The following is a 57,671-nucleotide window of genomic DNA, read 5'->3' as shown; positions in this document are numbered from 1 at the left end:
ATGGTTAGGTTAATCTTGGCCATTTCCATATAACCCCGTTGCATGGATTCGCGAATATATCGCTTCTTCCGTTCATTCAGGTACAACTTCATGGCTTGCCTAATAAGCTCACTGCGGTTGGAATTCTCCAGCTGCGCGATCCCGTCCACTTCCTGCAAAAGATGATCCGGTAAACTGATCATGATTCGTTTGGTGTTCTGCATATTGGCCACCTTCTATTACACCCCCACAACCTTCTCGCCCTGTGCACCAGTATTACATTATTCAAGGAAATTTATACAAAAGAATATATATGCCGAAGGTATATCATGTATGCTGCATATCATTATAAACTACAATCGACACATTCGTACAGACTTTCGCGACATATTCATCATTCGCCAAAGACCGTCCAGATTCCTCCTGCTGTCTTCCTTGATTTAAAATACACATGCGGCGTCTTTTATTCAAGGGGTGGTCCAAAGCGGGTTCAGCGTCTTTACGGGTATATCATCCCGTATATACCGGCGCGGCACCCGATGGGCAATCATGCAGACGACTTCATAGTGGATCGTTCCCAGCTTGGCAGCCAGCTCATCTGCCGTAATGCGCTCGCCAGACTGCTGGCCGATGAGTACAACCTCTTCACCAGCTTGAATTTGTGCCGACTCTTCGGCAAATGGTTTGAGCGATACCATGCATTGGTCCATACAGATATTTCCGACAACAGGGACGCGGCGGCCGCGTATCAGCACCTCTGCCTTGCCGCTCAGCATCCGGGAAAAGCCGTCTGCGTAGCCGATCGGAAGCGTACCGATCGTCTCCGTTTGCTCGGTGACATATTTCGAGCCATAGCTGATTCCGGAATGCGGAGGGAGATTTTTGACAAAGACCAGCCTGGTCTTTAACGTCATGACAGGGTGAAGGCTCACCGCTCTTCGATTCACTTCCTCCGAGGGATACAGTCCATACAAGCTGATGCCGACACGCACCATATTGTAGGACAGCTCGGGTGTATCGATGGCGGCGGCGCTATTACCCGTATGTATGATCGGGATATGTCTGCCTCTATCCCGCAGCGCGTCCGCTACGCCCTTGAAACGGCGGTACTGTTCCAATGTATAGTCTTTGTTGTTTTCATCTGCTCTTGCAAAATGGGTAAACATTCCTTCGACAATGACCTGCGGCAGCGAGAACGCCTCTTCGATAAACGCAAGGGCATGCTCGCCGGGAAGCAGGCCCAGACGACCCATCCCGCTGTCGATCTTGATGTGTACCTTCAGCGGCTTATCCGGCTCCGCAGGCAGCGCTTGGATCGCTTGGAGCACTTCCGTGCTGAACAGGGTGATCGTTACGTCATGCCGGCGCGCAACCTCCACGCCTTCCGGCGGTGTATAGCCGAGCACGAGGATCGGCAGCGTGATCCCGGCTTGACGCAGCTCGAGCGCCTCATCGAGAAACGCAACGCTCAAGTAGTCCGCACCCAGCTGCTGAAGCTCGCGCGCCACCTCCACGGCCCCGTGTCCGTACGCATTCGCCTTCACGCATGCAAGCAGCAGCATGTCTGTAGGCAGCGCTTCACGAAAGGCGTTGTAGTTGGCACGCAGATGATCCAAGTTGATGTCCGCCAGGGTAGGTCGATATATCGCTTGCAATTCCAGTCACCTTCTTACCATTTTGAAAAAGCTGTAGGCTAATAATAGATTAATGGTAATGTTCCCGAAGGCAACTGTCAATTGACACCTCCTGCCCATTTTTCGTCCATGGCTGGTACCATGAAACGCATAGCATGGAGATCCCTTGGTAAATCAGCAGCAAAACATATCGCAGCCTGCCTCAAAGGTCCTTTATTTGGAAAAAGAGGCGAATGGCCTCATTGTCGGAATGTTCCTTCCGCCAAGCTTGGTATCCGCCTTCATCGTATTATTTACCCGATTGTCCCTGCATGGAAGCAGCGATTTTCTTCATCTCCTCGACGGGGAGATTGGCGCTCGTCAGTCTATATTCGACCCCATCCGTGCTCCAAGTCAGCGTTCGCTGCTGGTCGCCGGTCAGCAGTCCAACCGTCGTAAAGTCAATGTACACCGCTTCGCCCGGCACAAGCGATACGACACGGTCCTTCGGTCTGGATTCCATAATCGTGTACTGGTATACCCCGTCATATTTCAGAATCACCGCATGGTCTTCGCTATTCGGCACTTCCATCGTATCCTTTTCCGTTACACCGGCAGGCACATATTCCGGATAGACGATGCCGAAGGACCCCATGTCTTTGCCCGTGGCCGTCTCCGTCAATCCTTCAGGTGCATTCGCATTGCCGTTCTCGGTACCGGAAGCGATCGGGAGCCCGTTCTCATCCACTTCGGCCAGCATGCCTTGGGTTTCGCCCATCGCGGAGAGGTTCCGGCTCGTGTCAAAGGATTCCTTCGTCAAGTTCGTATCGAACGTGAAGTTATTGAATTTCACTTCAACGACTACGTTCGCTTCCGAATCGGAAACTTGAACCTGCTTCGGCGAATAATTGTCCTTCGCAAGCCAGATCTTCTGCCGGATCAGCGAATGACTGTGATAATTCGCCGCGACGTCAAATACATAGCTGTCCTTATCCTCGGCAAACTGGCGGGTGTTATCGTTCAGGATGCTGCTGAGCAGCGTCTGATACAGATATACCTGCCCTTGGTTATCCGGCCAATCGCTCTTGAAGCGGAAGCTTTTGTTCAAGCTTGGCGTCAGAATAAATACGCCGTCATCGTTGCGGAGCACGATTTGCTTAATGTCCTTCTCCCCGTTGGCCAAGCTGATCCGATAATAAGATGGAGACTGGTACCATACCTCAACTTGATACTCCTGCGGCGTCGTACCGGTATGTATGGTCATGACGCCCGCTCCCTGGTAAGCGCCCTTTGCACTTTCCAGCTTATCTGCCACCTTGTTCAGATCCTTCACAACGCTGTCCGCATTTTTCTTCCCGCATCCCGCCAGTATCGTTGCCATGCATAATACGACAGCGAGCAGCACCCATGAAATCCGGCGCATGTCATCATCCCCTTCAATACATGTTTTGACTTGATTGATACATGTCTATGAGGGACTTGTTCACATTATGCAGACTAGCCTGACAAGCATGAATGCGCGCTTTTTGCTTTTTCGTGAATCCAATCCGTAAATTGCGGATGCTCCGGTATATGCGTAAAAGAGGCAATATGCATGAGCCCGACACATTGCCTCCTCCGAGAATCGGTCTGGAAGACCGGAAATACAGTTTCATCATGCTTCCGTTGATACAATACCGGCCGGGGATTTCTTTGCTGCCGGCGCGAAGCTGCTCTCATCCATATCATTCGGAGCCGGCAGACCCCGCGTTACCGGATCGAAGATCCAGTACAGACCGACAAGCAGCACGACCAGACCGGAGCCGGCAATGATCGAGGAGCTGGCAAGAATCATGCCTAAGCTTCCGCCGATCAGGCTGCCGAGCGGCATTGCAATCCCGCTTAATCCGTTGGCAGCCGCAAAGACCGTCCCCATATTTTTCTCAGGAATCGACTTCTGGATGACCGTATTGATGATGACGTTCGTAATGCCGCCAGGAAACCAGGCCAGGCCGTAAATCAGAACCACCATCCAAGTCCAAGGCGTCAGTACGCTCAAGCACCAAAGGGCTCCCGCCACACAGAAAGCCATCGCGTAAATCATCCCGAGGCGGTATTTCTCCAGCTTCAAATACGGAGCCGCCAGCGCCCCCAGCAGGCTTCCGCATGCTTGCGCCATAAGAAGAATGCCGTAGACGCCGGGGCCGCCGAGACTGTCGGCAAAGGCCGGCATGACCGTAAAGGTTGCGCCTCCGACGGCGTTGATGGCAATGACGCCGAACAGAATCCGCGCCAGCGGTGTCCCTATGAAGAATCGCATTCCTGCTTTCATATCCTCGATGTATAAACGGAAGGCGTTTTTCCGTTTGATTGGCGATGAACCGTCCTTAGGATTTTCTTTATCTCCATTCGTTTGTGCGTTGTTAGATGAAGTTAAACTTGATGCCTTGATGCGAAGCTGGGCAAACAGAAGCGCCCCGATGAAAAAACCGACCGAATTCCACACGTACAGCGATACGGCGCCTAGCAGAATGATGAGCCCGCCCGAAACGGCGTTGCACGCAACGTCAATGCCTTGGTAAGCCAGAGTAAACAATGAATTGCCCTGCGTCAGCTGCTTCTTGTCAATGATTCTTGGCAGTGCCGACATTTGAGCCGGATACACCCACATATTGAGCGTCGACATGATTGGCGTAATGGTCAGCACCAGCCCCACCGTCAGAAAATCGAAATAATAGGCAGCAGGCACGATGAGCAGCAATCCGGCCTGGATGAGCTGCGTGTAAACCAGGATTCCGCGCAGTGGAAAGCGGTCGATGAGCGGTCCTGAGAAAATCTGGATGACCCGGGGCAGAATGGATAGAAACCCGGCCAGACCCGTGTAGAGCGTCGAGCCTCCCAAATCGTAAACGAGCCACATGGCGGCAACAGCGTATAAGCTGTCGCCGATATTCGTCAAGATGCGGCCGATAAAGAGGAGCAGGAAGTTGCGGTTCTTAAAAATTTCCATCGTTTTAACACTCCATTTCAGTTCGTTTTTTGGGGAGGCTCGGAAGCAAGCTCCTTATTTCTTAGACGCCTCTTCGGTAGAGACTAAATTGACGCCGATCGCATACTCCTTGGAATCGTCTTTGGCGGCGATGGTTTTCTTGACCCATTTTTCTAGCAGCGATCTAAAATCCTTCGCCAGCTCTTCCCGCTCCTCTTCCGTCAGCTGCAGCCGCAGCTGGATCTTCGTGCTGGAAACCGCATTGTAATCATCGGCCAGCGCCGGATCCAGCGATTGCGGGCCTGTCGTGTTAAACCATTTGGCCTTGGATTTGTAGTATTTCTCAACAATCCCCCCAACCGTACGGGTCTCTACCAGATCGATCAGGCCTCCATCGTACAGCTTCTGGATATGGTAGTGGATGCTTCCCGGGGATTCGCCCAGCTCATCGGCTACTTGCTTGGCGGTTTTCGGCGTATCGGTCAAGCTCCCGATGATCTTGACTCGCTGTGAGCTCCCGAGCAGCTTCGCCTGTTCCACCGTAATGTCGAACATGCCCTGTTGATTTTGATTCGAATCCATATGAATCACTCCGTTCCAATAATTATTATTCATTCCAATTACATAATTCGATCTGTTTTAGTCGTTTGTTCTAATCTTTCTATTCATTCTAATTTTTTAGATCGTCTTGGATTAATAATAAACCACCTATTACCAATTGTAAATAGGCGGTTTAAAAATAATTTTCTTGGATTACTTTTTACAAGAGCTTGACCATATGACGGTACACATGTCCGTTAATCATGATTTCTTTATCGGTGGCGTAGCCCCTTCTTTCATATAGAGCATAGGCCCGGTCATTCCCGTGTACGACAGCGAGCGCGATTTTACGATATTGCAGCTCCCTTGCCCGCTCCTCCATATAGCTGATTAATGCAGAACCTATGCCTTGCCCGCCGAATGCCGGGGATACGGACAATGTATCGATATAATACTCGTCGACATCGGCTTCCTTATCCAGCGTCAATGTATCGTCATGCTTGAGACGGCGCAAACGCTCGATGATCGGGCGGTCCAGTTCCGGCGCTTGGTCACCTCCGTAGGCCACGATAATTCCGGCTGCTTTGCCTTCGATCTCTTTTACAGCCGCCTGCTTATGGCTAAGCCTGCCCTCATGCTCCCGGAAAAACTGCTCCAGAACACGGACAGCCCCTTCCTTGCTTTCTTCCCCTGTCAACTGGTGCGCAATGTCGTGCAGGGCGTCGTATAGCAGTTTTGATGCAGCTGCTGCATCCTCCGGTCTTGCCGATCTAATCGTCATGATGTTATAACCTCCGATTTTGTTCCAATAATTCTATATCTCCCAACCTTCTACCTCATAATACAGCTCCTGATCGGAAGACGCCACAAACGACCGCCGCGTGATTCCCGAATCCGGCTTCAGCCGCTCATGTCGGCCGAACCCATGCGATACCTTGAACGTAAAAGTAAGACCGTGAGGGATCATCGCGCTCCCCTTGTAGAGCCCGTCTCCCGCCGGCTTGACCTCAATCCCCGCATACAGCGAAGGATAGGTCGGCGTTGATGCCGGGACCTTTACCGTGACCGTTACGTTAACCCGTTCCGGCAAAGCGTCGACAATGGTGATTTCCTTGTCCGCCGTACAGTTCCCATATTGGACGATCACCCGCGTCGTTCCGGGCGATTTGGCGATCAGCGTGCCGTCGGGCTTGACTTCAAGGAGCTGTGGGTCAAGAACCGTATATGTCGCTCGCATGACGGTCTGCATGAAACCGCTCGTATACGTCACCACCGGATTGATCCGCTTGTCGGGACCCTTCACCCCCACGATCTCGCCCCCGCAAATCTCGAGAGCTTCAGGCTTCCCGATTCGTCCGAAGAAGTACAGCAGCGGGGCGTGGGCTCTTGCCGCCCAATCGCTCTGGCTATGACCAGCACCCGGATGCAGGTACAGCATAAGGTCTTCTCCGGGCACAAACCCGTCGGCGACCAGCCGTTCGGCTTCTTCTCTGGCGTACTTCTCCATGAACGTCCCTTCGGCTCCGCCCATATCCAGCCACACCCGAAGCTTCGGATGCGTTCCGTATCTGTGGTAAAACGGAATTTCGCGAAGCTCGCCCTTTTCATCGAAATCGGCCTTAACGAAGTAAGGCGACATTACCGCAATGTGACCGAACACATCCGGACGTCTAAAGCCGATATTGTAGGTGACGATTCCGCCTGCAGAGGAGCCCATCATCGCCGTATGCTCGGGACCGGTCAGCGTTCTGAAGGTTCTGTTGATGTACGGCATCACTTCATCAATGACAAACGCCTCATACCGATCGCCATCAAAAGGCGGTTTGAATGCAAGGTGCATGTTCGGATGCTCGTGAAAATACTCGTTCAGCCTCTGATCCGGCACGGTCGCGATGCCAACGATCAAGATCCCGTCCATCGGTCCTTCGGCGACAAGCCGGTCTGCGGTAACATGCATGTCCCAGGATTCCCCCGACGCATCCGCGGAGAAGACGTGCTGTCCGTCATGCATATAGAGTACGGCGTAACGACGCTCCGTATTCTCGTGATAGTCGGGTGGAAGATAGACGAACAAGCTGCGGGTGTTGCCCAAGATTTCGGATGCAAAATGCGGAATTTCCACCAATCTTTGATCATGCCAGGATTTCGAATGTACCATATGTAACCCCTCCCTCAATGTTCTTGGGGAACAAGGGTGAAGCTTTGACGCGCGATGCCGGATCTATGATGCCGGCTCCCTCCCCGTCCCTGACCCAACAAAAAAAGGCACAACCCGGTGAACAGGTTGTACCTTGTTAGGTAAGCATTGCCTTACTCGTATTATAAAAGAGGTTGTTCAAAAAGTCATCTTTTGATCACGAAGGGAGTCAAGAAGTAACTCGGCATCGAATCTTGAATTCAGCCGGGCCTAAGCTTATGCTTTCGAAGTATGTTTCCTACGGAAACATTTCAGGTGCTCACGTACCCAAAACAGCAGATGCTTTCGCCAAGATGTTTTCTGTAAAACGTGTAGCTCCGCTCCTCAGTCCCTACCTTCATCCAACCTAAAGCGTTTTGAAAAAAACGCACTTCGGAAGCATGCGCCTCGGTGCTGAAAATCCGACTTTTTGAACTCGCACTATAAGGAATTTCAGCTGCTTACAAGATCAGGAACCGCCCTCCGGCGGCTCTTTCGGAACATATTTAAAAATATCTCCGTCAACAAAGGCGTCGATCAACCGCTCCAGCCACCGGTAATAAGCCACGGCTTCACGCATCTTGGTCCGATCGGCCTCAAGCACAGCCACCATAACCGGATCATCCTCATATTCTTTGAGGAGCTTCTCGGTTTCTTGCAATGCCTTGCGGAGGACCAGGATGTTACTCTCCACCGATTTCCTCCACTTAATGTCGAAAAAGTCCACAAAAGTCTGATACCAATCATATTCCACTTCATAGAGGTCTTTGCGGGAGCCCTTCTCCCACACCTTGTTGACCATCTTATTATCGAGCAAGGTTCGCACGCCGGTGCTCATGCTGGTCTTGCTCATCTTCATTTCCTGTCCCATCTCATCCAGGTTCATCGGTTTATCGGCAAAATACAACAGACCATACAAATGACCTGTTGAGAGCGGTATGCCGTACAAGTCCATATTTCGTCCAATATTTTCAATGACACGCTTACGAATCTTTTGCACAGCAGCCTGCCGTTCCTCATCCAACTGGTACAAGCTCATGCTTGCAGCCTCCTCTTTCTGTAACCATCCAAGAAGTCATGCCATACAACAAAACTGATGGACTCGAGTTGTAGTGTGAACGATCTGGAGCGAATCTAAACAAACCCAATCCACACACATTCTCTCGTCTATTGTAGGGAAAGCTATTTTAAAAGTAAAGAACAGCGATGACTAAGCATAAGGGAGCATACGAAAGGATTTGGGAGGATAACTTTGTACAGTTTTTACTGTACGTACTTTACGTACGGATATAACGTTTGATACTTTACGTATCGATTGTTACAATGATGCACATGGGTTTACGAGACGGCAGTGACGGATCGGGGTTGCATTAAGGTTAATACGAACGCGTCTCTACACATTAAAAGGAGGAGTCACTCTTGGCTATTCTGCAAGTGAAGAATGTCAGCAAGTTGTTCGGCCCTGGTGCCGAGCAAGGGCTTCAGCTGCTGGAGCAAGGCTGGTCCAAAGCGCGAATTGCAAAAGAGAAAAATATAACGGTTGGCGTGAACCGTGTCAGCTTTGATATTCAGGAAGGCGAAATCTTCGTCATCATGGGTCTGTCCGGCAGCGGCAAGTCCACACTAGTACGTTTGCTAAATCGGTTGATTGAACCGACTTCAGGAGAAATTCTGATCCATGGCAAGGACCTGAGAAAAATGAATAAGGAACAGCTGCGCGAGGTACGCCGCAAGACGATCAGCATGGTGTTCCAGAAGTTCGCATTGTTCCCGCACCGTACGGTGCTCGACAATGTTGAGTACGGCCTGGAAATTCAGAAGGTCAATAAATCCAAACGGCGCGAAGCCGCCATGAAGGCGCTGGAGCTTGTAGGGCTCAAGGGCTGGGAGGACAAAATGCCGGATGAGCTCAGCGGCGGCATGCAGCAGCGTGTCGGGCTGGCCCGGGCGCTTGCCAACGATCCCGAAATTCTGCTCATGGATGAGGCGTTCAGCGCGCTCGACCCGCTGATCCGCCGGGATATGCAGGATGAGCTCATCGAGCTTCAGGACAAAATGAAAAAAACGATCGTGTTCATTACCCACGACCTGGATGAGGCGCTCCGCATCGGAGACCGCATCGCCCTGATGAAAGACGGCGCGGTCGTGCAGATCGGAACGCCTGAGGAAATTCTGACACAGCCGGCCAACGATTACGTTGAGCGGTTCGTGGAGGACGTCGATCTGTCGAAGGTACTGACGGCGTCGCATGTTATGCGCCGGCCCGAAGCGATTACGCTGGACCGCGGTCCGCGTGTTGCGCTGGAGCTGATGCGCGAGCGCGGCATCTCGAACCTGTTCGTGATTGACCGCGCCAAGAAGCTGCTCGGGGTCATCACCGCCGAGGAAGCTTCCGATGCGATGAAGAACCATCGCAAGCTGGAGGATATTTTGATAACGGACGGTCCTAGAGTCGGCCCGGACACCCTGCTCAACGAGCTGTTCGAAATTACCAGCATGTCCAAAGTACCGCTTGCCGTTGTGGATGACAATGGCCGCCTGATGGGCGTTATCGTCCGCGGGGCCGTGCTTGGCGCGTTGGCCGGGGAATCCAAGAATGAGGGGGTGACGCAAGATGCCTAAGATTCCTCTCGCAAGCTGGATCGATTCCTTGGTGGAGTGGATGGGAGATACGTTCTCGGGCTTTTTCAATGCGATCTCCTTCATTATTGAAGGAATTGTCGAGTTTTTTACAGATGTGTTCATGCTGCCCCATCCGTATCTGTTCATCGTCATCTTGGCCGTCCTCGCGTATTTGCTTGGCCGCTTGCCGCTGACGCTGTTCACGGTCATCGGGTTTCTCATTATCGAGAACCTCGGGTATTGGCCGCAAACGATGAGCACGCTCAGCCTGGTCATCACGGCAGGCTTGATCTCCATCGTGCTCGGGGTGCCGCTCGGCATTTGGGCAGCCTACAGCAAAACCGCATCCAGGATCATCATTCCGATTCTGGACTTCATGCAGACCATGCCCGCTTTCGTTTATCTGCTGCCTGCGGTTACGTTCTTTAGCCTCGGGGTCGTTCCGGGCGTTATCGCTTCCGTCATCTTTGCGATTCCGCCAACGATTCGTCTGACGCGGCTGGGGATTATGCAGGTATCCGGCGAGCTCACCGAAGCTGCGGATGCATTCGGTTCGACTTCCGGACAGAAGCTGTTCAAGGTCCAGCTTCCGCTGGCTATGCCGACCTTAATGGCCGGGATTAACCAGACGATCATGCTGTGCTTGTCGATGGTTGTTATCGCTTCGATGATCGGTGCCCAAGGCATCGGCGCCGAGGTCTACCGTGCAGTAACCCAGCTGCAGATCGGTAAAGGGTTTGAGGCGGGTCTGGCTGTCGTCATCCTGGCGATTGTCCTGGACCGCTTTACACAAAATATATTTAAAACGAAAAAGAGGGGTGCTTAACTTGAAGAACAAGAAATGGTGGTTGATGCTTAGCTTGGCAGCTGTCCTCCTTCTGTCCGCATGCGGACAGGGCGGCAATGGCGGCACGAACGGAGCCCAGGGCGGCGAAGGCGCAAACGGCGGAGCCGCCGGCTCGATCGGCGAGCAGGTAAACCATGAAATCATCGGTATTGATCCAGGCGCAGGTATTATGAAAGCCACGGCTGCCGCGATTGAGGAGTACGGCTTGACGGATTGGAAGCTGATCGAAGGCTCCGGTGCAGCAATGACAGCTACGCTTGATAAGGCGATCAAGAAGAAAGAACCGATCATCATTACCGGCTGGACGCCGCACTGGATGTTCTCCAAGTATGATCTGAAGTATCTTGAAGATCCGAAGAAGGTTTATGGTGAAGCCGAAGAAATTCACACGGTTGTTCGTAAAGGCCTGAAAGAGGATCAGCCGGAGGCTTATCAGTTCCTGAGCAACTTCAAATGGACCTCGGACGATATGGGTCAAATCATGACCGCCATCCAGGAAGGACAGAATCCGGAAGCTGCCGCTAAGGAATGGATGGAAGCCAACAGCGAAAAAGTGAACGAATGGACGCAAGGCGTTCAGCCCGTTGACGGCAAAAGCTTTAAATTCAGCTATGTTGCTTGGGACTCCGAAATCGCCAGCACCAATCTGCTGAAGGTCATTATGGAAGAGAAGCTCGGCTTTAAGGTCGAAGCGCTTCAAGTCGAAGCCGGCCCAATGTGGACCGGGGTCGCCAACGGCGACGTTGACGCTACGGTTGCCGCATGGCTCCCGCTGACGCATGCCGACTACTGGGATAAGTTCAAGGATCAGGTCGAAGACCTTGGCGCTAACATGGAAGGCGTTAAAACCGGCCTCGTCGTTCCATCGTATGTCGACGTGAACTCGATTGAAGATCTGAAGAAGTAAAGATAGAACCTACACGAAAGCCACCCTTTGCGGGTGGCTTTTTTGGGCTATAGGGGGATGTATGGGCAGGACGGGGAGTCCGGGGGCAAGTCCGTTTTGGGGACTTGTTCGCCTGAGGGCGGCGATTGGGCGGGGCCCAAATCCCTTATCGGGACCTGTTGGCTCGTTGGCGTTGCTTTAGCGCAACACAAGTCCCTTTTTGGGACCTGTTGGCTCGTTGGCGCCGCTTTAGCGCAGCATAAGTCCCTTTTCGGAACTTATTTCCCCGTAGGAACCGCTTGGGCGGGGCCCAAATCCCTTATCGGGACCTGTTGGCTCGTTGGCGCCACTTTAGCGCAGCACAAGTCCCTTTTTGGGACCTGTTGGCTCGTTGGCGCCGCTTTAGCGCAGCATAAGTCCCTTTTCGGGACTTGTTTCCCCGTAGGCACCGCTTGGGCGAGGCTCGTTCGCTTGGGGGCGGCCATAACACTCAAGTAGATGCCATTGTCGACGCGGGAGAAATGCACCTGTACGAGCCTCTACTCTCCCGCGCTACTCAAGCAAACTAGTCTACTCCCAGACACCAATGCTATCCAACCAAACTAATCTACTCCCAGCTCCCGTGCCACCCAAACGAACCAATCTACTTCCAACCTCCACGCTACTCAAACAACCAATCTCCCCCTTGCTCCCGCGCTACCCAAGCAAACCAATCCACTCCCTGCCCCCAGTACTACCCGAGCAAACCATCCCCCCTCCCCTTAAGACGCAAACGAGCCGCGCTCTAACGTGAGCGCGACTCGCTTTTTTACATGGATAGCAGCTATTCCTTAATGGTTACCGTAACCGGGGAATACTCGGCAATGACGGTTTGGCCATGAACCGAGACGCTGCCCTGCGGCGTCAGATCCTTCTCCGTCATGATGCCAAGCGCAATCGTGAACTTGTTGAATTTGATCGGAATATTGTTCTCCCGGCGGACCTCCTGTCCGTTCACGTAGAATACCGCCTCGTCCTCACTGCGGTTATAGGTGATTGTGTACGTGTTGAATTCCTGCGGCTTGAAGTGTGTATCTTCCTCTTTAAAAATGCAGAAGAAGCGGGTTTTATCCGATTCCGGCACCTGAACGCCAGGGAAAGGCAGCACCGCATACACGCTCGCATACTTATCGTTCGAAGCGAAGAAGTCGAGCGCCGCTCCGGTTGAGAAATCCAGCAGATTCAAAGATACGTAACCGTCGTACAAATCACCGGGAACGGTGCCCTGCGTACGGGCACGGATCTGAAGCTCAAAGGTCACTTCGCCCGATTCCGGCACTTCAACCTCTTCCACGGAATAATACATATGCTTGGCATTGTCGAGAATCTGAATCTGATTATGCTGGCGGCTCAGCGGTGCGCGCACATACAGGATGCCGTTGCGCACGATAACGACAGCGTCGGGCTCCCGGTACTCCCAGAAGGAACCGTCCGGCAGCGGAAAGCCGCCGATCTTCCAAACCTTGCCCTCCGACAGGATGGTATGAAAATCACCAAAAACACGTTGTTGTTCCATCTAAGGTCTCCTTCTTTCTCACAAAAATAGGTTAGAATGCCTGGATTATGCCTTGGACGAGCAGCGACAGGATCAACACGCCGCCGCAGCGCATCGTTGTCATCGTTGACGCGCCCATCAGCGGCAAGTAAGCTTCGGAACGATTGCTATCCTTCAGTCTTCCATACACAAGATACAATGGAATAACGGTCAGCAGAGCAATAATCGCATAAGGCGGGAGCGCCCCGGCTAGGACGCAGGCGACCAAGGACAGACAGGCCAGCAGCAGCAGCGCCCGCGAGAACGTCAACGCCCGCTTTTCCCCCCATACGACCACAAGGGTTCTTTTTCCGGCCTGACGATCCGCCTGCCAATGCAGGAAGTGATGGTTGAACAAAATCAACGTCGTGAGCAGCCCGATCGGCAGCGACAACAGCAGGGCCCGAAGATCCATGCTTGACGTCTGGACATAGAATGCTCCCATAACAGGCAAAATACCGAAGGACAACAGGATCGCAATTTCGCTGTAGCCCTTGCCCCGGTATCCGAACCGAACGGGCGGCGCCACGTAAAAATAAGCGATGAGTCCGCCAAGCGCGCCGAACAGAAGCGCCCACCAGCCGCTGATCAAGCTCAGAATAATCCCGCATAACGCGGCAATTCCGAACAGCGTCCAGGTAACGCTCTCGAATTTGCGGATGGACCAGATGCCTTTGGTTAGAAAACCTGAATTCGTGGAGATCGCATCGACGTCCTCCTGGGCTTCCGTATCGGTCCCGTTCTTATAGTCCCACAAATCGTTCACCATATTGGAGAACAAATGGGCGGCCCCGCTTCCGATCAAGGTCAATAAAAAAAGCCCGATATGGAAACGGCCTGTCCAAACATAAGCTCCAAGCGCCCCCAAAGCAACCGGTATGAGCATGACCGGAATGACTTGGATACGCGAAGCTTTTTTAAACTGATTCAGGACATCCACTGGCGTAGGCTCCTTTCTCTCATAAAACAGAATAGAACGCCTGCAACTCGCTTGCAGACGTTAATCGATGTTGTGAAACAAAGCACTTGTACATTAAGGATATCACAATTGTCGAACTTTGTAATCTATTTGTAAGAACTTGGCTAAACTCCTATACGGACGAGCGCTCAATCAATTCGAACGGCAGCTCCTTGCGCACCGGGTCTTTCCGTTCTCCCTGAATATGGGCATACACGATTTTGAAAGCCTCTGAACCCATATCGAGCAGTCGGTTATCGATCGTCGTGAGGCCTAGCATTTTGCCGATGGGTTGATTGTCAAATCCGATGACCGCAAGCTCCTGCGGGATGGATATGTCCCGCTTCTCCGCTTCGTAGATCAAGCCGGCCGCCACATGGTCCCCCGTCACGAGCAGGGCGCTTGGCCGTTCTCTCATATCCATAAGCCGGTTCATGATTGCCGCACCATCCTCAAGATCAATGCAGCCATCCAATATCCATTCCTCACGGTAAGGCTCTCCGATTTCCTTCAGCACTTCCTCATAGGCTGTTTTGCGTGCTCTCGTACTGGGGCTGTCCAGCCTTCCTACCGTAAATCCGATTCTGCGGTGTCCCCGGTCAATCAAATAATGCATGGCACGCCGGAAAGCCTCCGCATGATTAATATATATAGAAGAAAATAATCGCTCCCCCGCATCCAGACAGCAAACAATCGGGCCATATGGACAGTAGGCTTCGATCTGCTCCGGGGTAACGGCGGACGATAGGATAATGATCCCGTCAATTTCCCGGTTCCGCAGCATCTCCAGCACTTCCAATTCTTTGTCCTGCGCATATCCCGTCTGACAAAGGATAAGCCGGTAGCTTGCCGCAAGCGCTTCTTGCCCGGCTCCCTCCATCAGCAAGGAGAAGTACGCATGGTTAATGAACGGCAGCATAATGGCGATATTCATCGTTCTGCCCGTAATGAGGTGAACGGCGTTCATATTGCGCGCATACTTCAGCTGCTTCATCGTCGCCAGGACCCGCGCTCGCTTCTCCTCGCGAACATAGGGATGATCATTGAGCACCCGGGATACCGTGGATACCGACACGCCCGCAAGCTTTGCGATTTCTTTGATATTGGCCATGCTCTTTCCCTCCCTCGATTCTAGCCTGCCGTCTATCTATCCTCGATACTATCATGATCCGGCAGTTGATTCAAAAGAGAGCATGAACCCCAATAGATACTTAAAACGAAAAGCCGCTATTTATGCGGCTTTCAATGTCTACATATTCTTTGTCTTTTATGCTCTTTGACTATATGTTCTTTGTCGTCCGACAAAAAATTCATCATCATTTCATGTCGTTCACGGAATTTTCGATTCCCTTTGAGTTTCGATATACATGGAAGTGCTTGTCGAAATGAAATTCTACTCCCTTAATACTCTCCTTTTATTACGAAAAACGAACCCCGAATGGTTCCGGCTAATTTGGACTTCTGTCTGGCAAACTTAAACTTCCCCTCTAACTCCTGCGGCACCTCCATCCCCTCAGAAAGCTTAAAGCCAACGGCCCGCTTCTTAGGATCATCCACCGTATACATGACGTTGAGGGCAAGACCATCCTCGTAAAAAACGTAGGCAAATTGGATATTCTCCACCTGGAAACGCGACGTTTCTAAAGGTTTGGCCGCAAACTCAATATCGCGTTCTTCTTTCAAAATTCGGTTTACATAATCGAGCGTCTCCTGGCTTTCGCTGGCGGGTACAACCGTAAATTCATGCTTATATTTGTTCATAAAGTAACGGGCTTCGTTCGCTCGTAAACCAGCCAGCGCTTCGGCCACGGGCGAAGATTCTAACCCGGCTGTGGATACGTTTTTAAAATCAACGATATGGGACATGTTCATCACTCCTAAAAGTTTTGTGAGCGTTACTTCTTCGAATTACTTCGAGCAAAACTCGCATCGGAAGCATCAACTTAGTTTTGTGAGCGTTACTTCCTCGAGCCTACTTCGAGCAAAACTCGCATCGGAAGCATCAACTTAGTTTTGTGAGCGTTTCTCGAGCCTACTTCGAACAAAACTCGCATCGAAAGCGTAGACTTAGTTTTGTGTGGGGTACTTCTTCGAACTACTTCGAGCAAAACTCGCTTCGGAAGCATCGCGAGTCTCTTTATTTTCTTACGACCGGAATCCACACTTCACCAAATACGAGACCGTTTCGCTGCCCCATCTCCACCGTTGCGTTGGGCCCGCCGACATAGGCAAAATCCTGTGCTTCCGGCAGCACCTGTCCAAAAGCAATGCCTGTAAGCACTTGACTCAACTCCTCAGCCGTCTGCGCTTCTCCTTTTACAACGAGGTATTCCCCTTTTAGGAAACTGGATGACTCTGGTCGCTTCCGGTAACGATGCCTCGGTCATCACGCCAGCGTAATACATCATCTTGTTATTCACCGCTTCGTTTACGGCAAAAATATAGTCATTTGCGGCCACGGCCTTTAATGTGTCAAGTCTTCCATCTTGTTTCACGGCTTTCCAAAAGTCCGCCTTCTCCTTGTTTATGCCGGCATAGTCGGTGTAGTCGCTTTGAAGCTCCGTTCCGATTCCTAATACGATAAAGCTGTCTTTTTCCTCAATACTGTAATTTGCCATATTCAATCCCTTCCTCTTCTTTAAATTGTGATTCCTATGTTTTATTACTTGATGGGTTAATCATAACTTTAAATCGTGTCAAAAAATGATACTGTTTAAATGAGCCATGAAAAAAAACGGATCGGATGGGGAGTATCGGCTTTATATCCACACTCCGACGATCTAGGCTGTCAATGAATCGGCTACGTACAAGTACTTGGCAATTTCGGCAAAGGATATAACTACTTGTCATTACAGTTACAACAATAAATTAATATACTTCGATTAAAAAGACATCGAATGCGGCTAGCAACAAAGTAACGCCGATTGAAGACTCAGAGAGTCCGCAACCGGCGCATCTGCTCAACATTTCCTATACTTTAAAGGACGGGTTAACTCGCCAGTCCCTCTTTTCTGTTCGATAACTACACAGAATACGGTTCAAACGTACATTCCGCCCCGTTGATCATTCTCGCCGAGCTGCCTGAACCCCTATGCTTCAAAAATAGTCGGTCTTCCGTCGTCCATCCTGTATACGCCACCTCAAGCCCGCCGTCTGTCTTGAATTCCGGCCTCTGCCCGGACATTTGCCGTGCGAACGCCGCCAGCTGTCCGATCCCTCTGTTCTCCGCTTCCCGAATGGACACCGCCTCTACGGCGAGAGCAATTCCGTCGCCTCGGCAAACAATCTGTTGATATCCGGACTGCGCCCGAATGTCATAAGCCGTCCCCGGGCTTAAATGTATGGCAAAATAAACCTCATCTACCTTGCCGTACAAAGCTTCGGCCTCGTACAACCATTCCCCTTCCGGCAGAACGCCGACGATTTCTTCGCCACTGGCAACCGCCAGTTCAGGCAGCGGATAGAGCGCCAGCACCACATTTTTGTGATACAGCACCTCCATCCACTCGCTTTGGTGACGAGGATCGCTTCCCGAAGGATCGTATCCCTCCCCCGGATGGAAAAAATACAGCTGATTCGCCTTCCCGCCTAAACGGACAGGCAGGCTGAACATCCAGCGCAGCTGCTCGTTGTCGAACTCCCGGACCCGCTCCCACAATCCGCCCGCCGCAAAATCCTCCGTCACATAAGCATAGGAGTGCAGCTTTCGCAACTCGCCGTCAACCGATTTCATCAGCACCTTGCGCACTTCCGCCGGTTCGCTTCGATGCAGGGCAAGGTGCCGGGCAGCTTCCGGAGCTTCGTGGAATAGAAAACCGGCATATTCCGTGCGCGGCATCTCCTCCGGAAGGCTAAAATCACCGAACTGGACATAATCGTGAAGCACATTGGCATCCCGCGGAGCATCATGCGGCCATCCCCTGGAGTGGGCTCCTACCCACGCCCCCTTCAGGTAATAAGACGCGCGAAGGCTCCACAGCTCATCCAACAGTTCATGAAGCTTCTGCTTCACTTCCGGTTCCTCCGCCAATTCCAGCGCACAGGTGAACGCCTGTGTCCAATGCCAAAACCACGGCAGGCACCCATACTCAGCCATACCCTCCCGGCGGAGCAGAGTCAGGGTATCCCTAAGGCTTTGTTTTCCGTCCTCCAGAAGCTCCTTATCCCCGAACCGCTGGCCGAATATTAGCTTGGCCGCCGTATACTTCGCCTCATGATGGTTGCACACCGTGAGCGGCTTGCGAAAAAAACCTCCGCGATAGATGTGTTCCAGCGCGGCCTCAAACTCCCTCGCCAGGCCCTCGTTCATCCCGCTTTCAAACTTGTGATGGAAAAAAAACATCAAGCTCCCCATCAATTCCACCGGCAGCACGTGCGGACTCGCCGCCTCCGGCTTCGGTTCCAGGTTCAGCGGCCAGTGTCCGTACATCGGACTCTTCGCATCCCGGTCCTGCAGCCGCAGCACACGACCCAAAACCTCCTCTGCCAGCCGCTTACCCTCCTGCCGGTTGAACTGCGGATCATGCTCCAGGTCTAACGAAGCTGCAAACAAATAGGAGGCATAATAGAAGTTGTCTCGCACATCCCCATGAAACCACAGTCCGCTGGATTGCAGGGGCAGCCTCCATGCTTGTTCCGCAACATTCCGAACAATCCGGTTCATTCTTCCATGATAATCGTTCATCGTCTTCTCCTTCCCAATCCGGTGATAAAGCCGCTTCCCTACCCTAATGTAAGATAAAAACGAACAAAAAGAAACCAATTTGAACACATATAAACCTATTAAAGAGCCTCAAGTCCATACAAGCTTGAAAATACATACAGGACCGGTTCCCAAGCAGCCCCGCATTCGTCCGGCCATTATCTTAAGCCGTGCTGTCAATCCTTTCATTGCATGATAGGCACCGGACCCTATTTTAGGGCATATACAGCAAAAGCCCGGCCAGAGAGCCTCTCTGCCCGGGTCGTTGAACAAGCTAAACTGCAGCATAATTCTGTCGTTATAGGTTACTTGTCCTCTTCGTCCTGTACGAAATTAAGCACGGCTTCATCCACTGCCGCGGTCTGTCCCAGGTCTGGTTGATCTGACAGCTCAACTTCGCAAGATTCGGGACCGCCATGCAGTTCAAAGAGAACCAGCTCGTTCTCCCCTTTACGCAATAAAGGGCCGGGAATATACAAGGCCTTTTGGGGCCCCGCGTTCCAGTACCGGCCGAGATTGAAGCCATTAATCCAGGCGACACCCTTCGTCCAGCCATCAAAGCGAAGGAACGTATCCCCGATGTCCTCCACCTGAAAGCTGCCGCGGTAAAATCCGGGCAGACCCGTGTCTTCCGACGTCGACGTAGACAGCTCTTCATGCTCCGCCTGCCCTTTATCCATAACCGGTTTATAAGAGAGGGATGACAGCATCTGGGACGCAAGCGGCAGGGTCCGGACCGTCCAGTTATACAGGAATTGGTTATCGATTCTCACGCCCTCCGTGATTCCCTTGGGATCGTGGATCAGCGGCCCATAATTGATCCGGCCCATGTTCTCGACGAGAATATCCAGCCTTGCTCCCGTTGCGGGTACGGTAATATCGAGCGGCTGCAAATTCCATCGTTCGATAACGCCAAGCGGCCGACCGTCCAGAAATACCTGGGCGCGATCACGAACCTCCTGAATATGCAGCTGCTGTCCTTGCCTTGGTCCCGGAATAAAGGTGCTGTACAAGATAAAGCCATAGGACTGTCCGAATGTTTCCATTGGCTTGATGCACACGCTTTGTTTCGGCTCTGAGAGATGCTCTAGATTGGCATCCGCAAACAGACCGGCCATCTCAGACAAAGCGACCTTTCCGTAGGCCGCCTTTGGAATGGGCTCCGGAAAGGCGCAACCCGGCTTAAAACCATGCTTGCCGAGCACAGTCCGCACCGCCTCATATTTCTCCGTCTTATCCCCCCATTCCGTCAAAGGGGCATCATAATCGTAGCTTGTCGTCGTCGGTTCATAGGTCTTGATGTGATTCGCTCCGCTGTAAAAGCCGAAGTTGGTTCCGCCATGGAACATATACATATTGATCGAGGAGCCCTTCTCAAGCATTTCATCCAGTACGCCGGCGACATCGGCCGCATCCCGGACATGATGGTCCTCCATCCAGTGATCAAACCAGCCGTTCCAGAATTCCATGACCATCAGCGGCTCATCCGTACGGTATTCGCGGTATTTGCCGAACGATTCTTCTACCCGGGAACCGAAATTTACAGTCGCGTGCACATGGTCGATGGACCCGCCCAGCAGCATTTCGTCGGTTGGCCCGTCGGAGGTAAAGAGAAGCACATCGACGCCACGCCGCACCAGTCCTGCGCGCAAATACTCCAGATAAGCGTGATCGTTGCCGTAACTGCCGTATTCATTTTCGACCTGAACAGCCAGGATCGGCCCTCCGTTCGAAGACAGGAGCGGAACCATTCTCGGGATCAGCTCGTCGTAATAATGATCCACCTTACTTAAATAGAGCGGGTCACTGCAGCGAAGCCGGATTTCTCCATAACCTAGCAGCCAGCCCGGCAAACCTCCAAATTCCCATTCCGCACAGATAAACGGGCTGGGTCTGACAATGACGTGCAAGCCGAGTTTCCCGGCTAATTCGATAAACGATCCAACGTCGGCCATCCCGCTAAAGTTAAATTCCCCTTCTGTGGGTTCATGCACATTCCATGCGATATACGTTTCAACGGTATTAAAGCCGCAGGCCTTTAATTTTAAAAGCCTGTCCTCCCAATATTCAGGAACGACACGGAAATAGTGAACCGCTCCCGATATGATCCGGTAAGGCTGCCCGTCCAGCAGGTATTGTCCGTTCTTCCAAGTGAGCACTCCCATTCCAGTTCTCCTCCACCTTATGTTAGGATCCAAGGCTTATTGCCCGCAGCGATAAACCGCCAATTTTTTGATGACCGGACTTGCGGCCGCTTCCAGTACCCGCAAACGCACCTTGTCGGTCGTTACCGGAGAGAACGCATCGATTTTCTTGTGACCGATCGCGCTGCCGCGTGTCAGCTCGAGCCACTCTCCACCGACGAAGGCTTCCAGCACATACTGACTGATCCTTTCCCCGTATGCAATCTCCTCCATGACCACGACATGATCGATCACGCATGCTTGGGGAAGGATTAACTGAACGGCCTCTCCCGATCCCGAGCCTTCGGCCAGGGCAGAACCGAACCGACGCTTGATCTCTCTGCCAAATTCCAGAAGCCGCTTTACATCGGCCTCCGGAAGCAGTCCCCGGGGGTCCGGAGCGACATTGAGCAGCAAGGTCGCTCCATGTCCAACCGACCGGTAATAGATGTCCATAAGCTGATCAAGAGACAACAGCAAATGTTCCTCGTCCGGATGCCAGAACCAGCGGTCTTTTCGGATCGGTACATCGCATTCTGCGGGCACCCAGCTCGGCGTCTCCGTCAGCCATTTCAGCGATTCTTCGCTGAACATGCTGCCCCGAGAAGAATCGGCCGTGTTCCAGCAAGGATACGGAGCGACACCATCCTCATTGCCGACCCACCGAATCGTGGGCGCGCCCATATTAAACACCATGGCGCTTGGCTGATATTTTTTCACAAGACCCATGATTCGCGGCCAATCATATTCGCGGCCTTCCGATCCCGCGCCGTCAAACCAAATTTCCACAAGCGGACCATAGCCGGTTAAGAGCTCCTCCAATTGTCTGCAATAAAAGTCATCATACTGCTGCGGATCGGCATAACACGGCTCGTGCCTGTCCCAAGGGGATACATAAATACCGAAGCCGATGCCCTCCTCCCGGCAAGCTTCCGCGCATTCTTTCACGACATCGCCCTTGCCTTCCTTCCACGGGCTCGAGGCTACGGAGTAATCCGTCGTCGCCGTCGGCCACAGGCAAAAGCCGTCATGATGCTTGGCCGTCAGTATGAGATAACGGAAGCCGGCTTCCTTCGCGGACCGGGCCCACTGTTTGGCATCCAGGCGTTCCGGATTAAACAAGGCCGGAGCATCCTTGCCTTCCCCCCATTCCTGGTCACAGAACGTATTGATTCCAAAATGGCAGAACATCCCGAGCTCCATATCCTGCCAAGCTAATTGCTCCGGCGAAGGAACAGCTAGCTGCTCCTCTAGCTTTCTTGTTATTGACATGCTTTCCCCTCCAACTCTCTACAGTTGAAAAAAAAGGGCTTTGGGAAGCCGGCTTAATGGCCCCCCGAAGCCCGATTCCTACCAGGATTCTTTACCCTGTGCTATCCCTGTTACTTGATAACGCCTTTTTCGTTAATGATTTTCGTGGCCTCATCGACCATCCATTGTTGAACCTCATCAATCGGCTCATTGCTGAGCATGAATTTAGAGAAGCCGTCATTTATGATCTTGGTCAATTCCGCGGTAGACGCGATCATGACTTTGGCGGCATCCAGATATTGGATTTCATCGCTGAACAGCGTATATTTCAACGAATCCATATCGTACATATCCTCTTTGCCGGCAACCAGCTTCGTCAGCAATTCCTCGTTATTCGCCTTTTTGTAGCCAGAGAACTCAAGTCTGTTGTCCGAATCGGCTGTTGTCATGAATCTCATAAGCTTGAAGGAGGCTGCCTTGTTGGCGGAGTTGGCGCCCATTGCCAGCATATTGCCGCTGGTGAAGTATTTTCCTTCATACTCTTTCGGTTCCCAGCCAGCAGGAGGCACAGGTACAGGAGCGAAGGCGGTTTTGAACTCATGCGGATATTGCTCGGTATTGCCTGGGTCTGCGATCGTAAAGTTGCCTGTAAGAATCATAGCGGCTTCTTCATTGAAGAATTCCGTACGGTAGTTCAGCTTCGCAGCAAGCACGTCACTGTAAGGCTTGGCCGACTTGTCCTTCTCCTCCATGTCTTTACGGAGCTGGAAGAAATATTTGTATGTCGGATCCGCCAGAATCGTCGTTCCGTCTTCATAGACGAACGGATCTTTCATCATGGTTTGGGCCGGAGCGTTCATATAAAGCTCCCATGTGTGGAAATAAGATCCGTAGCGCTTGTCAACGCCTTCGCCCTTGGTCAGCTTTTTGGCGTATTCGCGGTAGTCGTCCCATGTCCAACCATATTTCGGAACCTCAAGTCCCGCTTCATCCAGGGCATCCTTATTGAGCATGACATAGTTCGTGCTCTTGGTATACTGCATGCCATAATACTTGTCGCCTAACTTGGGATTTACGAAATACTCGTCTTCCGGAACCAAGCTTTCCTTCTCGTAGAACTCGTTCAGAGGAGCAAGAGCTCCGCGTTCAGCCCGCTCGAGAACTCCGCCCAAGCTCGGGAATTGAATAACATCGATCGCTTCGCCGGAAGAGATCAGGAAATCCAGCTTTTTCAGCATTTCCACGGAATCGCCGGGAACCAGCACCACATGCTCGACCTTGATGTCCGGATTTTGATCCATAAATTCCTGGAGCATGGCATCCGTGCCCGCCTGCTGGGCCTCGTTATCCCAGTTGTAATACTTGATGGTGGTAACCCCATTGTCTGCCTTGCCGGCACCCGATTCTGAACCGGAATTCCCGCAGCCGCTTAAAATCAGGGTGCTTGCCAGAACCGTGCTTAGAATGATGGATAATCTGTGTTTGACTTTTTTCTTCATCTTACTTCCCCCTGCACAGATAAATTAGTTGTTGTGCTGTTTTCATGTTCATTATAGGCACCGGCACGGCCGATCAAGTGCACAATTTTGAGGTTCTAGGATTACTTTTTTGACTTTTGCGAAACCTTCGGCCTTTTCACATTAGGCTTCGGATCAACCTTTTACCCCGCCTAAAGCGATACCGTTTATGACCTGCTTCTGCAATACGATGAACACGATGACCAGTGGAATGATCGCCGATACCGCCGCCGTCATCATAATGGCATAGTTGTTGGTATAGTCATCACGGAACAGCGTCATCCCCAGCGGAATCGTGTATAGGTCCTTGTCCAGCAGGAAGATCAGCGGATTCTGGTAATCGTTCCAAGTCCAAATGAATTTAATGATCGCTACCGTAGCCAGCACAGGCTTGCACAGCGGAACCATAATGGAAGCAAATGTCCGCAGATGGCCCGCACCGTCAATTCTCGCAGCTTCCAAATATTCATCGCTGATCCCGATCATGAATTGACGAAGCAGGAACGTGAAGTAGATCGAGAACATACTCATGAAGATGATGGCCGCATGCGTATTGTAGAGACCAAACCAGCGAATGAGCAGAAACCGCGGAATCAGCGTCGCCTGATCCGGAATGATCATGAACGAGAGTAGGGCCATAAAGACGAGATTCCGTCCCTTGAATCGGATCTTCGTTAGCGCATAAGCGGCCATGGATGAGATGATCAGCGTGATTAAGGTCGTGATAATGGCTATTTTAAAAGAATTAAAATAGAAATCATAGAAGGGAACTCTCCCCATCCAAACCGTCTTGAAATTATACGCCAGATTCACCTTTTCCGGTATCCATTGAATTGGAAAGCGCATAACATCCTTCTCGTATTTGAAAGCCGCGGAAATCATCCAAATGAGCGGAACGAGAAACACGATGGACAATGCCCCCATCAAAAGGGTGATTACCCCTTTGGACATGTTTTTTCGAAGCAACTGCATGTACAATCCTCTCCCTCTCTATTCTTCATTTCTCATCTTCCAGGTGAGCGCGGTAATCAGGCCGATAATCGCGAACAGCAGCCAGGAAATGGCCGAAGCGTATCCCATATTGTAATATTGGAAGCCTTCCTCATAGATACGGAATACAAGCACGGTAGAAGAATTGTTCGGTCCGCCTTCCGTCAGGAACGCGATAATGTCAAACACTTTAAACGAACCAATCAACATCGTGATCAACAGGAAGAAGGTTGTTGGACGGAGCATCGGAACCGTGATCGCAAAAAACTTTTTAATTGCACCGGCACCGTCAATATCCGCCGCTTCATAAATTTCATTCGATATGTTCGTAAGCCCGGCCATATAGATAATGATCGTGTAGCCCAGGCCCGCCCAGGAGCTGATAATCGAAATCGCCAGGAGCGACGTTTTCGGATCGACCAGCCACTTCGGCGGATTGCTGATCCCGAGCTCCATCAGAAACTGGTTGATCGGTCCCAGCGATGGATGGAATAATGCGCTCCACACCGCAGCGACCGCGATAATCGAAGAAATATACGGAATGAAGAACGCGACTTTAAAATAGCTTTTGAAGAACACACTGTTGTGAATCAAAACCGAAAGCACCAGGGCGATGGCAATCGGGATCGGCACCGTAAGAACCATATAGATCAAATTATTCTTTATCGCTTGAATGATGGTTGGATCCTGAAACATCTTGATATAGTTATCGAAACCGGTAAATTCGATACCCTGGACACCCGACAGCATATCCCAATCGGATAAGCTCAAATACAAAGAGAATCCAAGGGCAAATACATTTAATAACAGCATCCCGACGATTTCCGGGGCAAGAAACAGCCACCCGATCAAAGCCTCTTTCCGCTTGGGAGTCCAAAACTTCCGCCGGCTCTTGGGCACTGGTCGTTGTACAGCCTCCATGAAGCATCACCTCAACAATTTGTAAGTTGTCATTATAGTAATACATCCGCCATCGGCAAGAAGGAGGGATTCTGACCAGCCATGTGCAAGATTTTGACCTAAAAAAAGCCCCACAAAGTGGAGCCTACGCTTCGATACTTATTCCAATTACTTTGCGGGGACCCCAGAACAAAAGCCCCACAAAGTGGAGCCTACGCTTCGATGCTTATTCCAAATACTTTGCGGGTGGCTTGCGCTTTGGTGAAAACTTTAAAAGCCGCCCTTGCCGGGCGGCATGCTGCTGTATAATTAAATTGAATACTATAGGCCCGCTTACTTTCGCGCGGTGTACTTCGCTTTATACTCGCTCGGGGTGGTCCCCACGTATTTTTTGAACACTTTCGAAAAATACGTACGATCCGAATAGCCTAATTCCATAGCCAGAGACTCCAAATTCTGCCCGGACATTCTAAGCATTTTGGTGGCCATCTTCATTTTGTATTGATGCACGTAATCCGTGAAGGTGAGCCCTGTCAACCGTTTGAAATACCGGGAAAAATAGCTCGGGTTCAAAAACAGATAGCGTGCCATATCGATCGATGTAATGTTATCGTCGAGATGCTGATCGATATATTGCTGGATCACCTGCAGCTTCGGCTCGTTCGTTGGGCTTCCCGCTCCCGTTTTCCGGGTTCCGATCGTCTGGATCAGCCTTCTCTCCACCAGCTCCATCATATCCTCCAAGGTGCGGGCTAAACCGAGATAGGCGAACAGATCCTCTTCGAATTTCAGACTGGAAAACATCAGCTCGATGCTGCGAAGCATGGAGGAAAGATCCCGGGCAAAGTCGCCCGGATCAATCGACAGCTCCTTCGCGGTTCCGGCGATCTTCTGCAGCGCAGCGCGTATACCGTCGAGATCCTGCTTCATGAGCATCCGTTCCAGCTCCGAAACGTAACTGTCCAGAAACCCCTGAGGCGCGGCTTGGAACCACCGTGTTCGGATTTGCGAAGCTTCCAGCATCGTATAGTCGGTATTTTCATAAAACTCGTATTTTCCATGAAAAATATCCTGATAGACGGAGCCGATCGAGCTTAATTCCATCTTGTCCGTGACGGAGACAACATTCGGTTGAATCTTGAGAAAGTGGAGGCACTGATAACGCAGTCGCTGCAAATAATGATGAAGATGCAAGCTGGCATTCTGCGCCAGATTGACCCTAAAGTTATGCAGAATCACAATGTTCCCCTGCTCCATGAACGGCGTAATCCCTTCGTACGACTCGGACAATTCCGTCGCAATATTATAAACGGCGTATAAAATCAGCGGCAATTCCGTTTGTCTGAAGCGCTTGTCAAAGCTGGAGAGTCGAATGCTGACCAGCCCCAACGCAAACCACGGATAGGTCCAGGAGATGCCGAGCTGCGCTGCATAAGCCTGAGTGGCTTCGGACGGCGAGCCATTGATCACCCGTTGCAGCAGGTCTTGCCGAAAGAGCTGACTATTGTAATTGGCCCCTTCGCGATGAATCAGACCGGTTCGCATTTTTAGCAAGTTCATGGATTTGCCGAGGCTCTGTTCCAACTGCTCCGCTGTAAGCTGATCCTTGATCAGATAATCATCCGCTTGCAGCTTTACGGCTTGCTGGGCATAATGAAAATCCTCATGGCAGGTCAGGAAGATAATCCGTACCTCCGGCTTCACGCGCATAAAATGGTCCGCCAGCTCAATGCCGTTTTTTTGCGGAAGTCCGATATCTGTAATGACAATATCCGGCTGCACTTCCTCAAACATATGCAGCGCTTTGGCGCTGGAATACGTACTGCCGGCAATCTGCAGATTGTTGGCCTCCCAGTCAATCATCTGCTGCAATACCTTGAGCATAGGAACATCATCGTCGATGAGCATAACTCTATACATTACTCTTCCTCTCCCTCCGGTAGATAACCATGATGTTGACTTACGGGCAAGTACAGCAAAACAGACATCCCCTCATGCGGAAGGTTGGCGAGTGTCAGCCTCGCTTCCTGCCCGAAGGTCAATCGGAGTCTTTGGACCACGTTCATCAGACCGACTCTCTCATAGGCTCCATCCTGCTCATCGCTTGGTTTCCCCAGCCTGCGGTTCAGACATTCGAGCATTCCTTCTTCGGCCCGGGTACCGTTGTTGATAATCTCAATCCTGATTCCGTCCGGGTCGCGTCTGGAGCGGACCTGAATACGTGGCGTCTGATGATCGACAAGTCCGTGGACGATGGCATTCTCAACGACCGGCTGCAATATGAGTTTTGGCAATATGAGCCCTTCGGTTTCCGGTTCCAGATCGACCTCTAAGCGAAGCGGGATTTCGTTGCGGATTTTCATAATGTCGACATAGTGGCCCAGCAGCTTGCACTCCTCGCGCAACGTGGCCGGCTCATTGACCTTGAGATAGGCTCGCAGCAAGCTCATCAGGGAATCGATAATTCCGCTGTGAAGCGTATCCTTCGTCAGGATGAGGCTGCATTTGATCGAATTGAGCGTGTTGATCAAAAAATGAGGGCGAATTTGCATAAACAAGGCTTCGAGCTCCATCACCCGCTTCTGTTCCTGCTCCTGTTCGATATCATGGATCAGCCGCTGTAATTGATCCAGCATCGTATTCAGCGTCTGACTCAACTCAGCGATATCATCCTTGCCCTTGACCTCCAGCCGGACGTCCAGATTTCCCATTCCGAACTGCCGCACCACTCGCTGCAGCTTGAGAATCGGCCTGTGCAGCCTTTTGGCGATCAGGATAGACATCCCGGAGAACACGAGAAACAGCAGAAGAACCCCGGCAAGACCGGTATAAAACGTCCGGGAAATTGGCTCCGACCACTCTTTCTCCGAAGCTTCGTAGGCCAGCTTCCAGTTCGATTTCAAAATGGTTCTATCCGATCGGACACTGCTCTTGGTCTCCGTATGATGCGGAATCAGCTCCGCATGACCTGCAATGAATTCCCCGTTTGCATCAAAGAGGGCCACCTTGCCAAAGTCGACCGTACCGAGCAGCCGGTTGAAGTACTTATCGGAAATGGCGCACAGCAATACGGACACTTGCCTCTTCTCTCGGCTGTCATAGATCACCCTGGCGATGTAGTAGCTTTTCCCCTTCCCCGCCGAGTCACCGCCGGCCATTCCTAGCCATTGCAGGGTTTCCGGTTTGTTGAGATCAACGCGCTGCATCAGTTCGTCAACGCTTCCGTTAATCGTGGTCAAATCCTCCGTGCCGGAAGAGATGACGAATTGCTGCGGGTTGACCAGGTACATGCGGACATTATTATTCAGCGGCTTGGAGTTAATCAGGGAAAAGATGTCCTGAATTTGTCTAAAATGCACATAATCCTCATAAGTTGCCAGCCTCTCGGTGTCTGCGAATGACTTCAGAATATTGCGAACACTTGTATCGTTCACGATAAAATGAGAGGCAAACGTGATATCGTCAATGGTTTTGCTCAGCTCATCCGTCATGACATTCAGGACATTCTCGTTGCTGAGCTGCAGCTTCTCTACCATCGTATCCCGGATCAGAACAAACGATATGATAGAAACCGCTATCAGCGGAATGAAGATCAGCAAAAGAAACGACAGCTGGATGCGTTTGTAGAAGGTAAATTTGAACATGTTTCTCTGCCCTTTCTTATGCTCCTTGTCCTCTTTATTCTATCAATCCTCTGTGCTGGAAGCATGCATTAAATGATGACGGTTGATTGCATTTTTCTTCCTTGAGGGGTCATCAGCACAACCTCTCCGAAGATCTGCATGCCCTCCACCACATAACAATCAAAATGACCCGACGGTGCACGGTGGCTAACAACGAGAATAAACTCCTCTTCCATTCCCGGGAGCTGAACGCCGCAAGCCTCGGCTTGCCCGTCATGAACCTGCTCCCCCGTATGACGATATACCGGTACCTTGCGGACTCGCGGAGAGGCTGTTTCGCCTGGACGATGGGGATAAAGCACCTGCATGATGCTGATCCATCCTCTTACTGTCCGGGAGTATGACGCATTCGAATTAGGCTCGAGCAGGTTATACTCGCGGGAGATCACGCCCTCGCCCACTTCCCCGCACTGGTCGGCCGTCGTTATGGGGATAATCGAAAGATTCGCTTCCCCGGGGGTGTTTGTACGGCAAATCCTGGTGTCTGCTTCCATCAGAACTTCGCCTGGCGGGTGCGGAAAATGGAAGTGCTGAGTCAGGGTATGCTGCTCACGGCACGCCAAGCTGTCGATCAACAGCCAGAAATACGGCTTGATAAAGATGATCCTTCTGCGCGGAATTAACGGTTCATTCCCATAAAGATAGCCGTCATGCATCCCCTCGACATAGTCAAAGTCAGGCTTGCTGATCCATTTGCAGCCCATCGGCCCGGCCATCCGGTCGAAAGACCAGGTATCCCTGATCCCGGTGAACCCGATTCCGTCGACGACGGTCGTGTTATGGGCGGAGCTCTCCTTTAATGCTTTTCTGTGCGGCGTATGATCGCTATAGTTGTACCGTCCAAGATCGGTGAGCAGGTCGCGGCCGTAGGCATGGAGATCGATGTGCAGCATATCGGCATGACCGTGGCCTCCCCCGAGCGGACCGCAGTGAAAATAAAGGTACAGCGCTTCTTCGTCCCAGCCCGTTCGCATCGTATAATGACCGGAATGGGGAAAAGCCCGGCTCATGGATGGCGGCTCTACAGGCACCATCGCTTCGTAATCACGGATTCCCTCCATGCCGAACAGCCAGGCATTGTCGTAATCCGGCCGGGCATGTCCGCCAAAGCGCAGGACGGAATCCTCAAACAGCCATGCGGCAAAGGTCAGAATGGAACGGATATCGCTATCGTCGCTGTCTCCCAGCATCGGCTGCCTGTGATTCGGCTTGGCCCAGTACAAGGAAGCTTCGGCCATCTCGAGGACCGTACGACAAAATGAGTCGTCAAGCTCCGACCCGTTGAGCTTGGCAAGGTGGACGCAGTCAAGATAACAAGCCAGCACCTCGTGATGATACGTTGGCGATTGCTCCCAGTGGATGCCGTCCGCCATGATCTGGAGCCTTGCCGTCTCCTTCAATCTCTCTTCGCCCATTTCCCGCCACCCTGCCGACTGGGTGAATTCGGGAAAGAACAACGCAATATGGTATAAGCCGCAAGTCTCCAGGACGCCCCAATTGCTGATATGTTTCCAGCTGGTGAAGGAAGCGGCCAGATACTCCCCGTGCTCGTGAAGCGAAATCAGCGCTTTACCGAGCAGCGACGGAGTAAGGGATGGGCTGCCGATCATGTATCGAAGCGCCTTGATCCAGTTCGCGCTGCGCAGCCCCGCCTCGATCGGGCGCCAGGTCAACGTATCCGTCGTAGGCTCTTCGGGGACAGGATTCCGATCGATCCAGTGTTCAAGCTGGCGGCAGAACACCTCCGCATACTTCTCATCGCCAGTCATCGCATACGCTTGTCCCAGCGCCACCCAATAGCGGTGGCGATTCAGCATGTAAGCCCACTCTACGTCCTGATCGGGAATATGGCACCAATCGATATCACCGTCAAATGTAACGGGAACGACGCTCCGCTCCATATCCCACAGAAAGCGGAACAGGAACGTCTGCTGCATCACCTCATTCGCCGTCTTCATGACGATTTCCAGCTCATCCCCACAGTGCTGCTTCACATAATCGGTGATCATCCGCTTCTCCTCACGGCTCATCCACCATCCGGCTGTTCTCCGGCAAGAGAAGTATGCATGCAGCTTACCCAGTACATCGTGCCGATGACCTTGATCATCTGCATTCAGCATCGGACCGATTGCGGGATCCTCCGGATCCAGCGTGGTTAAAAGGGCTTTCACCAAAGCTTCCGTGGCATCAGCGTTCATACCAATACCCCTTGTTTCCGGTCTCCATACGAATCAAAGCCTCCAGGTAAAAATAATCCCCCCAGATCATGAAATCATCCGGGGACAATCCGCCGCGCACATGATAAGAACCGTGCTGCAGCAGGCCCTCCGCCTCTTGGCCGACGGTGGAATAATTCCGTACCAGCGAGGTCATGGAATCCTGCAGTCCTTGTTCAAAGCGTGCTCTATCGGGATCCCCATCCTCCAAATGTCCAATCAGTTCCAGCAAACCTGCCGCCACAATAGCCGAGGCCGAGCTGTCGCGATAGGTATCGGCGGTTACGGGAGCATTAAAGTCCCAAAAGGCAACATGATCCTCCGGCAAGTGCTTCAAGAAATATTTCGCCATTCGTTTGGAGGTTTCCAGATATACACGATCCCCTGTATAGTGATAAGCCAGTGCGAATCCGTACACCCCCCAGGCTTGTCCCCGCGTCCATGTCGAGCCGTTCGTATAGCCCTGATGCGTGGCCCCTCCAATCGGCTCCCCGGTATGCGGATCGAAGAAGAAGGTGTGGTATGAGCTGTCATCTCCCCGCACCAGATAACGCCTTGTCTTCTCCGCCTGCATGATCGCAATGTCCCGATACTGGGACTTACCGGTTTGCTGCTCCGCCCAGAACAGCAGCGGCAGATTCATCAAGCAATCGATGATGATGCGGCCGCCCTCCTTCTCATCTCCTTCAGGACCCCATGCTTGAATATATCCTCCGCTTGGACGCCAGCGTTTCAGCAGCAAGTCCGCAGCCTGAAGCGTCAACTGGCGTGCGCTCTCATCCTTCTCGACGATCCACTGCGCTTTGGAGGACAAGGAATACAGAAATCCGATATCGTGATGATCAAGCACCTTCTTGTCCGCAAAGCGCTGGCGGAAGTCTTCTACCGTTCGCACGGCTCCCAATCTGAAGGCCTCGTCGCCCGTATATTCGTAACATAGCCAGAGAAGACCGCTCCAGAAGCCGTTTGTCCAATCGTCATTATCATTCAGCAAATAGGCGCCGTCCTTGCTGACGTGGGGGAATCGGGTCCCGAAGGCATCCATGTTCCTCCGGATTTTCTCTACGGCATCTTTAATCGCACTGCTCCACATAACGTCGTGCTCCCTTCGAATCGATCATGATTACGATTCATGATAGGGGGAGTCTCACCGTTCTTGTAGAGCCGATTTTTGCCTTGATGTGCACTATTTTGACTTTTGCATCCTTAGGGTTATAAAAAAGGAACAAACCTGTCCTTTTTCATCTCTATTGCAATAAAAAATACGATCCATGGTCACCACGAATCGTATTTTTCAGTCCCGATGCTTGCATTCCTGCCTATATGCTATCCCATCCGGCGAGATTCCCGTGCAGGGACAGGCTTATTGTCGGGATTTCACTCCAAGCCTGCTTGCAAGACGTGCGGCGGCATCCTGGGCCTGCTCCATATTCGCCCAAAACAGCTTCAGCTCGTTCCGGAGCCGATGCAGCTCCTCCATCGTGATGCCCAAGTCCGCATAGCTGCTGAAGGTTGGGACGATCTCGCGATATAGGTTAAAGCGCGACGGTCGATACATCGTTTCCGCGCCGTCCCATTCGGCCGACGATTTCCGGGCCGGAATGCTCAGCGTCTCCTTGCGGATATGCAGCTGGGCCGCGGCCGAGCCAAGAAAATCAACCAACAGGCGCGCCGCCTCCTTCTGCTTCGATTGCCGGTTGACGGCCAGCCCCGTCACGAGCAGCAGCGTTTTCGCGCTTTGCTCATAAGGCAGCGGGGCGAGATCATATTCGAAATCGGCTTGCTTCAGCATTTTTAATCCATAATACGTCGTCATCACCATGGCCGTCTTCTGCTGCAAAAACAGTTTCTCGGCGTCCCCGTCCGATTCGGACAGGAAAGAGGCAGACAAGCCTTGTCCGTAGATTAACTCCCGGAACATGCCGAGGCTGTCCCACAGCTTCGGATCATCATAACGATATCCGCCTTCTTCTTGCGCAAACCGAAAGTGCTTCTGCAGCAATACGATCGGGAAACGGTTCGTTGAGGCAATATGCGCGTAGAAGCCGAACAACTGGTGCTCTCTTTGGATGTGAGCTGCCGTCTCCGCCAGCTGCTTCCATGACCAGCTGCTATCCGGCTCCGGCATGCCCCACTTCCGGAATAGGGTTTTGTTATAGCACAGCACAACCGGCGAAAATGTGAGCGGCCGGGCATACAGCCTGCCTTCATGCGCCAGATAATCCCCCAGAAACGAATACGCCTCCGGATCCGGCTCCAGCGGAAGAAACCGATCCAGTTCGCCATGCTCCAGCATTTCACGGAAATTCCACGTATTTAGCGAAAGTACATCTACCCATCCGTTTTCCAAATACCCCTGGATCGCTTCAGGATAGTGCGTGTAGGGCAGTGTAATCGTATCCACCGAGATGTGGGGATACTGCGCGTGGAACTGTTCAAGCAATCCTTTCAGATCCAGCTCATCATCCAGAGAAGGATAGCATCCAAGCTTCAGCGATACCTTCGGCACAGGAGCAGGAGCGTTGATCCGGTTGCCCACGCGCGGTTCTTTCGTTATCAATCCTTCCTCCACAAGCAGCTCAAGTCCCTTGCGGACGGATTTTTTGCTAAGCATGTACTGCTCTGCCAACGCCAGCTCGGAAGGCAGATAATCCCCAGGCGGGCGGACCGAGGTGAGAATGTCGCGCCGAAGCGTGCTTACCATCTCATCCAACCGCTTCTGAAACGTGACACGATCAGGTTTGTTGCTCATCGTCAAGACTCCCCATTCACCAACAAGGCAATGTTCATAGTAGGGATAGTATACCATATCCAGCATTTTCTACACAGATCATACACCACATTTACTCCAATTTATTCTCTATTTAAGGACATTGACAGTGATTTTGAATGAGATTATCATTTTTGTATACTTCATGGATACCAGAGTAAATAAAGTGATTTCTGAAAGATGAATGCGAAGGGAAGGAGGTCGTGCCCGGTCAGCAAGCATGCTTTGATTCAACAAAACAACATTCAAAATCACTGGAGGTGTATCATATTGAGAAAACAATACGGTTTAACGGTCATGATCGTCCTTCTACTCGTCAGTCTGTTCGCCCCCTACCCTGCATCCGCAGCAGGCGGACAACTGGAGCTGGTGAGAGTGCCTAATGCCCTCAAGCCGGGATCCAAGGTCAAAATTCGCATAAATGCCTCGCAAGTACAGGATTTATATGGATTGCAGTTCAATCTAAAATTCAATTCCAGCCAACTTCGATATGAAGGGATGAAGATTTCGAATCAGTATATCAACTACCCATCCAGTTCGCAGACCAAGGAGGGCCAGGTTTCCGCTGTGCTGATCCGCAAGGAGAGCAAGGATACGTCCTATAAGAAGAAGCTTCAAGTCGCAGAAATGACGTTCACTGCTTTAAAACCGGGTGCAGCCACTCTTCAATTACATGGCGTGAAAGCGATTACAACCGAGGTCTATGTAAATGAACATGGCAAGAACGATCTTCGGCTTCTGCCGCTAGAGACGATGAAGGAGCTGTCGTTCCAAATCTCCCCCCACCCAGGCAAAAAGTCCGATTCTCCAAGCTAGCCTGTACCGAGTCAGCCTGCTTGCAAGTCACCATAAAACTGTAGCTGTCATGCGGCAGCAATATGAATAGCCGATTCCTTATATCCATTCAGACATTCCTAATCTTATTACCGGGAGGGATTTCATTGTATAAAAGCCTTCGAAAAATGAAGAAAAGCCTCGCTTCCCTGCTGTCAATCACGCTGGCCGTTTCGCTATTTCTATCCATGTCTCCTGCAGCTGCAGCTTCTGAGCTTGCACCCGCGGGCGTTACGGCGGCGGCTTCCAAATCCGTCAGCATGCCTTTAACCAATCCTGGTTTTGAGGATAGCGCACCTGGAGCCGCCATCCCGGGCTGGAGCAGCATGTTTGCTGTGAAGGAGGGTGAATATACCTATGCCGTTTCCACGGAGAACAGCCATAGCGGCAATCAGAGCCTGAAAATCACCGATACGTCGCAAAGCAATTCCGTGGCTCTCATGAGCGGCAAGCTAGATATTACGAGCGGTGTCACTTATACCGTGACCGCCTCGGTGTATATGGAAGAAAGCGGGACGGCAAGCTTGAACCTCCGTTACTTCGATGCGGCCGATAAATCCATTGCCGAAAAACCGCTTCATAACGACACCTCGAAGGGCTTTCCCGTGAAGCAGTGGACCTCGGCATCTACAAGCCTGGAAGCGCCGGCGAATGCGGCATATGCCAGAATTATTCTGTACACGACCGCTTACAGCCGGGCAACCGCTTATTATGACGACATTACGATGTCTTACGAACAACCGGTCCAGCTTCCGGGAAAGCTGGCGCTGTCCGCTCCAGCTAGCGCAGAACAAGGGGATACCATCAGCACGATGCTGAGCTTGACGGAAGGCGCGGACATTTCCAGCGTTACCGCCTCCATTTATTACGACCCCTCCATGCTGGAGATCGCCGAGGTGAAGCCTGCCGGTGCGTTTGGAGATGCACAAGCCTCCTTCTCCTCGGATAAAGAGAATGGCAGCATTCGTCTGGAGGGGAGCCTGCCGGATGCCATCGATGGTGACAGCGATATCGCTAAGATGACGTTCAACGTCATCGCGGATAGCGGAAGCACGTGGCTCATGCTCGCCAAGGGAGCACAGCTGAACGGCATGGAATCCGTCTCCGAAAATGTAGTGAAGCTGATTACGATCGGAGAGGCTTCAGGTCAGCCTGGAGCAAGCCTTGATGACATTCAATTCGGCGAGCCTGAATTCAGGACGCTTCCGATTTCCGGCGTTGTCGGGTTAATGGACGGCGAAGCCGGCATTGAGGACGGCAAAAACGTTATGTACACAACCGTAAAAGGCATCCCTCCGATGTTCCACGTCGTCGATCTCGATGACTACCGTGTCATCCGCAGCTTACCGCTTGAAGGCGGCGGCGAAGTGTGGAACCATGAAATCGCGCCTGACGGCACGGTGTATATCACCTCGGCCGGGCAGCTGTGGGCTTACTCACCGGTTACGAAGGACGTCAAGAAAGTGTATACCCATCCGACCGAGAGCGTGTTCTGGTGTCTTGCCATCGATGAGGCGGGAGCCGTCTATATCGGCGCGGGACCCGGCGGACGGGTATTGAAGTATGATCCGGCCACCAAGGAGAGCCGCGACTACGGCATTATGGTTGATGGAGCCGGTCAGCAATACGTGCGATCCATCGATTACAGCAACGGATATATTTATGCAGGTACGTCCCACAGCAAAGTCTATAAAGTGAATGTCGAGACCGGGGAAAAGGTTGAGATTGCTTCCTCCCTTAACGAAACCGGGTATGTGTATGATCTGAGCATTGTTGACGACAAGTTCCTGGTCATCCGGTACGATACGCCGCAAAAACGCTACATTTATGATATCGAAGCCGGGGAATGGCTCGATGTCGTGATCGAGAAGAGCTCGTCAGGCCTTCATCTGCCGAAGGAATCTCTGAACGGCAAAATTTACTTTCCGGCCGACAAAAAAATCAAAACCTTTGATATCGTAACACATGAAGTCGCCGATTCCGGAATGGAATACGAAACGGCGTTCCGGGGCGCGAATTGGGTGCAGGTCGATGATCCCGATCTGCCGGGCACAAGCCTGGTTACGATGAATTTCAGCGGCATTATCGTGTTCTTCAATCCGCAGACGAATACCGTCAAGCGATATGAAAATATTTTACCGCCTTCAGCAACCATTACCCACAAATTCGTGAATGGCCCTGACGGCAAAATTTATGTTACCGGCATGCAGGCTTCCAAGGCGGCCGCCTACGATATTGCAACGAATACGGCCAAGACGTTCAGCATGGGGCAGGCCGGCGCGGTCGAGTCTTACGGCAACCGGATGTACTTCGGCGTTTACCCTGGCGGGGATATCTATGAATACGATCTGGGTCAACCGGACGGAACCGGCAATCCGAAGAAGCTGTTCACGCTGGGCAACGGCCAGGACCGAATCGGCGCAAGCACCCTTGCCGGCGACAAAATTTACTTCGGCTCCGTTTCGACCTACGGCGAGCTTGGAGGAGCCATTACGGTATTTGATCCGACCGCAGCGGACCCTTCCGCCGCTTATCGCGTGTTCCGAAACGTCGTGCAAGATCAAAGCGTCGTTTCCCTAGCTTACAAAGACGGCAAGCTGTACGGATCCACCAGCATTAACGGCGGCATGGCCGTTGATCCGAAGGCCTCAGAAGCTAAGCTATTCGTGTGGGATACGGTTAAGGAAGAGAATATTCTGGAGAAGACGCTGGACATTCCCGGACTGTCCAACCCTCCTGCTATCGGCGGCCTGACCTTCGGTCCGGACGGATTGCTGTGGGGCGGCGTGAACGGCTATGTATTTGCACTGGAGCCAAATACGCTTCAGGTCATCAAGTACTTTAACGTCAATCCAGCCGACAGCGGCACCGCTCTTCGCTGGGGCAACTATGATCTGGTTTGGAGCAAGGAAGGCATTCTGCTCGCCAATTTGACGAAGAAGCTGTATGCAATCGATCCGGCTACGTACGAGTTCATCGAGCTGGCCGATACCGAATCGTTCACGCTCGGGCCGGACGGCCATCTGTACTATGCCCCGTCGTTTAACCGGACTCAAATGTATCGGATTACGATGAATATGGCGAAGGAACCGGAAGTCCCGGGGAACGATCGGATCCGGTTCGATCTCGCAGCACCTGCGGAAACCAAAACCGGTGAAACGTTTGATGTGACCGTTAAGGCAGCGGATGCCGATCTATTGTACAGCATGCATTCGCGGATCAGCTACGATGCATCCAAGCTGGAATTGGTCGACGTCGCACAGGCCGGCCAGTTTGCAGGCGAAGGCACGTACATGAACACCACCTTGGAGCCCGGTAAAGCCGTTATTACCTCCAGTCTGACCGGAGACCGCAGCGTCATCGGCGACACCGATGTGTTCACGCTCAGCTTCAAGGCATTGAATCTGATAGGGAATGCCTCCGTTACGCTTGCTGCAGGCTCCTCCTGGACATTGGCGAATGCAGACGAGACAGGCGAGCTCCACCACATCAGCGAAGATATCGTGAAGCATGTGAGCATTGTCAAAGCCGTAGCAGAGGATGTCAACCATGACGGCACCGTCGACCTGCTGGATGTCATGCTGGTCGCCAAGTTCGTGGGTACGACCGTGAATGAGGATACCCGGGAACTGGACATCAACGGCGACGGTCTGATCGATATCGCCGACCTGGGGCTGGTCGTCCTTAAGCTCCATTCTGCCGTTTAACCACCAAACGCCCTTGCCATTCGTCTCACTAAGACGATGGCGGGGCGCTTTTGTCTTGCTTGAAAAAACACTTGATCTGGTATGCTTTTCATATTTTACACTAAAGCTGCACCAAGCCGATTACGGAGGCCAGCGTGACCGCAGGGCGTGATGGCACTGTAAACGGCCTATGAATTCTTATGTAGTCGCAAACCATTGAAACACCCATTCATGAGTGAGCATAAAGCTTGTCGGTTACGGTATGGCGTTTTAACGTCATCGGATATGCTATGGGTACATGTCATCGCGGCGATCGCAGCCTGTGGCAATAGGAATATCCCGAATTAGAGTTTTTCATGATTGGAAAAAATAAATGGAACTTTGCTCTTGTCTTTCACGTTATCCTAAACAAAGGAGCTGATGGAAGATGGAGACGTTCGGTAGAGGCTGCCTCTATTTGATTATCGGGGCGGTTGTCCTCCTGCTGCTGGCCATGCTGCTGGGGACCACGATCACGATTCCCTGGTTTATCTTTATTCCGCTTGTCATTATTGCCTTTGTGGTCGCAGCATCCAAGAGCAACCGCAGGGATGATGATTAGCCTATATCCCCTAGCCGCGGAAGGTTAATGGTAACTCCTCGTGTGAATCCGCAGGAATGCAAGAAGGCTGTCCCATAAGATCATTTGACCTTTCGGGACACCTTCTTTTTGCGTCTGTGATCATGCTCCGCGTACGCATCGATATGGACGTCCCCGTTAGTACAGACGTTTCGTATAGCTTTCCTGCAAGCCTTGCGCAACCGACTGCTCCGACACGCCTTCCTGGTTGACATGATCGGCGATAATGCGGGATGGGTTCGGAAGCTTATCTGCCGGCAGCCATGTATTCGGATCCCAGACTCCGGAACGCATGAACGATTTGGCGCAATGCATATAACATTCCTCGACCGTGACGCCGATGCCGAGCCACGGCTTTTTGCCCTGTGCCGAAAGCTTCTCCAGCAGGTCTTCGTCACGGATAAGCACAGCCTGGCCGTTGATTCGCAGCGTCTCCTTCAATCCCGGGATGACAAAAATGAGGCCGATCCCCGGACTTGTCAACAGGTTTCGAAATGAATCGAAGCGGCGGTTGCCCGGCCGCTCCGGGATGACCAGATGGTGATCATCCACCACATGCACGAAGCCGGCGGAGTCGCCGCGAGGCGAAACATCGCATGCTCCCGATGCATCCGACGTAGCCATGAAGAGCAGCGGACTCTTGGCGATAAAGTCCCGGCAATGCCTGTCCAAAGCATGTATCATTTTATGCTTGACCACCTGATTCGGTTCCCCGAACATCGATCGGAGCTCCTCCTCGGTCGTCACGATGGAACGAAACGGTCCCTGATCCATATAAGTTCCTCCTCACCCTCGTATTGAATCCGTCGTTTATTTCCCTGCAGGCTTGTCCTGACCTTCTACCGAGATTTCATCAATCAGGTTCTTCAACTTGACGGATTCTGGACGAAGGCCGTCCGGACCGTTCGCATATGTGAACTCAAAGTCGCCGATATAATAAGCAAACCCAATATCCCCCGCCGAACTTGCAATCAGCTTGTTCCCCTCCACCCGATAATACGTGACCCCGCCGAAGCCGATCTCCGTCCTGTATGAGTAATCGGGAAACGCATCCGACATTCGGAGCTGGAGCTTTTTAGGAGACTTCCCTCGTAAATTCAGGTCGATCCGCAGCTCTGAACCCTCAAGCTGAATGCTCGATGCGACAAGCTCTTCTGCCGCTGTCTCCGGAGGCGTTACCTTGATTTCTTTCCCGTCCTTCACACTGACGACGTGAACCTCTTGCACATACACCCCGGTTCCGTAGCCTGTCACAAACACGGCAACCGCTTCCGGCTTGCCGTCACCGTTCACGTCCGCGTAGAAGAGCTGAGGCGGCCGATTCGGAAATCTTGGAATTTCCCAGTTATACCGCAATCGCTTGCCTTCAGCCTCCAAAATAAATCCGCGGTATTTATCGCCGTCCTTCAAGGCAGGGTACAGCTTCACCTTCGGATTCTCTTCCGCTACAGCGATCGGTTCGGTCGGAACACGTACGCTCGTGCTCATCGATCCGGAACGGATATCAACCCGGCCGGAGGTATCCGTAACGAGCTCCGCCCCCGTGAAAGTGTTCAGATCGTATGCAGGAAAGTACAAATGGCCATTTTTCAGCAGAACAGGACCTGATAATACGACTTCGCCCATTCCCACTGCCGTTGCCAGCTTGCTTCCCGCTTTAAAAACGCTGGCTCCATCCGAAGACTTTAGCGTAGCGATCTTTCTTTTATTGTCCCAATGAAACGTATACGGATAGAATTCACCCAGTACTCTAATCGGAATATACAATGTTTTTCCTTTATAAAACGGCTGCCCGGCAGCCTTTGCCGCCTCTCCATCTACCAGCAGCTCTATCTGATCAGCTGCCTGTACCTGCTGCGGTGCAGGCGTACACGCCAATATCGCAGACATCAGCAGAATCGCTGCTCCAGCCGCAAGTTTCTTATTCATGTCCTCTCCCCCTCCAATTCACTTCCTTTCATTATATTGGAAGGCAGCCCCCGTTTCTGTTACGCGGTTGTAACAAAATGGAGACAAGCTTGTGACTTTGGGACGAAAAATAGTTCCTTTGTTAGACTTGTATACCGGGATCCCTTACAAAACACAGCCCGCCTCCTTGATATAAAGGGGACGGGCTGTATTTAAGAACCGGGCCGATTTTTTCGCTCCGGGAGTTTTCGATTTCTTGGTTAACGTGCTCCTGATTTATTCTATATCGATGGGGTGGCTTATTTTATCATGATAGAAATCAATATACAGTTGTCCGTTACTCCCCTTTACTGCATAAAAGACATCTTCCAGCTGCTTCCCGCGAGCGGTTAGTTTATCTGTAACCCACTCCGGGGGGATATTGTTGACCTTTAGATTCCCCTCTAATAGTTGACCATCCATTACGAGTTCAATCGGAAATTGTCCAACGTCTTTGGATCCCTTTCTCAAGTCTTTTAACGTTACATTCTGGTATTCCTTCTTTTTCATCACTGAGATTTCCCCGTTGATCTCCAATAAAGCGTATTCGATTTCGCCATAATCAAAAATATCCTTTTGACGCAGCATCTGATTTAATGTGTCTAATGTTAGATGGTTTTTCTTTAAATTCTCCTCGAGAATTTTTCCACCCTCGATAAGAATCGTCGGTGTCCCTTCAGTCCACATGCGGACTTTCCGGTTTTTTATCACAATTTTAGAAAGTGCATACGAAGTGAATGTAAAGACCGCGAGCGAGATTAATAAATGTCCGATTTCTATTTTTTCGTTAAAAGCAAAGTTCGCAGCAATGGCCCCTAAAATAACTGCAGTTACGAATTCATGGAAATTCATGTTGGATAATGTCTGTTTTCCTAAGAATCTCGTAATGATCAGCAATAGAACAAATGCCGATATGCTGCGAATTAGAATGACAACATGTTCAATCACCAACGCCCACACTCCGATTATCGTTATATATTTTTAGTATGGGCAAGTGTGGAAGAATTAAACAGAGAAATCCCTATATCATATTTGCTCATCGGAGAATATAAGCTTCTATCAGATCGCTAACACTTATATCATCCAGCTCTTCTGCCATTTTATCTGCTTTTGTTTTCTTCCTTATGGATCCTTCCAATAAGATTTGGATTCTTTGATCCCTGTCGATTAAGACGGACTCGACCTCCAACGCGTTTGTAAGCAATCCGACGATGACTGCAATCTGTTGAGGGGATATTTGGGGCAGTGAGTTTTTCTTGTTCTTTCCATTCTTTTTGTTCTTTCCGTTACCACTGTTCCCATTCTTCCTCACTGCTCTTACCCCCATCACTAGTTCACTATGATCGGAATATTGTCATCTCCCCCATCTCCTTCCGCGGGGCTGGTTATAAGTGAAAAAATAATCACAGCTACTACGATAAACGTAATGATCCGTTTTCCCTCATCTTCGTCCAAATTCATCACTCCGCACTCCGTCATGTGTAGACCTTCCCGTGAAGGTTTAAATGTAAAAGGAGATCCTCTCTGCTGGCATGTTTACGGTCTTCAATTTAGATTTTAAATGCCATATCCCTGTGATTGCTGTCTGGGTATCTTGGGTCCGTCCTTGATTGCTTGTTCAATTATTTTTAATGCCTCACCTAATAAAGAGTCCGTAGCTTCTTCTCTCGCTGGACGAAAGTATCAGGGTAAAAACGACAGCCCCGCTCGGACACAGGTCCATTGGCTCCTCCTGAATCATTTACGAACAGTATATTCATGAATGTTCAGGATGAACCATGTCCGAGCGGGTTACGCCAAAAACCAAGGGCTATCGAGCTCATGACGGCCATTCGAAATGGACGACATTTCTAATAGCCGCTTCGCAAAACGTCGGACTTCAGCCTCAACCATTTTTGCGTGTTCTAAACCTGAAATAGAAGAGATATGATCCCTTCCATTTTTTCAATAATATAAAAAAGGCTCCCTCTCGGGAGCCTTTCATTATGCGGTATTACAGGGTTTTTGACCCCTTTGTTACATCATGCCGCCCATGCCGCCCATGCCGCCCATGTCTGGAGCGCCGCCTTTTTCAGGCTCAGGCTTGTCGGCGATAACAGCCTCGGTAGTCAGGAACATTGCAGCAACGGATGCAGCGTTTTGCAACGCGGAGCGCGTAACCTTCGCAGGGTCAACGATACCCGCGTCGATCATGTTCACCCACTCGCCGTTTGCAGCATTGTAACCTACGCCCACTGCTTCACGCTTCAGACGGTCCACGATAACGGAACCTTCTTCACCCGCATTGGCAGCGATCGTACGGATTGGAGCTTCCAGTGCGCGAAGCACGATGTTCACGCCAGTTTGCTCGTCGCCTTCAAGAGCTTCGGCTACTTTCGCTACGGCACCGTAAACGTTGATCAGAGCCGTACCGCCACCGGATACGATACCTTCTTCAACTGCAGCGCGAGTTGCGTTCAGGGCGTCCTCAATGCGCAGCTTGCGTTCTTTCAGCTCTGTTTCAGTAGCAGCACCGACTTTGATGACAGCTACGCCGCCAGCAAGCTTAGCAAGACGCTCTTGCAGTTTTTCCTTGTCGAACTCGGAAGTCGTTTCTTCGAGCTGGGAACGGATTTGCTTCACGCGAGCCTCGATGTCTTCCTTGCTTCCAGCACCGTCAACGATGATGGTATTTTCTTTCGTTACGCGTACTTGACGAGCCGTACCCAGTTGATCCAGCGAAGTCGATTTCAGGTCAAGACCCAATTCTTCGGTGATCACTTGGCCGCCTGTCAGAGCAGCGATATCCTGCAGCATAGCTTTACGACGGTCGCCGAAGCCTGGAGCTTTAACAGCTACCGCATTGAACGTACCGCGCAGCTTGTTCACGATCAGCATCGCTTGCGCTTCGCCTTCGATATCTTCGGCGATCAAGAGCAGCGGCTTGCTTTGTTGAACGATTTTTTCAAGAACTGGCAAGATTTCTTGCGTGTTCGTTACTTTTTTGTCGGTGATCAAAATGTAAGGATTGTCAAGCACCGCTTCCATTTTGTCCGTGTCCGTAATCATGTATGGAGAAATGTAGCCGCGGTCGAACTGCATACCTTCAACCACTTCAAGCTCGGTTTCGAAGCCGCGGGATTCCTCAACGGTGATAACCCCGTCGTTGCCCACTTTTTCCATAGCTTCAGCGATCAGTTCGCCGACTTCGTCGTCCGCTGCGGAGATGGCTGCAACTTGAGCGATGGATTGTTTGTTCTCAACCGGCTTGGAGATGTTGTGAAGCTCCTCAACCGCTGCACGAACGGCTTTGTCGATCCCTTTGCGGATGCCGATCGGGCTTGCGCCTGCCGTTACGTTCTTCAAGCCTTCCGTGATCAGGGCTTGAGCAAGAACCGTAGCCGTCGTTGTACCGTCACCGGCAACGTCGTTTGTCTTGGTAGCAACTTCTTTAACAAGCTGTGCACCCATGTTCTCGAATGCATCATCCAGCTCGATTTCTTTTGCGATGGTAACACCGTCGTTCGTGATCAATGGGCTTCCGAATTTCTTCTCAAGCACCACGTTGCGGCCTTTCGGTCCGAGCGTTACTTTCACTGCGTTTGCCAAAGCGTCAACACCGCGAAGCATTGCGCGACGGGCGTCTTCAGAGAACTTAATGTCTTTTGCCATGGTATAACATCCTCCCTAGTGGATTTATAGAAAAAATGGAAACAAGATATATTCAGGCGTGCATTAGCCTAAGATCGCGTGGATGTCGCTTTCTTTCATAATCAAATATTCTTTACCTTCGTATTTGATTTCCGTGCCGGCGTATTTGGAGAAGATTACGCGGTCGCCTTCTTTAACTTCCAAAGGTACGCGAACGCCGTCTTTCAGGGAGCCGCTGCCTACAGCGATAATTTTGCCTTCTTGCGGCTTTTCCTTAGCGGAATCAGGAAGTACAATCCCGAATGCTGTAGTTTCTTCTTGTTCGATCGGTTCTACCAATACGCGTTCACCTAAAGGTCTGATCATGAAAAAATAGCCTCCTTTAAATATGTTGTAATGCTTTTTTCAAAGCTTTATGTATTAGCACTCGACAGGTCTCAGTGCTAACAACCAACTTTATGATACTCAAGTTGATTGAAGATTTCAAGTCCTTTGCATCAATTTCTGATCATTTTTTTGAGGGTTCCCGCTCCTTCGGTTTGTCCGCAAAACCCACTTCACCATTGTATCCATGCCCCGCCGAAATATGCCTTTAAATCTTCCCGCCATTGTAGGGGCTTATGGATGAGCAAGCGGCTGATCTCATAGGATATCTCCCCCGTCAAATATTCGAATCGGATTCGATCAACTGACAGAAGACTATCCCAGACTGGTAGAGCTGGTCTGGGGAAGGAGCTGTCAGATCGACATTTCTGTTTATCGGAGTATTCACCCTTGGTTTATGAAAGAGTACAACGTGTTATATGCGCAAAACCCCGGCAATCAGACTAAGACCGGTACCGGTACAAAGTCAGACTGTCGGGGTGTGTACGTTAATATCAATCAGTGTCCTCATCCAACGAGACATAACGGCTGTCCCGCTCCATATCCGCCTCCAGCTGCTTGCGATAGATCTTTGAAGACAGAAACACGCTGAATTCATATAGCAGCAGAAGCGGAATCGTCACCAGGAAATCCGAGATGAAATCCGGCGGCGTGATGACCACCGCGATGAATACGAGCGCAAAGTAAGCCAGCTTCCGCATTTTCCGCAACCGAAGCGGATTGAGGATCCGGATTCGGGTTAAGAACATGACCACCAGCGGCAGCTCGAACAAGAGCGCCAGCGGCAGCACCAGATTGAACATAAAATTCAGGTAATTCGTAATGCCGTACGTTTCCGTAAGTCCCATGCTCTTCGTAATCATGGTGGTAAAGGACAATGTCATCGGAAAAACAATATAGTATCCGAATACGATACCTACGATGAACAGGATGAACGCATACGGAACATACCTTACTGCCGCTTTTTGCTCGTCTCTGTGCAATCCCGGCTTCACGAACGCCCACAGCTGGTAAAAGATCAGCGGGATGGAAATGACCAGCGAGAAAATCGCGGCAATTTTCATATAAATTCCAATACCGTCCCAGAATGAGAAGGCATGCAGCTCGAAATTTTTCGCCTGCTCCGCGGCCGTTAAGTAATGATAGATCGGTTCCGCGACAAATATTCCGCCGATGAGGCCAGCCACGAATACGACAAGCACGACGATGATCCGCTTGCGAAGCTCGCCTAAATGCTCCACAAGCGCCATCTCTTTCATTGGCTTTGACATGATAGACACCACCCTATTGTGACCCTGACAAAACAAAATCCCTCCCATGGAGGAGGGATTTCACAGCTTGCTAATGCATATGCTTATTCCGGAAGACGCTTGTCCTCAGACTTGCTGGGTGCTACAGCCTGCTGGGGAGCCTCCTCTTTCTTCTTAGCCGGTGTTTCATCTTCCGCCAGAATCTCGCGCGTGCCGTTCTTAAATTCACGGAATGTTCTGCCGACAGCCCGTCCCAATTCAGGAAGCTTGTTCGGACCGAACAGCAGCAGCGCCAAGATCACGAGCAGGATAATGCCCGGCACTCCGATCGTAGAGCCCATATCTATTCTCCTCCTTGTCCTGCTTATTGCCATTCAAGGACTTCAGGAAAGTCTTAAAGCAATCCGTCAAACCTTTGACTTCACAGGTGTTAACCAAACCGACAATTACAATGGACGATTCATTATTTAACCTCGTACAATATATCGCCATCATACCATAATGTAAATCACATATACAGTCTGCAATCGTGACAGATTATTTACATATTTATCTAGTGAATGATCGATACTGTTAAATCCAAGCCTGCCAAATCAGCGGCTATGCTTAAAGCTGCTCCCGATACTGGCCGGTCACCATCAGCAGCGCTTCAGGAAGCTGGTCCATGACGGCAGCCAAATTTTCATGCACACCCTTCGGGGAGCCCGGGAGATTGACAATCAGGGTGCGGCCGCGAACGCCGCAGACGCCCCGAAAGAGCATGGCGCTCCGGTTCTTCTGCATCACGGTTGCCCGCATCGCCTCCGCAATGCCCGGCACTTCCCGTTCAATGACCCGCCTTGTCGCCTCCGGCGTAACGTCGCGGACGGCAAGCTCCGTCCCGCCTGTGGTCAGAACAAGATCCACCTGGTAATAATCCGTCAGCTCGATCAATGCAGCAATAATTTCATCCTGCTCATCCGGCACGATCCGGTATTCGATTATTTCACCGCTCAGCTCTTCCTCTACCAGCTCCCGGATCACCTGAGCGCTTGTATCCTCACGTTCTCCTCGCGAGCCTTTATCGCTCGCCGTCAGGATCGCCGTCTTCCACAGCATGAGCCCTCTCTCCTTCCCACTCTATCCGAATCTCCGGTATAACGATATTAAGTTGTTTCCATTATGTAATCCCCGCTCTTCCCGCCGGATTTGCTGACCAGCATGGTCGGACCGATGATCATGTCTTTCTGCAGCGCCTTGCACATGTCGTATACCGTCAATGCCGCAGCCGAAACGGCGGTCAGGGCTTCCATCTCGACCCCGGTCTTTCCTGTCGTCTTCACCGTTGCTTCGATATACAGCTCATCGCTTCCATTGTCGCTGAAATCGACGTTCACGCCGGTGAGAGGCAGAGGATGACACATCGGAATCCAGTTTGACGTGTTCTTCGCAGCCATAATCGCTGCGACTTGAGCCACTGCCAGGACGTCGCCCTTGCCGATCTTTCCTTCTTGAATTCGCGCGAGCGTATCCGGATGCATCCGCACCGTCGTTTTCGCCACGGCTGTCCGGGCCGTTATGTCCTTATCGCTCACGTCAACCATACGGGCTCTGCCTTGCTGGTTAAAATGACTCAGTTCCATCCGATATCCCTCCGCTGCGAGCGAATGCCCGCTCTATAGTAACCCTTGTCCGTGATCACGCCGTCCAATCGCAGGTCATGCTCATCCATCGGGACCTGATTCACGAGCTGAATTTCATAACCGAGACCGATCCACCATGACTTACCGCGTTCTTCCGCCTCTTCCGTCCTTGAATCCGGCTCAAGCGCGCCGGACAGCCGGTCATAGTAACCGCCGCCGTAACCTAAGCGGCCGCCCTCGGGGTCAAATGCAAGCCCGGGTACCCAGATGACATCAGGAGGGATGGCCGAATACTTGCTTACCCGCTTCGGATCAGGCTCCATGATGCCATATGCACCCGGGGCCAGCTCGTCCCACGAGCGGATCTCATACAGCTCCATGGAGCGGTCTTTCGGAATGCTCCGGGGGACGATAACCCGAATCCCCTCCTGCCAGGCCCATTCCACCAAAGGCCTCGTATCCAGCTCGGAGCGAAAAGGAACATAAATCATCATGCTCTTGAATGAATGCTGCTTCATTAATTCGGATGCATGCCCGCATGCCTGACGCGAGCGTTCCGACCGCTCCTCCTGGGAGAGTTCGCTCCGGAGCCTTGTCATCTGCTCCCGCAGCTGTTGTTTCATGCTTCCTGAAATCTTCTCTTCATCAAATTTCGACAACGTGATTCTTCCTCTCACGTTTAATTAAGACTAGTTTACCACTGTTCCTCCCTTTAGCCAAGAAAGACGCAAAGTCAATATCAAGGTCGATTGTTCCACCGTTTTCAGGTAAACTTACTGTATTACGAACCATTTCTTAGTTGAAGTATATCGATTGATGGAGGTTTCACATCTATGCTGCTGCAGGCCAATGGCATAACGAAATTATATGGAGTAACCCCGGTGCTTGAAGGAATTAATCTGCAAGTGCTGGAGCGTGAACGCATCGGACTGGTCGGCGTGAACGGGGCCGGCAAATCCACCCTGCTGAAAATTTTGGCGGGGGAAATGTCCTACGACGGAGGCCAAATATTCAAAGCCAAGGAGACGACGATCGGCTATCTTGCCCAGAACAGCGGTCTTCAATCGGAACGGAGCATTTGGAATGAGATGCTGGACGTGTTCACACCGCTGCTCGAGACGGAGCGCGAGCTCCGTTCGATGGAAGAACAAATTGCCGACCCGAAATCGAGCGAGGATCCGAAGAAATACCAAGAGCTGCTGGACCGTTACGCGATCCGTTCCGACTGGTTCAAGGACCAAGGCGGGTACGAGATCGAAACGCGCATCCGAAGCGTGCTTCACGGGATGGGTTTTGGCGGCTTCTCCCCGGATACGCCCATCTCTACTTTGAGCGGCGGTCAGAAAACAAGGCTTGCTCTCGCTAAAATATTGCTGCAGGCGCCCGATCTGCTTATGCTCGACGAACCGACGAACCACCTGGACATCGCCACGTTGACTTGGCTTGAAGATTATCTTCGCGGTTATTCAGGATCGCTGCTGGTCGTATCCCATGACCGGTACTTCCTGGATCGGCTTGTTACGACCATTGTCGAAATCGAACGCCGCCATTCCAAGAAATACACGGGCAACTACAGCCGTTATATCGAGCTGAAGGCAGCTGAATACGAATCCCAGCTGAAGCAATATGAGAAGCAGCAGGAGGAAATTGCGCGCATGGAAACCTTTATCCAGCGCAATCTCGTCCGGGCGTCAACGACCAAGCGGGCGCAAAGCCGCCGCAAGGCGCTGGAAAAGATGGAACGTCTGGACAAGCCAATGGGGGATTTGAAAAAAGCCCATTTCTCCTTTGAGCCTGAGTATATGTCCGGCAAGGACGTGCTGCAGGTTCGGGACTTGTCGGTCGCTTTCGAGCCGGGCAAGCCATTATTCGAGCATGCGTCCTTCGATCTGCATCGCGGGGAGACGGTTGCATTGATCGGTCCGAACGGGGTCGGCAAGTCTACGCTCCTGAAATGCCTGATCGGAACGATGAAGCCGACTGCCGGATCGCTGCAATGGGGGACCAAGGTAAAGATCGGTTACTATGACCAGGAGCAATCGGAGCTTAATCCAAGCAATACCGTGCTTGAGGAACTTTGGAGCGCCTATCCGCATATGGAGGAAGCCCGAATTCGCACCGTTCTCGGCAATTTTCTGTTCAGCGGCGAGGACGTGCTCAAGAAGATCAGCTCCTTAAGCGGAGGCGAGAAAGCACGCGTGTCGCTCGCCAAGCTGATGCTGCTTGAAGCCAATATGCTTATTCTCGACGAGCCGACGAACCATTTGGATTTATTCAGCAAAGAGGTGCTTGAATCGGCTCTGATCGATTACGAGGGAACACTGCTGTTCATTTCCCATGACCGCTACTTCCTCAACAAAATGGCGGAACGGATCATCGAGCTTCATCCGGACGGCATTCAACATTTCCTGGGTAATTATGACGATTATACAGAGAAAAAGCAGGAGATTCTGGATATGGACGATGAACCGTCCGAGCCTTTCGCCCGGCATGCTATAAAGCCTCAGGCCAAGCAGGAGACCCCTGTTGAGAAGCAGGGGGCCCTTTCTTTCGAAGCCGAAAAGCAGGCCAAGCGCGAGGAACGGAATCGGCAGCGCAAGCTGGCGAGCCTGGAGGAACAGATTCATACCCTTGAGTCCGAGATTGCCGCGCTGGAGGAAGAAATGGCGCAACCTGAGATTTATCAGGATTACATGGCGCTTCAGGAGCGGCAGCAGTCCCTTGATGAGAAGAAAGCGCAGCTTGATCAAATTTTTGCAGAGTGGGAAGCTCTTCTGGAAGACTAATGTCCCTCCCGTCTAACGAGCCGCCCTCTAAGCCGTCTCATGTTGACGGTCCGAGGCGGTGACGGGGTGTTTGGTCCGGGCCAGATTCGATGTTGAATCGACATCGGCGCCATGTTTTTCTGGGACCTTCTAATCACCTTCAAAAAAAATTCACAAAATCGTTTCAAATGAAGGATTGGATTTATTCACAAACTTATCCCCAGAATTGGTGCATAAGTCAAACTTAAAAATGGCCGAAATGGCCATTTTTTTGTTGTTATCCGAGCGTTCACGGCCTGATATCCAACATTATCCACTAAGTTATACACATTATCCACAGAATCCACCGGCAAAAATGAAAATCATGTCCCCTTATTTCATTCCTTTTCAGAAGTCCGGTTTATCGACATTTTTCTTACTTATTCACATTTTTCACCGGATATGTGGATAACTTTGTTCACAACTTGACAGCATCCGAATTTCACAATCACGAAGAAGCCGCTCCATGTAAACACGGGGCTGTACCTCCGTCTTGCTATGTCCCATCGCGCGTGGTGAGCATTAACACAGCCATCACCTTATCTTCAATTCATCACCACCATGAAGCAATGATTGATCCCGGCTGATGACAAGTTCACATGCAATATTCCGAAGCATAGCAAAAAGCCTGCCGTCCCTTTAAACAGAGACGACAGGCTCTAAATTTCTGCTTATTCCTTCCCAGCATTTCGCAAACGCCGCGCATGGCCTAAAATTTCGCCCAATCCTCCAACGGCAATTGGGGATCGGCCTTCATATCCAGCGGCGTAAAGCTGCCCTGCTTCCACTTTAAATGAGCGGCCGCGGCAATCATGGCGCCATTGTCCGTGCAATATTGGAACGGCGGAATCGTCAGCCGGATGCCTTCCGCCTGACAGCGCTCCGTCAGCGCGCTGCGCAGGCCCCTGTTGGCGGCCACGCCGCCGCATAAGAGAAGCTGCTTTGCACCATACTCTTTGACGGCACGGACTGCCTTCTCGACCAGCACTTCCACTACGGACTCCTGGAAGCCGCGGGCGATGGCTTCGATCCGGACGTCCTCGCCACGCATTTTACTCTGATTGACGACATTCAGAACGGCGGACTTCAATCCGCTAAAGCTGAAGTCGTAGCTATCCGGTTCCAGCCAGACCCGAGGCAATTCGATGGACTCCGGCGCCTCCAGCGCCATTCGATCCACATGAGGTCCGCCGGGATACGGGAAGCCGAGCGCGCGTGCAACCTTGTCGTACGCCTCGCCGACCGCATCGTCCCGCGTCCTGCCGATCAGCTCGAAGCTCCCCTCCTCCTTCATGAGAACAAGCTCCGTGTGCCCGCCGGATACGACCAGGGCCATGCTTGGGTATTCTATATCCCCAACGAACCGGTTCGCATAAATATGCCCGGCTATGTGATGCGTGCCGATCAGCGGCTTGCCGAGCGCAAAGGCCAGGCTCTTCGCTGCCATAACGCCGACCAGCAGCGCACCGACCAGGCCGGGGCCTTGGGTGACTGCGACGGCCGAAATGTCCTTCATCTCGATTCCGGCCTCTTCCACCGCCTGTTCAATAATCATCGTGATGCTCTCGACATGCTTCCTTGAGGCCACTTCGGGCACTACGCCGCCAAAAGCTTTGTGGGTCTCAATCTGGCTTGCAATGACGCTCGAGAGCACCTCGTACCCATCCTTCACGACCGCAACCGAGGTTTCGTCGCAGCTGGTTTCAATAGCCAAGATACAGCTATGCTCCCGATCTATTCTTTCATCTATCATGACTATTTATGACTTCCTTCCATGCCTTCGTCCCCCCGATAGGGAGGCAGATCCGCCCACATAATCAGCGCGTCCTCCTGATTGTCCGAATAATAACCCTTGCGGACGCCGGCGGGCTTAAATCCTTTTTTCATATATAAGCGCTGAGCGACATGATTGGATAAACGGACCTCCAGCGTCATTTTCTCCATCCCCATAAATGCCGCCGTCTTCATCAACTCGCTGAGCAGCCGTTCGCCCCACTTCCGTCCGCGATAGGCCTCGAGCAATGCAATATTGGTCACATGGGCTTCGTCAACAATCGTCCACATCCCTGCATATCCAATTAAGCGTCCTTCGTATTCCATCACCATATAATGTGCAAAATGATTCAGCTTCAACTCATTGCGAAATGCTTCTTCCGTCCAGGGCACCGAAAAGGCCTCGTGCTCCACCGCAAGAACATCCGGAATATCCTCTAGCGTCATCAGCCGGAAGGACAGCGCGCCTTCCTCCTGCGCATCCGGCTTCCACTCCTGCTCCATGAACGTCCCTCCTGACTTCACCGCCTGCGCAGCAAATTCGCTTCCGCTTCGGAAAGCTGTGTGTAGTTCGGTATCAACGTATGCGGCTCATCCGAATCCCCGGCCGACAAACGAGCCGCTCCAAGATAGCCAAGCCAGCGCCCTTCGAGCGCATAAGGCACCAGCTGCAGGTGATCGCCGAACCAGGATGACAAACGGCGGGCCGCCTCGGCATGAAGATCCGTCTCGCCTACTACATAAACAGCAGACGGGCGCTCCTGCTCGGACAGTTGGCCGATTCGCTCATTCAGTTCATCCACCCAGGCTTCCATCAGACGGATGCCGTCTGCCGCAAGCCGCTCTGGTGCCTTCGACTTCGAGCCTGCTGCTTCTGCAGCAAACAGAGCCGTATATACCTGCCCCCGTCTTGCATCGAGCAGGGGGATAACCCAATGATTCCCTGCTGCTGCTTCATGCTGGTCCCTGCCAGCTTGAAGCCCGCCCCAAGCCAGCGCATGCAGGCTCGAAACGCCGACGACCGGAATCCGGTTCGCCCAGGCCAGTGTCTTCGCAGCCGTTACCGCAATCCGGATTCCGGTATAGGAGCCCGGACCGACTCCGACGGCAATGCCGTCGATATCATCCATGCCGATGCAGGCTTGTTCCAAGGCCTGCGCCATGACCGGATGCAGATACACAGAATGGTTCCGCTCCGCGCTCGTGTTGATTTCCGTTAACAGCTGATCGTTATCCATCACGGACACCGCCAGCGAAGACGTGGACGTATCCAGCGCCAAAAACCGCTTCTGCGGCTTCGTGTCGTTGTTGTTCATTCCTGTTTACCCCATTTTTCATTCAAGTCCCGGCACCAATCGCCGTATAGCTTCCCCTGAGGGGTCAGCGTCATCAACCGGTCTCCTTCATCCGTCATGGCAATCGAAAGATGGAGATACTGCTCCGGCATCAGCTCCGTGATCAGGCTGCTCCATTCCACAAGGCAGACGCCGTCACCGTAAAAGTATTCATCCAGACCCAGCTCGTCCGCTTCATCGATGGACAGCCGGTATACATCCATATGATAGAGCGGCAGCCGCCCGTTATATTCTTTAATAATCGTAAACGTCGGGCTGTTCACCACTCCGGCTACGCCGAGATGCTTTGCGAAATACTGGGAAAATGCCGTTTTCCCCGCTCCAAGATCTCCGTCCAGACCGATCACCGTCCCGGGCTGCGCATGTTCTGCCAACCAGGCGGCAAGCTGCTCCGTCTCCTCCAGACGGCTTGAAATCATTTGAAACCGGCCATCCGTGCGGCCATTATTCACGATTTAACCCACCTTTAATGAAATAATCCAGCCTTATAAAATGCTTGATCTTCATTATATCGGTCCTCTCTTCCCCCTGCAAGGAAAGTCACTTCCCCCATCAAGGCACCTGAACTATTGACGGATGATATTCGCATGTTTTTCAGAAAACTCCGTTAGCATCTTCACACCAATTAAAATACACCTTACCCAAGTGGTGCTTTAAAAAACACAACACCACCGGTTAAGGTGTATTTTCATCCACGTAAAGGCCCCCGGTTAAAGGTTATTCGCCCTCTTCCAGCCGGTCTACCTTCACGGTCTGCGTATTAGTAGGACGAGACCCGACCTGGACGGTAGCCATGCCGTTCTGCTGATCCACATGCTCGATCCAGACCGGCTCGCCTTCAAGATTCACCTTGTACGTGTCCTTGGATTCGAATATTTCGACGGCGCGTTGCACATCCATTCCTATTCCCTCTCTTTCTTGGATCTCGGCGATTCGTCGACGAGATCCATCGTATCGGTGGTCGAAGGGCCGATCAGCCCGTTGTCCATCGTGACATTCCCCCCGCCAAGACCTTCGTTGATCATTCGGTCAATGTCAAACATGGTAGATTCCCGGGAGATGTCGCTCTCCTCCGAAGTCATGCTGTGCCAATCCACCACGTCTCCGCTGATCGGCTCTGCAAAAGCGCGGTCCGAGGAACGATCCTTCTGAATTTCTTCCGACGGTTCTGATTCCCTGTGCTTATCCATTAAAGATCACTCTCCTTGCTAAGGCAGTGTTCACCGTCAATATGCCTCGATTCTCCCTGGTTTATTCAAAGAACAGTCATGCGCCTCAGTCCCCGGGGGGGTTATTCAAAGACCCGTCATGTTCCCCGGTCGGCTCCCGGTTTATGCAAAGACCGGCAATGACTCATAGGAGCATCTTTTTTTGGGCACACTAATAGAAGCAGATTATACGTCCACATCCTGTTCATACGATCATTCCAAAAACAGATAGGAGGTTTCATAGATGCATACGGTTTGGAAAGGCGCCATCAGTTTCGGCCTGGTGCATGTGCCGGTTAAGATGTTCTCGGCCACGGAAGACAAGGATATATCGATGCGCTACATTCACAAGGAATGCGGCAGTCCGCTCTCCTATGTCCGCAAATGTCCGGTTTGCGAAGAGGAAGTCGGATGGGAGGAAATTACGAAGGGGTACGAGTATGAAAAAGGCAAGTTCGTGCTGTTTGAAAAAGACGAGCTGGAGCAGCTGGCCGAGCAAAACAGCAAAAACATCACGATTCTCGACTTCGTCGATTTGACGGAAATCGATCCGATCTACTTCCAGAAGACCTATTATCTCTCGCCCGATCAAGCGGGCGCGAATGCGTACCGCCTGCTGATGGAGGCGATGAAGGAGTCCGGAAAAATCGGGATCGCCAAAATCTCCATCCGCTCCAAGAGCAGTCTGGCGGCGATTCGGGTGCTGGATGAGTGCCTGTCGATCGAAACGATTTTTTATCCGGATGAAATCCGTCCGATATCGCAGGTACCCAATCTCCCGGAGAAGACCGAGGTTAACTCCAAAGAGCTGGATATGGCGAAGCTGCTCATCGATCAGCTCTCGACGCCGTTTGACCCGGAGAAATATACGGATGATTACCGGGAGCGTCTGCTGGAGGCCATCAACAGCAAGGTGTCCGGCGAGGAAATCAAAATCGCCCCTGCCCGCCAGGAAACCAATGTTGTCGACCTGATGGCCGCGCTTCAGGCCAGCATCGAGGCGGTGAAGCCGATCGGCACCGATCCGGGAACGAAGGCGAAGCCGCGGAAGACAACCCGCAAGACGGCAGCCAAAGAGCCGGCCGCGAAAGCGAGCGGCGACGATACGGATGAGACGCCGAAGCCAAAGCGCCGCGCCAAAGCCAAGAAATCTGAAGCAGGCTCCTGAACGAAATGGGACATTTGCGAGAGCTGCTGCCTAAAGAGCCGATGGCGCCGATCTCCACGGAGAAGATCGAAACCGGCGACGATTGGGGCTATCAACTGAAGTGGGACGGGGTGCGCATCCTTGCAGGCATCGACCACGGCCAAGTCTCCCTCTATTCCCGGAAGCTGCTGGACAAAACAACCCTCTATCCCGAGGTGGTTGCCGCACTGTCGACGCTGCAGCACGATCGTCTGCTCCTGGACGGCGAAGTGGTTTATTTTCATCCAGAGCTCGGACGCCCGGTGTTCCAGAAGGTGCTTCAGCGGGAGCGTTCACGTTCGGTTCGGTCGGGCGCCCCGCTCTTCACGTATGTGCTGTTTGACATTCTGGTCGACGGCGATAAGGATATGCGTAAGCTGCCCTATCTTGACCGGCATCATCGGCTGAAGGAGATCGTCTCCACTACGCCCGGAATCCTGACGGCCGATCTGTTCCTGGAGGGCGAGAGCCTGTGGGCATGGGCCGAGGAACGCGGATGGGAGGGAATCGTTATGAAACGTCTCTCCTCCCCTTACCGTGAAGGGAAGAAGCACCGGGACTGGTACAAAAAAAAGATCGCCATCACCATGCAGGCGGAGGCTGTCGCTTTGATCATAAGAGAAGGCCGCGTAGCCAGCCTCGTGCTGGCTGACGATGAGAACAGCTATATCGGCAGGGCATCGCTTGGACTGAACGAACAGACCAAGCAGCGGCTGTTAGAATATGCAGGCCTGCATCCGTCAGGTGCCGGCTGGAAGACGTTGCACGCAGATTTGAAGAAGGAGCAGCTCGCTTGGCTTAGCAAGCCGCTGACCGCTACGGTTACCTTTCTGGAGTGGAGCCAGGACGGAATGATGCGGCATCCGAAGCTGCTGTCGATTGAGGGGGTGTAACGGCTATGGCCCGTACCGTCAAAGGAACGCTGACCATTGAAGGTCAAGAGATTCAGATTACCAATCCGGACAAGCCGCTGTGGCCCGAGGTCGGCATTACTAAAGC

General features: G+C 51.9%; 49 protein-coding genes and 2 pseudogenes (2 of these 51 running past the window's edge). 10 read left to right on the top strand and 41 right to left on the bottom strand.

All coding sequences use genetic code 11. The features are described from left to right. The 8 genes from MKX76_RS28720 to MKX76_RS28685 all read right to left on the bottom strand — a co-directional run. On the bottom strand, positions 1–212 hold the 5' portion of the coding sequence (locus MKX76_RS28720; protein ID WP_028406492.1) for a CopG family ribbon-helix-helix protein. 70 nt of this gene lie to the left of the window's left edge; 212 of the gene's 282 nt are visible here — the first part of the coding sequence; the start codon lies at positions 210–212; the stop codon falls past the left edge of the window. 234 nt (positions 213–446) lie between these two features. Further along, positions 447–1,634: an alanine racemase gene (gene alr / locus MKX76_RS28715; protein WP_144871092.1), complete on the bottom strand. Its 1,188-nt coding sequence runs from the start codon at positions 1,632–1,634 to the stop codon at positions 447–449. Positions 1,635–1,902: 268 nt separating this feature from the next. Beyond that, complete coding sequence (locus tag MKX76_RS28710) at positions 1,903–3,015, bottom strand: outer membrane lipoprotein-sorting protein (protein WP_007132379.1); 1,113 nt, start codon at positions 3,013–3,015, stop codon at positions 1,903–1,905. A gap of 231 nt (positions 3,016–3,246) precedes the next feature. Further along, a complete protein-coding gene (locus MKX76_RS28705) occupies positions 3,247–4,581 on the bottom strand; it encodes an MFS transporter (protein WP_007132378.1) in 1,335 nt (444 codons plus the stop codon). 54 nt (positions 4,582–4,635) lie between these two features. Beyond that, on the bottom strand, positions 4,636–5,142 hold the full coding sequence (locus MKX76_RS28700; protein WP_007132377.1) for a winged helix-turn-helix domain-containing protein: 507 nt from the start codon (positions 5,140–5,142) through the stop codon (positions 4,636–4,638). A 178-nt stretch (positions 5,143–5,320) separates the two neighbouring features. Further along, the gene (locus MKX76_RS28695) at positions 5,321–5,881 is read right to left on the bottom strand and encodes a GNAT family N-acetyltransferase (RefSeq protein ID WP_210094484.1); all 561 of its coding nucleotides are present in this window, start codon (positions 5,879–5,881) and stop codon (positions 5,321–5,323) included. Between the two features lie 33 nt (positions 5,882–5,914). Then, on the bottom strand, positions 5,915–7,258 hold the full coding sequence (locus tag MKX76_RS28690; protein WP_210094485.1) for an alpha/beta hydrolase: 1,344 nt from the start codon (positions 7,256–7,258) through the stop codon (positions 5,915–5,917). Positions 7,259–7,745: 487 nt separating this feature from the next. Beyond that, on the bottom strand, positions 7,746–8,315 hold the full coding sequence (locus tag MKX76_RS28685) for a GbsR/MarR family transcriptional regulator (protein ID WP_007132374.1): 570 nt from the start codon (positions 8,313–8,315) through the stop codon (positions 7,746–7,748). A 380-nt stretch (positions 8,316–8,695) separates the two neighbouring features. Here MKX76_RS28685 and MKX76_RS28680 point away from each other — a divergent pair, with 380 nt between their 5' ends. The 3 genes and pseudogenes from MKX76_RS28680 (at position 8,696) to MKX76_RS28670 (ending at position 11,652) form a co-directional block, all read left to right on the top strand. Continuing rightward, positions 8,696–9,898: a quaternary amine ABC transporter ATP-binding protein gene (locus MKX76_RS28680; RefSeq protein ID WP_007132373.1), complete on the top strand. Its 1,203-nt coding sequence runs from the start codon at positions 8,696–8,698 to the stop codon at positions 9,896–9,898. Further along, positions 9,891–10,713: pseudogene (locus tag MKX76_RS28675) on the top strand (ABC transporter permease); the annotation flags it as partial. The gene MKX76_RS28680 and the pseudogene MKX76_RS28675, both read left to right, overlap by 8 nt. A gap of 12 nt (positions 10,714–10,725) precedes the next feature. Next, positions 10,726–11,652 carry a glycine betaine ABC transporter substrate-binding protein gene (locus MKX76_RS28670; RefSeq protein WP_007132371.1) on the top strand — a complete coding sequence of 309 codons (927 nt, stop codon included), beginning with the start codon at positions 10,726–10,728 and terminating at the stop codon, positions 11,650–11,652. An 802-nt stretch (positions 11,653–12,454) separates the two neighbouring features. On the opposite strand, the gene MKX76_RS28665 is transcribed toward MKX76_RS28670, so the two are convergent. The 16 genes and pseudogenes from MKX76_RS28665 to MKX76_RS28590 all read right to left on the bottom strand — a co-directional run bounded on the left by MKX76_RS28665 (position 12,455) and on the right by MKX76_RS28590 (position 34,356). Further along, positions 12,455–13,186 carry a DUF6081 family protein gene (locus MKX76_RS28665; RefSeq protein WP_007132370.1) on the bottom strand — a complete coding sequence of 244 codons (732 nt, stop codon included), beginning with the start codon at positions 13,184–13,186 and terminating at the stop codon, positions 12,455–12,457. 31 nt (positions 13,187–13,217) lie between these two features. Continuing rightward, entirely contained in the window at positions 13,218–14,144 is a 927-nt protein-coding gene (locus tag MKX76_RS28660; protein ID WP_144873439.1) for a prenyltransferase, read from the bottom strand. Positions 14,145–14,295: 151 nt separating this feature from the next. After that, positions 14,296–15,273, bottom strand: coding sequence for a LacI family DNA-binding transcriptional regulator (locus MKX76_RS28655; protein ID WP_251535585.1), 978 nt, complete (start codon positions 15,271–15,273; stop codon positions 14,296–14,298). 290 nt (positions 15,274–15,563) lie between these two features. Further along, positions 15,564–16,028: a phage tail protein gene (locus tag MKX76_RS28650; RefSeq protein WP_210094486.1), complete on the bottom strand. Its 465-nt coding sequence runs from the start codon at positions 16,026–16,028 to the stop codon at positions 15,564–15,566. Positions 16,029–16,299: 271 nt separating this feature from the next. Further along, positions 16,300–16,780, bottom strand: a pseudogene (locus MKX76_RS28645) (GyrI-like domain-containing protein). A gap of 404 nt (positions 16,781–17,184) precedes the next feature. Beyond that, complete coding sequence (locus MKX76_RS28640; protein ID WP_210094488.1) at positions 17,185–18,846, bottom strand: hypothetical protein; 1,662 nt, start codon at positions 18,844–18,846, stop codon at positions 17,185–17,187. A 323-nt stretch (positions 18,847–19,169) separates the two neighbouring features. Next, positions 19,170–21,029: a glycoside hydrolase family 35 protein gene (locus MKX76_RS28635; protein ID WP_007132363.1), complete on the bottom strand. Its 1,860-nt coding sequence runs from the start codon at positions 21,027–21,029 to the stop codon at positions 19,170–19,172. Positions 21,030–21,065: 36 nt separating this feature from the next. Beyond that, a complete protein-coding gene (locus tag MKX76_RS28630) occupies positions 21,066–22,319 on the bottom strand; it encodes an alpha-L-fucosidase (protein ID WP_007132362.1) in 1,254 nt (417 codons plus the stop codon). A 110-nt stretch (positions 22,320–22,429) separates the two neighbouring features. Next, positions 22,430–23,797 carry an ABC transporter substrate-binding protein gene (locus MKX76_RS28625; RefSeq protein WP_007132361.1) on the bottom strand — a complete coding sequence of 456 codons (1,368 nt, stop codon included), beginning with the start codon at positions 23,795–23,797 and terminating at the stop codon, positions 22,430–22,432. 153 nt (positions 23,798–23,950) lie between these two features. Then, positions 23,951–24,787 carry a carbohydrate ABC transporter permease gene (locus tag MKX76_RS28620; protein WP_007132360.1) on the bottom strand — a complete coding sequence of 279 codons (837 nt, stop codon included), beginning with the start codon at positions 24,785–24,787 and terminating at the stop codon, positions 23,951–23,953. Positions 24,788–24,805: 18 nt separating this feature from the next. Further along, positions 24,806–25,726: a carbohydrate ABC transporter permease gene (locus tag MKX76_RS28615; protein WP_007132359.1), complete on the bottom strand. Its 921-nt coding sequence runs from the start codon at positions 25,724–25,726 to the stop codon at positions 24,806–24,808. A 312-nt stretch (positions 25,727–26,038) separates the two neighbouring features. Further along, positions 26,039–27,625, bottom strand: a complete 1,587-nt coding sequence (locus tag MKX76_RS28610) for a response regulator transcription factor (protein WP_210094490.1) — start codon at positions 27,623–27,625, stop codon at positions 26,039–26,041. Continuing rightward, entirely contained in the window at positions 27,625–29,349 is a 1,725-nt protein-coding gene (locus tag MKX76_RS28605; protein ID WP_210094491.1) for a cache domain-containing sensor histidine kinase, read from the bottom strand. Before MKX76_RS28605 ends, MKX76_RS28610 begins: the two co-directional genes overlap by 1 nt. Before the next feature lie 68 nt (positions 29,350–29,417). After that, positions 29,418–31,586 (bottom strand): alginate lyase family protein, encoded by a 2,169-nt coding sequence (locus MKX76_RS28600; protein ID WP_213616398.1) that lies wholly within the window; start codon positions 31,584–31,586, stop codon positions 29,418–29,420. Continuing rightward, a complete protein-coding gene (locus MKX76_RS28595) occupies positions 31,576–32,697 on the bottom strand; it encodes a glycoside hydrolase family 88 protein (RefSeq protein WP_213616396.1) in 1,122 nt (373 codons plus the stop codon). The genes MKX76_RS28600 and MKX76_RS28595 overlap by 11 nt, the downstream gene beginning before the upstream one ends. Before the next feature lie 270 nt (positions 32,698–32,967). Beyond that, positions 32,968–34,356, bottom strand: coding sequence for an extracellular solute-binding protein (locus MKX76_RS28590; RefSeq protein ID WP_251535588.1), 1,389 nt, complete (start codon positions 34,354–34,356; stop codon positions 32,968–32,970). Between the two features lie 288 nt (positions 34,357–34,644). Between MKX76_RS28590 and MKX76_RS28585 the strand changes: the two genes are divergently transcribed. The 3 genes from MKX76_RS28585 (at position 34,645) to MKX76_RS28575 (ending at position 39,495) form a co-directional block, all read left to right on the top strand. Next, positions 34,645–35,190 (top strand): cohesin domain-containing protein, encoded by a 546-nt coding sequence (locus MKX76_RS28585; RefSeq protein WP_213616392.1) that lies wholly within the window; start codon positions 34,645–34,647, stop codon positions 35,188–35,190. 125 nt (positions 35,191–35,315) lie between these two features. Beyond that, a complete protein-coding gene (locus MKX76_RS28580) occupies positions 35,316–38,915 on the top strand; it encodes a cohesin domain-containing protein (RefSeq protein WP_341034970.1) in 3,600 nt (1,199 codons plus the stop codon). 406 nt (positions 38,916–39,321) lie between these two features. Further along, positions 39,322–39,495, top strand: coding sequence for a hypothetical protein (locus MKX76_RS28575; RefSeq protein WP_007132351.1), 174 nt, complete (start codon positions 39,322–39,324; stop codon positions 39,493–39,495). A 156-nt stretch (positions 39,496–39,651) separates the two neighbouring features. Here MKX76_RS28575 and MKX76_RS28570 read toward each other — a convergent pair whose 3' ends face one another. The 11 genes from MKX76_RS28570 to MKX76_RS28520 form a co-directional block, all read right to left on the bottom strand. Beyond that, positions 39,652–40,287 carry a pyridoxamine 5'-phosphate oxidase family protein gene (locus MKX76_RS28570; protein WP_007132350.1) on the bottom strand — a complete coding sequence of 212 codons (636 nt, stop codon included), beginning with the start codon at positions 40,285–40,287 and terminating at the stop codon, positions 39,652–39,654. A 36-nt stretch (positions 40,288–40,323) separates the two neighbouring features. Further along, positions 40,324–41,442 carry a stalk domain-containing protein gene (locus tag MKX76_RS28565; protein ID WP_341034969.1) on the bottom strand — a complete coding sequence of 373 codons (1,119 nt, stop codon included), beginning with the start codon at positions 41,440–41,442 and terminating at the stop codon, positions 40,324–40,326. 255 nt (positions 41,443–41,697) lie between these two features. Continuing rightward, positions 41,698–42,408 (bottom strand): DUF421 domain-containing protein, encoded by a 711-nt coding sequence (locus MKX76_RS28560; RefSeq protein WP_341035084.1) that lies wholly within the window; start codon positions 42,406–42,408, stop codon positions 41,698–41,700. A gap of 88 nt (positions 42,409–42,496) precedes the next feature. Further along, positions 42,497–42,772, bottom strand: a complete 276-nt coding sequence (locus MKX76_RS28555; protein WP_077569093.1) for a hypothetical protein — start codon at positions 42,770–42,772, stop codon at positions 42,497–42,499. Between the two features lie 704 nt (positions 42,773–43,476). Beyond that, the gene (gene groL / locus MKX76_RS28550; RefSeq protein WP_028405904.1) at positions 43,477–45,111 is read right to left on the bottom strand and encodes a chaperonin GroEL; all 1,635 of its coding nucleotides are present in this window, start codon (positions 45,109–45,111) and stop codon (positions 43,477–43,479) included. A gap of 63 nt (positions 45,112–45,174) precedes the next feature. Further along, positions 45,175–45,456, bottom strand: coding sequence for a co-chaperone GroES (gene groES, locus MKX76_RS28545; protein WP_007132345.1), 282 nt, complete (start codon positions 45,454–45,456; stop codon positions 45,175–45,177). 512 nt (positions 45,457–45,968) lie between these two features. Next, the gene (gene tatC, locus MKX76_RS28540; RefSeq protein ID WP_341034968.1) at positions 45,969–46,745 is read right to left on the bottom strand and encodes a twin-arginine translocase subunit TatC; all 777 of its coding nucleotides are present in this window, start codon (positions 46,743–46,745) and stop codon (positions 45,969–45,971) included. 83 nt (positions 46,746–46,828) lie between these two features. Beyond that, complete coding sequence (gene tatA / locus MKX76_RS28535) at positions 46,829–47,065, bottom strand: twin-arginine translocase TatA/TatE family subunit (RefSeq protein WP_007132343.1); 237 nt, start codon at positions 47,063–47,065, stop codon at positions 46,829–46,831. A gap of 265 nt (positions 47,066–47,330) precedes the next feature. Further along, positions 47,331–47,822 carry a molybdenum cofactor synthesis domain-containing protein gene (locus tag MKX76_RS28530; RefSeq protein WP_028405902.1) on the bottom strand — a complete coding sequence of 164 codons (492 nt, stop codon included), beginning with the start codon at positions 47,820–47,822 and terminating at the stop codon, positions 47,331–47,333. Between the two features lie 47 nt (positions 47,823–47,869). Further along, entirely contained in the window at positions 47,870–48,346 is a 477-nt protein-coding gene (gene moaC, locus MKX76_RS28525) for a cyclic pyranopterin monophosphate synthase MoaC (RefSeq protein WP_028405901.1), read from the bottom strand. After that, a complete protein-coding gene (locus tag MKX76_RS28520; protein WP_341034967.1) occupies positions 48,337–49,005 on the bottom strand; it encodes a 5-formyltetrahydrofolate cyclo-ligase in 669 nt (222 codons plus the stop codon). The genes moaC and MKX76_RS28520 overlap by 10 nt, the downstream gene beginning before the upstream one ends. Positions 49,006–49,179: 174 nt before the next feature. On the opposite strand from MKX76_RS28520, the gene MKX76_RS28515 reads away from it, so the two are divergent. Further along, the gene (locus MKX76_RS28515; RefSeq protein ID WP_341034966.1) at positions 49,180–51,132 is read left to right on the top strand and encodes an ABC-F family ATP-binding cassette domain-containing protein; all 1,953 of its coding nucleotides are present in this window, start codon (positions 49,180–49,182) and stop codon (positions 51,130–51,132) included. A gap of 727 nt (positions 51,133–51,859) precedes the next feature. Here MKX76_RS28515 and tsaD read toward each other — a convergent pair. The 6 genes from tsaD to MKX76_RS28485 form a co-directional block, all read right to left on the bottom strand. After that, entirely contained in the window at positions 51,860–52,903 is a 1,044-nt protein-coding gene (gene tsaD, locus MKX76_RS28510) for a tRNA (adenosine(37)-N6)-threonylcarbamoyltransferase complex transferase subunit TsaD (RefSeq protein WP_213616380.1), read from the bottom strand. A 2-nt stretch (positions 52,904–52,905) separates the two neighbouring features. Beyond that, entirely contained in the window at positions 52,906–53,427 is a 522-nt protein-coding gene (rimI, locus tag MKX76_RS28505; RefSeq protein WP_007132337.1) for a ribosomal protein S18-alanine N-acetyltransferase, read from the bottom strand. 17 nt (positions 53,428–53,444) lie between these two features. Beyond that, positions 53,445–54,239 carry a tRNA (adenosine(37)-N6)-threonylcarbamoyltransferase complex dimerization subunit type 1 TsaB gene (gene tsaB, locus MKX76_RS28500; protein ID WP_213616378.1) on the bottom strand — a complete coding sequence of 265 codons (795 nt, stop codon included), beginning with the start codon at positions 54,237–54,239 and terminating at the stop codon, positions 53,445–53,447. Continuing rightward, on the bottom strand, positions 54,236–54,697 hold the full coding sequence (gene tsaE, locus MKX76_RS28495) for a tRNA (adenosine(37)-N6)-threonylcarbamoyltransferase complex ATPase subunit type 1 TsaE (RefSeq protein WP_028405896.1): 462 nt from the start codon (positions 54,695–54,697) through the stop codon (positions 54,236–54,238). Before tsaE ends, tsaB begins: the two co-directional genes overlap by 4 nt. A 298-nt stretch (positions 54,698–54,995) precedes the next feature. Then, a complete protein-coding gene (locus tag MKX76_RS28490; protein WP_007132334.1) occupies positions 54,996–55,178 on the bottom strand; it encodes an H-type small acid-soluble spore protein in 183 nt (60 codons plus the stop codon). 2 nt (positions 55,179–55,180) lie between these two features. After that, entirely contained in the window at positions 55,181–55,468 is a 288-nt protein-coding gene (locus MKX76_RS28485) for a hypothetical protein (protein ID WP_007132333.1), read from the bottom strand. 262 nt (positions 55,469–55,730) lie between these two features. On the opposite strand from MKX76_RS28485, the gene ku reads away from it, so the two are divergent. The 3 genes in view from ku to ligD are tightly spaced (at most 5 nt apart) and all read left to right on the top strand, a layout consistent with a single transcriptional unit that may run on beyond the window. Further along, positions 55,731–56,654: a non-homologous end joining protein Ku gene (gene ku / locus MKX76_RS28480; RefSeq protein ID WP_028405895.1), complete on the top strand. Its 924-nt coding sequence runs from the start codon at positions 55,731–55,733 to the stop codon at positions 56,652–56,654. 5 nt (positions 56,655–56,659) lie between these two features. After that, complete coding sequence (locus MKX76_RS28475) at positions 56,660–57,565, top strand: ATP-dependent DNA ligase (RefSeq protein WP_341034965.1); 906 nt, start codon at positions 56,660–56,662, stop codon at positions 57,563–57,565. Between the two features lie 5 nt (positions 57,566–57,570). After that, positions 57,571–57,671, top strand: the start of a protein-coding gene (ligD, locus tag MKX76_RS28470; protein ID WP_341034964.1) for a non-homologous end-joining DNA ligase. 814 nt of this gene lie beyond the right edge of the window; only the first 101 of its 915 coding nucleotides appear in the window; it begins with the start codon at positions 57,571–57,573; its stop codon lies beyond the right edge, outside the window.

Source organism: Paenibacillus sp. FSL R5-0810 (assembly GCF_038002285.1).
Classification (GTDB): Bacteria; Bacillota; Bacilli; order Paenibacillales; family Paenibacillaceae; genus Paenibacillus_AQ; species Paenibacillus_AQ lactis.
The sequence above is the reverse complement of the archived record's forward strand: the minus strand, read 5'-3'. Positions and strand labels throughout refer to the sequence as shown.

Bases quoted from the DNA above. Each gene is read 5' to 3' on its own strand.
- MKX76_RS28655 (WP_251535585.1), bottom strand. From the start codon at position 15,273: ATGGCCAATATCAAAGAAATCGCAAAGCTTGCGGGCGTGTCGGTATCC.
- MKX76_RS28570 (WP_007132350.1), bottom strand. From the start codon at position 40,287: ATGGATCAGGGACCGTTTCGTTCCATCGTGACGACCGAGGAGGAGCTC.
- MKX76_RS28695 (WP_210094484.1), bottom strand. From the start codon at position 5,881: ATGACGATTAGATCGGCAAGACCGGAGGATGCAGCAGCTGCATCAAAA.
- rimI (WP_007132337.1), bottom strand. From the start codon at position 53,427: ATGGAGCAGGAGTGGAAGCCGGATGCGCAGGAGGAAGGCGCGCTGTCC.
- MKX76_RS28710 (WP_007132379.1), bottom strand. From the start codon at position 3,015: ATGCGCCGGATTTCATGGGTGCTGCTCGCTGTCGTATTATGCATGGCA.
- MKX76_RS28600 (WP_213616398.1), bottom strand. From the start codon at position 31,586: ATGAACGCTGATGCCACGGAAGCTTTGGTGAAAGCCCTTTTAACCACG.
- MKX76_RS28705 (WP_007132378.1), bottom strand. From the start codon at position 4,581: ATGGAAATTTTTAAGAACCGCAACTTCCTGCTCCTCTTTATCGGCCGC.
- MKX76_RS28685 (WP_007132374.1), bottom strand. From the start codon at position 8,315: ATGAGCTTGTACCAGTTGGATGAGGAACGGCAGGCTGCTGTGCAAAAG.
- MKX76_RS28625 (WP_007132361.1), bottom strand. From the start codon at position 23,797: ATGAAGAAAAAAGTCAAACACAGATTATCCATCATTCTAAGCACGGTT.
- MKX76_RS28605 (WP_210094491.1), bottom strand. From the start codon at position 29,349: ATGTTCAAATTTACCTTCTACAAACGCATCCAGCTGTCGTTTCTTTTG.
- MKX76_RS28640 (WP_210094488.1), bottom strand. From the start codon at position 18,846: ATGAACGATTATCATGGAAGAATGAACCGGATTGTTCGGAATGTTGCG.
- MKX76_RS28565 (WP_341034969.1), bottom strand. From the start codon at position 41,442: ATGAATAAGAAACTTGCGGCTGGAGCAGCGATTCTGCTGATGTCTGCG.
- MKX76_RS28690 (WP_210094485.1), bottom strand. From the start codon at position 7,258: ATGGTACATTCGAAATCCTGGCATGATCAAAGATTGGTGGAAATTCCG.
- moaC (WP_028405901.1), bottom strand. From the start codon at position 48,346: ATGGAACTGAGTCATTTTAACCAGCAAGGCAGAGCCCGTATGGTTGAC.
- tsaE (WP_028405896.1), bottom strand. From the start codon at position 54,697: ATGATTTCAAGCCGTCTGGAGGAGACGGAGCAGCTTGCCGCCTGGTTG.
- MKX76_RS28635 (WP_007132363.1), bottom strand. From the start codon at position 21,029: ATGGGAGTGCTCACTTGGAAGAACGGACAATACCTGCTGGACGGGCAG.
- MKX76_RS28620 (WP_007132360.1), bottom strand. From the start codon at position 24,787: ATGCAGTTGCTTCGAAAAAACATGTCCAAAGGGGTAATCACCCTTTTG.
- groL (WP_028405904.1), bottom strand. From the start codon at position 45,111: ATGGCAAAAGACATTAAGTTCTCTGAAGACGCCCGTCGCGCAATGCTT.
- groES (WP_007132345.1), bottom strand. From the start codon at position 45,456: ATGATCAGACCTTTAGGTGAACGCGTATTGGTAGAACCGATCGAACAA.
- MKX76_RS28630 (WP_007132362.1), bottom strand. From the start codon at position 22,319: ATGTCAATAACAAGAAAGCTAGAGGAGCAGCTAGCTGTTCCTTCGCCG.
- MKX76_RS28475 (WP_341034965.1), top strand. From the start codon at position 56,660: ATGGGACATTTGCGAGAGCTGCTGCCTAAAGAGCCGATGGCGCCGATC.
- MKX76_RS28590 (WP_251535588.1), bottom strand. From the start codon at position 34,356: ATGAGCAACAAACCTGATCGTGTCACGTTTCAGAAGCGGTTGGATGAG.
- tsaB (WP_213616378.1), bottom strand. From the start codon at position 54,239: ATGAACAACAACGACACGAAGCCGCAGAAGCGGTTTTTGGCGCTGGAT.
- ku (WP_028405895.1), top strand. From the start codon at position 55,731: ATGCATACGGTTTGGAAAGGCGCCATCAGTTTCGGCCTGGTGCATGTG.
- MKX76_RS28575 (WP_007132351.1), top strand. From the start codon at position 39,322: ATGGAGACGTTCGGTAGAGGCTGCCTCTATTTGATTATCGGGGCGGTT.
- MKX76_RS28610 (WP_210094490.1), bottom strand. From the start codon at position 27,625: ATGTATAGAGTTATGCTCATCGACGATGATGTTCCTATGCTCAAGGTA.
- MKX76_RS28615 (WP_007132359.1), bottom strand. From the start codon at position 25,726: ATGGAGGCTGTACAACGACCAGTGCCCAAGAGCCGGCGGAAGTTTTGG.
- MKX76_RS28665 (WP_007132370.1), bottom strand. From the start codon at position 13,186: ATGGAACAACAACGTGTTTTTGGTGATTTTCATACCATCCTGTCGGAG.
- MKX76_RS28515 (WP_341034966.1), top strand. From the start codon at position 49,180: ATGCTGCTGCAGGCCAATGGCATAACGAAATTATATGGAGTAACCCCG.
- MKX76_RS28595 (WP_213616396.1), bottom strand. From the start codon at position 32,697: ATGTGGAGCAGTGCGATTAAAGATGCCGTAGAGAAAATCCGGAGGAAC.
- MKX76_RS28490 (WP_007132334.1), bottom strand. From the start codon at position 55,178: ATGGATGTGCAACGCGCCGTCGAAATATTCGAATCCAAGGACACGTAC.
- tatC (WP_341034968.1), bottom strand. From the start codon at position 46,745: ATGTCAAAGCCAATGAAAGAGATGGCGCTTGTGGAGCATTTAGGCGAG.
- MKX76_RS28700 (WP_007132377.1), bottom strand. From the start codon at position 5,142: ATGGATTCGAATCAAAATCAACAGGGCATGTTCGACATTACGGTGGAA.
- MKX76_RS28485 (WP_007132333.1), bottom strand. From the start codon at position 55,468: ATGGATAAGCACAGGGAATCAGAACCGTCGGAAGAAATTCAGAAGGAT.
- MKX76_RS28650 (WP_210094486.1), bottom strand. From the start codon at position 16,028: ATGTCCCATATCGTTGATTTTAAAAACGTATCCACAGCCGGGTTAGAA.
- tatA (WP_007132343.1), bottom strand. From the start codon at position 47,065: ATGGGCTCTACGATCGGAGTGCCGGGCATTATCCTGCTCGTGATCTTG.
- MKX76_RS28530 (WP_028405902.1), bottom strand. From the start codon at position 47,822: ATGCTGTGGAAGACGGCGATCCTGACGGCGAGCGATAAAGGCTCGCGA.
- tsaD (WP_213616380.1), bottom strand. From the start codon at position 52,903: ATGATAGATGAAAGAATAGATCGGGAGCATAGCTGTATCTTGGCTATT.